Annotated in this window: 46 protein-coding genes, 2 tRNA genes and 8 pseudogenes; 19 read left to right on the forward strand and 37 right to left on the reverse strand. The window is 35.3% G+C overall.

Annotated elements, in window-relative coordinates; all coding sequences use genetic code 11:
• Nucleotides 1-168: 168 nt before the first annotated feature.
• A complete protein-coding gene (gene argB / locus OZD67_RS03755) occupies nucleotides 169-1,080 on the reverse strand; it encodes an acetylglutamate kinase (protein ID WP_182184158.1) in 912 nt (303 codons plus the stop codon).
• Nucleotides 1,081-1,084: 4 nt separating this feature from the next.
• Entirely contained in the window at nucleotides 1,085-1,681 is a 597-nt protein-coding gene (yihA, locus tag OZD67_RS03760; RefSeq protein ID WP_375138154.1) for a ribosome biogenesis GTP-binding protein YihA/YsxC, read from the reverse strand.
• 95 nt (nucleotides 1,682-1,776) lie between these two features.
• Between yihA and prfA the strand changes: the two genes are divergently transcribed.
• Nucleotides 1,777-2,856 carry a peptide chain release factor 1 gene (gene prfA / locus OZD67_RS03765; RefSeq protein ID WP_182182889.1) on the forward strand — a complete coding sequence of 360 codons (1,080 nt, stop codon included), beginning with the start codon at nucleotides 1,777-1,779 and terminating at the stop codon, nucleotides 2,854-2,856.
• An 11-nt stretch (nucleotides 2,857-2,867) separates the two neighbouring features.
• Here the strand turns inward: prfA and OZD67_RS06160 are convergent.
• Nucleotides 2,868-2,993: pseudogene (locus OZD67_RS06160) on the reverse strand (multidrug effflux MFS transporter); the annotation flags it as partial.
• Nucleotides 2,994-3,009: 16 nt separating this feature from the next.
• Here OZD67_RS06160 and OZD67_RS06620 point away from each other — a divergent pair.
• A pseudogene (locus tag OZD67_RS06620) lies at nucleotides 3,010-3,093 on the forward strand (N-acetyltransferase); the annotation flags it as partial.
• A gap of 284 nt (nucleotides 3,094-3,377) precedes the next feature.
• Nucleotides 3,378-4,307 carry an AEC family transporter gene (locus tag OZD67_RS03770; RefSeq protein ID WP_182182891.1) on the forward strand — a complete coding sequence of 310 codons (930 nt, stop codon included), beginning with the start codon at nucleotides 3,378-3,380 and terminating at the stop codon, nucleotides 4,305-4,307.
• Between the two features lie 304 nt (nucleotides 4,308-4,611).
• On the opposite strand, the gene OZD67_RS03775 is transcribed toward OZD67_RS03770, so the two are convergent.
• The 3 genes from OZD67_RS03775 to OZD67_RS03785 form a co-directional block, all read right to left on the reverse strand.
• Entirely contained in the window at nucleotides 4,612-4,926 is a 315-nt protein-coding gene (locus OZD67_RS03775; protein ID WP_182182893.1) for an FtsB family cell division protein, read from the reverse strand.
• Nucleotides 4,927-4,975: 49 nt separating this feature from the next.
• Entirely contained in the window at nucleotides 4,976-5,104 is a 129-nt protein-coding gene (gene ykgO, locus OZD67_RS03780; RefSeq protein ID WP_006279631.1) for a type B 50S ribosomal protein L36, read from the reverse strand.
• 69 nt (nucleotides 5,105-5,173) lie between these two features.
• The gene (locus OZD67_RS03785) at nucleotides 5,174-5,992 is read right to left on the reverse strand and encodes a pyruvate, water dikinase regulatory protein (protein WP_182184160.1); all 819 of its coding nucleotides are present in this window, start codon (nucleotides 5,990-5,992) and stop codon (nucleotides 5,174-5,176) included.
• Nucleotides 5,993-6,134: 142 nt separating this feature from the next.
• Between OZD67_RS03785 and ccmC the strand changes: the two genes are divergently transcribed.
• Nucleotides 6,135-6,845: a heme ABC transporter permease CcmC gene (gene ccmC, locus OZD67_RS03790; protein ID WP_182182895.1), complete on the forward strand. Its 711-nt coding sequence runs from the start codon at nucleotides 6,135-6,137 to the stop codon at nucleotides 6,843-6,845.
• Between the two features lie 50 nt (nucleotides 6,846-6,895).
• On the opposite strand, the gene OZD67_RS03795 is transcribed toward ccmC, so the two are convergent.
• Nucleotides 6,896-8,566, reverse strand: coding sequence for a hypothetical protein (locus OZD67_RS03795; RefSeq protein ID WP_182182897.1), 1,671 nt, complete (start codon nucleotides 8,564-8,566; stop codon nucleotides 6,896-6,898).
• Between the two features lie 180 nt (nucleotides 8,567-8,746).
• Here OZD67_RS03795 and OZD67_RS03800 point away from each other — a divergent pair, with 180 nt between their 5' ends.
• From OZD67_RS03800 to OZD67_RS03820, 5 genes are all read left to right on the forward strand, one after another.
• The gene (locus OZD67_RS03800; protein WP_182182899.1) at nucleotides 8,747-10,024 is read left to right on the forward strand and encodes an adenylosuccinate synthase; all 1,278 of its coding nucleotides are present in this window, start codon (nucleotides 8,747-8,749) and stop codon (nucleotides 10,022-10,024) included.
• A 150-nt stretch (nucleotides 10,025-10,174) separates the two neighbouring features.
• Nucleotides 10,175-11,683, forward strand: coding sequence for a hypothetical protein (locus OZD67_RS03805; protein ID WP_259346591.1), 1,509 nt, complete (start codon nucleotides 10,175-10,177; stop codon nucleotides 11,681-11,683).
• A gap of 161 nt (nucleotides 11,684-11,844) precedes the next feature.
• The gene (gene infA / locus OZD67_RS03810) at nucleotides 11,845-12,108 is read left to right on the forward strand and encodes a translation initiation factor IF-1 (RefSeq protein ID WP_164224845.1); all 264 of its coding nucleotides are present in this window, start codon (nucleotides 11,845-11,847) and stop codon (nucleotides 12,106-12,108) included.
• Nucleotides 12,086-12,667 carry a Maf family nucleotide pyrophosphatase gene (locus tag OZD67_RS03815; protein ID WP_182182900.1) on the forward strand — a complete coding sequence of 194 codons (582 nt, stop codon included), beginning with the start codon at nucleotides 12,086-12,088 and terminating at the stop codon, nucleotides 12,665-12,667. Before infA ends, OZD67_RS03815 begins: the two co-directional genes overlap by 23 nt.
• A 90-nt stretch (nucleotides 12,668-12,757) precedes the next feature.
• Nucleotides 12,758-12,973, forward strand: coding sequence for a hypothetical protein (locus OZD67_RS03820; protein WP_182182902.1), 216 nt, complete (start codon nucleotides 12,758-12,760; stop codon nucleotides 12,971-12,973).
• Here OZD67_RS03820 and OZD67_RS03825 read toward each other — a convergent pair.
• The 5 genes from OZD67_RS03825 to OZD67_RS03845 form a co-directional block, all read right to left on the reverse strand.
• Entirely contained in the window at nucleotides 12,964-14,226 is a 1,263-nt protein-coding gene (locus OZD67_RS03825) for a Tol-Pal system protein TolB (RefSeq protein WP_182184161.1), read from the reverse strand. The genes OZD67_RS03820 and OZD67_RS03825 overlap by 10 nt on opposite strands.
• 23 nt (nucleotides 14,227-14,249) lie before the next feature.
• Nucleotides 14,250-14,690 carry a hypothetical protein gene (locus tag OZD67_RS03830; RefSeq protein ID WP_182182904.1) on the reverse strand — a complete coding sequence of 147 codons (441 nt, stop codon included), beginning with the start codon at nucleotides 14,688-14,690 and terminating at the stop codon, nucleotides 14,250-14,252.
• A gap of 100 nt (nucleotides 14,691-14,790) precedes the next feature.
• A complete protein-coding gene (locus OZD67_RS03835; RefSeq protein ID WP_182182906.1) occupies nucleotides 14,791-16,425 on the reverse strand; it encodes a ribonuclease J in 1,635 nt (544 codons plus the stop codon).
• Nucleotides 16,426-16,764: 339 nt separating this feature from the next.
• The gene (dnaJ, locus tag OZD67_RS03840; RefSeq protein WP_182182908.1) at nucleotides 16,765-17,883 is read right to left on the reverse strand and encodes a molecular chaperone DnaJ; all 1,119 of its coding nucleotides are present in this window, start codon (nucleotides 17,881-17,883) and stop codon (nucleotides 16,765-16,767) included.
• A gap of 82 nt (nucleotides 17,884-17,965) precedes the next feature.
• A tRNA-Arg gene (locus OZD67_RS03845) sits at nucleotides 17,966-18,043 on the reverse strand.
• Nucleotides 18,044-18,372: 329 nt separating this feature from the next.
• Here OZD67_RS03845 and OZD67_RS03850 point away from each other — a divergent pair.
• The 3 genes from OZD67_RS03850 to OZD67_RS03860 all read left to right on the forward strand — a co-directional run bounded on the left by OZD67_RS03850 (nucleotide 18,373) and on the right by OZD67_RS03860 (nucleotide 21,060).
• The gene (locus OZD67_RS03850) at nucleotides 18,373-19,188 is read left to right on the forward strand and encodes a hypothetical protein (protein ID WP_182182910.1); all 816 of its coding nucleotides are present in this window, start codon (nucleotides 18,373-18,375) and stop codon (nucleotides 19,186-19,188) included.
• 32 nt (nucleotides 19,189-19,220) lie between these two features.
• Nucleotides 19,221-20,387 carry a porin gene (locus tag OZD67_RS03855; protein ID WP_182182912.1) on the forward strand — a complete coding sequence of 389 codons (1,167 nt, stop codon included), beginning with the start codon at nucleotides 19,221-19,223 and terminating at the stop codon, nucleotides 20,385-20,387.
• A 526-nt stretch (nucleotides 20,388-20,913) separates the two neighbouring features.
• Nucleotides 20,914-21,060: a hypothetical protein gene (locus tag OZD67_RS03860; protein ID WP_182182914.1), complete on the forward strand. Its 147-nt coding sequence runs from the start codon at nucleotides 20,914-20,916 to the stop codon at nucleotides 21,058-21,060.
• Between the two features lie 295 nt (nucleotides 21,061-21,355).
• Here the strand turns inward: OZD67_RS03860 and OZD67_RS03865 are convergent, their stop codons facing one another.
• The gene (locus OZD67_RS03865; RefSeq protein ID WP_182182916.1) at nucleotides 21,356-22,042 is read right to left on the reverse strand and encodes a TerC family protein; all 687 of its coding nucleotides are present in this window, start codon (nucleotides 22,040-22,042) and stop codon (nucleotides 21,356-21,358) included.
• A 404-nt stretch (nucleotides 22,043-22,446) separates the two neighbouring features.
• On the opposite strand from OZD67_RS03865, the gene OZD67_RS03870 reads away from it, so the two are divergent.
• The 3 genes from OZD67_RS03870 to mutS all read left to right on the forward strand — a co-directional run bounded on the left by OZD67_RS03870 (nucleotide 22,447) and on the right by mutS (nucleotide 27,610).
• A complete protein-coding gene (locus tag OZD67_RS03870) occupies nucleotides 22,447-23,589 on the forward strand; it encodes a Fic family protein (RefSeq protein ID WP_182182918.1) in 1,143 nt (380 codons plus the stop codon).
• 185 nt (nucleotides 23,590-23,774) lie between these two features.
• Nucleotides 23,775-24,578, forward strand: a complete 804-nt coding sequence (locus OZD67_RS03875) for an ankyrin repeat domain-containing protein (RefSeq protein ID WP_259346592.1) — start codon at nucleotides 23,775-23,777, stop codon at nucleotides 24,576-24,578.
• A gap of 521 nt (nucleotides 24,579-25,099) precedes the next feature.
• Nucleotides 25,100-27,610, forward strand: a complete 2,511-nt coding sequence (gene mutS, locus OZD67_RS03880) for a DNA mismatch repair protein MutS (protein ID WP_182184163.1) — start codon at nucleotides 25,100-25,102, stop codon at nucleotides 27,608-27,610.
• A gap of 54 nt (nucleotides 27,611-27,664) precedes the next feature.
• Here mutS and OZD67_RS03885 read toward each other — a convergent pair.
• Nucleotides 27,665-28,042 (reverse strand): annotated as a pseudogene (locus OZD67_RS03885) (IS3 family transposase); the annotation flags it as partial.
• A gap of 199 nt (nucleotides 28,043-28,241) precedes the next feature.
• Here OZD67_RS03885 and OZD67_RS03890 point away from each other — a divergent pair.
• Nucleotides 28,242-28,616 (forward strand): annotated as a pseudogene (locus OZD67_RS03890) (nuclease/transposase family protein); the annotation flags it as partial.
• A gap of 186 nt (nucleotides 28,617-28,802) precedes the next feature.
• Here the strand turns inward: OZD67_RS03890 and OZD67_RS06325 are convergent.
• From OZD67_RS06325 to OZD67_RS03920, 5 genes and pseudogenes are all read right to left on the reverse strand, one after another.
• A pseudogene (locus tag OZD67_RS06325) lies at nucleotides 28,803-29,908 on the reverse strand (FtsW/RodA/SpoVE family cell cycle protein).
• Nucleotides 29,905-30,621: a bifunctional demethylmenaquinone methyltransferase/2-methoxy-6-polyprenyl-1,4-benzoquinol methylase UbiE gene (gene ubiE / locus OZD67_RS03905; RefSeq protein WP_182182923.1), complete on the reverse strand. Its 717-nt coding sequence runs from the start codon at nucleotides 30,619-30,621 to the stop codon at nucleotides 29,905-29,907. Before ubiE ends, OZD67_RS06325 begins: the two are co-directional and overlap by 4 nt.
• A 38-nt stretch (nucleotides 30,622-30,659) precedes the next feature.
• Nucleotides 30,660-31,538 (reverse strand): lipoyl synthase, encoded by an 879-nt coding sequence (gene lipA / locus OZD67_RS03910; protein WP_182182925.1) that lies wholly within the window; start codon nucleotides 31,536-31,538, stop codon nucleotides 30,660-30,662.
• Nucleotides 31,531-31,845, reverse strand: coding sequence for a 50S ribosomal protein L28 (rpmB, locus tag OZD67_RS03915; RefSeq protein ID WP_006279619.1), 315 nt, complete (start codon nucleotides 31,843-31,845; stop codon nucleotides 31,531-31,533). The genes lipA and rpmB overlap by 8 nt, the downstream gene beginning before the upstream one ends.
• A 37-nt stretch (nucleotides 31,846-31,882) precedes the next feature.
• Complete coding sequence (locus OZD67_RS03920) at nucleotides 31,883-32,224, reverse strand: DUF721 domain-containing protein (RefSeq protein WP_182182927.1); 342 nt, start codon at nucleotides 32,222-32,224, stop codon at nucleotides 31,883-31,885.
• Nucleotides 32,225-32,513: 289 nt separating this feature from the next.
• Between OZD67_RS03920 and OZD67_RS03925 the strand changes: the two genes are divergently transcribed.
• Entirely contained in the window at nucleotides 32,514-32,801 is a 288-nt protein-coding gene (locus OZD67_RS03925) for a WPE palindromic element domain-containing protein (protein WP_274999718.1), read from the forward strand.
• Nucleotides 32,802-33,019: 218 nt separating this feature from the next.
• On the opposite strand, the gene iscX is transcribed toward OZD67_RS03925, so the two are convergent.
• The 3 genes from iscX to rpsD all read right to left on the reverse strand — a co-directional run bounded on the left by iscX (nucleotide 33,020) and on the right by rpsD (nucleotide 33,961).
• Nucleotides 33,020-33,220 carry a Fe-S cluster assembly protein IscX gene (iscX, locus tag OZD67_RS03930; protein WP_064125440.1) on the reverse strand — a complete coding sequence of 67 codons (201 nt, stop codon included), beginning with the start codon at nucleotides 33,218-33,220 and terminating at the stop codon, nucleotides 33,020-33,022.
• A gap of 30 nt (nucleotides 33,221-33,250) precedes the next feature.
• Nucleotides 33,251-33,337: transfer RNA gene (locus OZD67_RS03935), tRNA-Leu, on the reverse strand.
• A 9-nt stretch (nucleotides 33,338-33,346) separates the two neighbouring features.
• Nucleotides 33,347-33,961, reverse strand: coding sequence for a 30S ribosomal protein S4 (gene rpsD / locus OZD67_RS03940; protein WP_064125441.1), 615 nt, complete (start codon nucleotides 33,959-33,961; stop codon nucleotides 33,347-33,349).
• A 105-nt stretch (nucleotides 33,962-34,066) separates the two neighbouring features.
• On the opposite strand from rpsD, the gene OZD67_RS03945 reads away from it, so the two are divergent.
• Complete coding sequence (locus OZD67_RS03945) at nucleotides 34,067-36,205, forward strand: transketolase family protein (protein ID WP_182182931.1); 2,139 nt, start codon at nucleotides 34,067-34,069, stop codon at nucleotides 36,203-36,205.
• 140 nt (nucleotides 36,206-36,345) lie between these two features.
• Here the strand turns inward: OZD67_RS03945 and OZD67_RS03950 are convergent, their stop codons facing one another.
• The 8 genes and pseudogenes from OZD67_RS03950 to dcd all read right to left on the reverse strand — a co-directional run bounded on the left by OZD67_RS03950 (nucleotide 36,346) and on the right by dcd (nucleotide 44,355).
• Complete coding sequence (locus OZD67_RS03950; RefSeq protein ID WP_259346598.1) at nucleotides 36,346-36,453, reverse strand: WPE palindromic element domain-containing protein; 108 nt, start codon at nucleotides 36,451-36,453, stop codon at nucleotides 36,346-36,348.
• 80 nt (nucleotides 36,454-36,533) lie between these two features.
• Nucleotides 36,534-37,004 (reverse strand): hypothetical protein, encoded by a 471-nt coding sequence (locus tag OZD67_RS03955; RefSeq protein ID WP_259346599.1) that lies wholly within the window; start codon nucleotides 37,002-37,004, stop codon nucleotides 36,534-36,536.
• 30 nt (nucleotides 37,005-37,034) lie between these two features.
• Nucleotides 37,035-37,181, reverse strand: a pseudogene (locus OZD67_RS03960) (ankyrin repeat domain-containing protein); the annotation flags it as partial.
• Nucleotides 37,168-37,611, reverse strand: a complete 444-nt coding sequence (locus tag OZD67_RS03965) for an ankyrin repeat domain-containing protein (RefSeq protein ID WP_259346600.1) — start codon at nucleotides 37,609-37,611, stop codon at nucleotides 37,168-37,170. The gene OZD67_RS03965 and the pseudogene OZD67_RS03960, both read right to left, overlap by 14 nt.
• Nucleotides 37,612-37,668: 57 nt before the next feature.
• Nucleotides 37,669-38,883 (reverse strand): multidrug effflux MFS transporter, encoded by a 1,215-nt coding sequence (locus OZD67_RS03970; RefSeq protein ID WP_458695118.1) that lies wholly within the window; start codon nucleotides 38,881-38,883, stop codon nucleotides 37,669-37,671.
• A 351-nt stretch (nucleotides 38,884-39,234) separates the two neighbouring features.
• The gene (locus OZD67_RS03975) at nucleotides 39,235-40,026 is read right to left on the reverse strand and encodes a hypothetical protein (protein ID WP_259346601.1); all 792 of its coding nucleotides are present in this window, start codon (nucleotides 40,024-40,026) and stop codon (nucleotides 39,235-39,237) included.
• 68 nt (nucleotides 40,027-40,094) lie between these two features.
• Nucleotides 40,095-43,438, reverse strand: a pseudogene (locus OZD67_RS03985) (glycoside hydrolase/phage tail family protein).
• A 359-nt stretch (nucleotides 43,439-43,797) separates the two neighbouring features.
• A complete protein-coding gene (gene dcd / locus OZD67_RS03990; RefSeq protein ID WP_182182933.1) occupies nucleotides 43,798-44,355 on the reverse strand; it encodes a dCTP deaminase in 558 nt (185 codons plus the stop codon).
• 330 nt (nucleotides 44,356-44,685) lie between these two features.
• Between dcd and OZD67_RS03995 the strand changes: the two genes are divergently transcribed.
• A complete protein-coding gene (locus OZD67_RS03995; protein WP_182182934.1) occupies nucleotides 44,686-45,702 on the forward strand; it encodes a substrate-binding domain-containing protein in 1,017 nt (338 codons plus the stop codon).
• Nucleotides 45,703-45,907: 205 nt separating this feature from the next.
• Here OZD67_RS03995 and OZD67_RS04000 read toward each other — a convergent pair.
• From OZD67_RS04000 to OZD67_RS04030, 7 genes and pseudogenes are all read right to left on the reverse strand, one after another.
• Nucleotides 45,908-46,099: pseudogene (locus tag OZD67_RS04000) on the reverse strand (phage tail protein); the annotation flags it as partial.
• Nucleotides 46,099-48,372 (reverse strand): phage tail tape measure protein, encoded by a 2,274-nt coding sequence (locus tag OZD67_RS04005; protein ID WP_182182938.1) that lies wholly within the window; start codon nucleotides 48,370-48,372, stop codon nucleotides 46,099-46,101. The gene OZD67_RS04005 and the pseudogene OZD67_RS04000, both read right to left, overlap by 1 nt.
• Nucleotides 48,373-48,481: 109 nt before the next feature.
• A complete protein-coding gene (locus tag OZD67_RS04010) occupies nucleotides 48,482-48,739 on the reverse strand; it encodes a phage tail assembly protein (RefSeq protein WP_010405430.1) in 258 nt (85 codons plus the stop codon).
• An 83-nt stretch (nucleotides 48,740-48,822) separates the two neighbouring features.
• Nucleotides 48,823-49,104: a type II toxin-antitoxin system RelE family toxin gene (locus tag OZD67_RS04015; protein ID WP_182182940.1), complete on the reverse strand. Its 282-nt coding sequence runs from the start codon at nucleotides 49,102-49,104 to the stop codon at nucleotides 48,823-48,825.
• A complete protein-coding gene (locus OZD67_RS04020; protein WP_182182941.1) occupies nucleotides 49,088-49,288 on the reverse strand; it encodes a hypothetical protein in 201 nt (66 codons plus the stop codon). The genes OZD67_RS04015 and OZD67_RS04020 overlap by 17 nt, the downstream gene beginning before the upstream one ends.
• A gap of 61 nt (nucleotides 49,289-49,349) precedes the next feature.
• A complete protein-coding gene (locus OZD67_RS04025; protein WP_182182943.1) occupies nucleotides 49,350-49,856 on the reverse strand; it encodes a phage major tail tube protein in 507 nt (168 codons plus the stop codon).
• A gap of 11 nt (nucleotides 49,857-49,867) precedes the next feature.
• Nucleotides 49,868-51,214 carry an IS110 family RNA-guided transposase gene (locus OZD67_RS04030; protein ID WP_182184072.1) on the reverse strand — a complete coding sequence of 449 codons (1,347 nt, stop codon included), beginning with the start codon at nucleotides 51,212-51,214 and terminating at the stop codon, nucleotides 49,868-49,870.
• Between the last annotated feature and the right edge of the window lie 258 nt (nucleotides 51,215-51,472).

Here is a 51,472-nt window from a genome sequence, read left to right on the forward strand (position 1 = left end):
ACTACGTTGTTTTCTTGCTGTTTAATCTGCACAGATGAAGATAACTGAATACCTTCACTATCATGATAAGGGGGCTGGTGAGGCTTGTCAAGTAAGTTTTTTCGTTTCTATTCCCAAGAAAAGCTCGTCATATGGTTATGCAAGAAGCCTATTCGTGTAGTTGTCTAGTTATAAATCACTCACAATTGATATGCTCGAACTATTCTCAGTAAATAAATCAAGCATAATGTTAGGTATTCTACCATCAACTATGTGAACAACTCCAGCACATTCCTCTACCATTTTAGTATATGCCATAAGCCTTCCAATAAATTTTTCTCCTTGAATTTTACCACAATCAATCGATGCATTTAAATTTTTAACAGATATCTTCCTGCCACCAATTTTATCTATTTCTTCACCTGTATCGCTAAAGGTTATCATTTTAGATGCAGAAACTGCAATTGCAATTGTGCTTGCAGTGCTATCGGCATCAATATGATATGTTTCCCCATTTTTTCCATGACCAATTGGTGCAATAACTGGTATAAAATCTGATTCTTCAATAAAAAATAATATATCGGGATTGATTTCAGTGGGCCTACCGATGAATCCCATGTCTAGTATTTTTTCGATGTTATTTGATCTGTCTTCCTTAAGCGTAGTGCTTATCTTTTCAGCTTTTATTAAGTTGCCGTCTTTTCCACATAATCCAATGGCTGAACCACCAGCAGAATTTATATGCTGAACAATTTTTTTATTAACTGAACCACATAGTGCCATTTCAATGATTTTCATAGTGTCTTTGTCTGTAAGTCTGATACCATTCACAAACTTACTGTCCATACCCAGCATTTTTAACACTGAGTTAATTTCATATTCTCCGTCATGAACTATCACCGGATTTATACCAAGCTGCTTTAATAAGACAACATTATGCACAAAAGTATAGAATAGTGTTTCATCTGAGATCGTTACGCTGCCACATTTAATGACAAAAGTTTCACCCACAAAGCTAGGTATGCTAGACAGCACTTCAAGTAATATTTCTGCTTTTTGTTCAAATGATACTTCACCCTTTAAAAATTCACTACTTTTCATTTTTTTATCTTGTAAACTTGAAAAACTCATCTCTTACCTTGATTATTTTATGCTTAATACGTATGCTTATTTGATGAATTGACACATTCTCATTATTAATCCATTTTTGAGTATCTTCTAGAATGGCATCTAGGCTTTTTTGACTCACTTTATCTATTTTTGTTAGCACAACGTTAAAGTTAATATTATTATATGTTAACCAATAAATGAAGTCTTTGTCTATTTCTTTTAATCCTACCTTGCTATCTATCAATACAAACACTCTTCTTAGATTTTTTCTTTTAATTAGATAATACTCAGTTAAGTTTAAATATTGTATAATTTCCTCCTTACCTGCATGAGAATAACCATACCCTGGTAGGTCAACAAGTCTGAACTTATCATTGTACATAGAATAAAAATTTATTTGTCTAGTGCATCCAGGTTTAGAGGAAACTCTGGCAGCTTTTTTGCTGTTTATCAGTAAGTTGATCAGACTGGATTTTCCTACATTTGATCTACCAGCAAACGCAATCTCTGGAGCCGACTCATCTGGTAATGATTTCATGTCCGAAGCTCCAAATATGAAATTGCAGCTTGATGTTATCTGTCTTGCCATTATATTCAAGTAGAAGGTAGTAGATATATTATAGTGTTATTGCTTGATATAAGAAATTTTTTATTTCAGTATATATTACTTAGCTAGATCTGTACTATATGAATATAGAGAATAATTTACAAGACTTAAAGAAAAAATTTAGTGATATAGAAAGGAACTTGGAAAACCCTACCAAATTAAGTCAAAAAGAATTCATTACCCTTTCAAAGGAATACTCTGAGCTCAGGCCAATAATCAAGATAATTGATGAATATAACACGCTGAAAGAGGAAGTTTCAGACTTAGAAGAAATAATGAAAGATGAAAACAGCGAAGGTGATATAAAAGAGTTAGCAAAAGAAGAATTTTTCGAAAAGCACAAGGTATTATTACCAAAAGTAAAAGCAAAACTAAAGTTAGCATTATTGCCTAAAGATGAAGATGACTCAAGAAATGCAATATTGGAAATCAGAGCAGGTACAGGAGGAGAAGAAGCAGCATTATTTGCAGCAATGTTATTTCGTATGTATCAAAAATATGCAGAAAGAAGAAATTGGAAGTTCGAGCCAATAAGCATTTCTAATACAGGTATAGGTGGCTATAAAGAAGCTTCTGCACTCATTAATGGAACAGAAGTTTTTGCAAGGTTGAAATTTGAATCAGGAGCGCACAGAGTACAGAGAGTGCCAGAAACTGAATCCTCAGGAAGGTTACATACCTCTGCCGCTACTGTTGCGATATTACCTGAAGTAGAAGAAGTTGACTTTAAAATAGAAGAAAAAGACTTACGAATAGATGTTTATAGATCCAGTGGTCCTGGAGGGCAATCAGTGAATACAACTGACAGCGCAGTAAGGGTCACCCACTTGCCAACAGGGATAATTGTAATACAGCAAGATGAAAAATCGCAGCACAAAAATAAAGCTAAAGCGCTTAAAGTATTGAGGGCAAGGCTATACGAAATTGAAAGACAAAAAAAAGAAATGGAAAGGTCAACAATGAGAAAAAGTCAGATTGGCTCTGGTGATCGTTCCGAGCGCATAAGAACATATAATTTTCCACAATCAAGAATAACAGACCACAGAATTAATCTAACTTCACATCGGCTAGAGCAGATTATAAAAGAAGGTGAACTAGATGAATTTATTGAGGCATTAATCTCACGTAATGAAGCAGGAAGGCTGGCCGGGGAAAGTTAATCGCTCACATCTGTAAATTGAATTGTGCCTTCTGATACGTTAAAATAATGCACCATATCAGGAAAACTAGATACGGAAATGTCAATTTCAATGAACTTAGCAATTAGAGACAGGATTAACAAAGATGGTAGTAACATTTGAGATTTTTAATTAATGAATAAAAATCTCACATTTAAAGCGTTGAAAGAAGAACATTTTTTACTGTTATTAAAATGGTTAGAAACACCTCATGTGAAGCTATTTATTTCCTCTTACTTTTTCAACAGTCCGTCTAAATTACCACAAGCAGTTTAATTTTTCATCATTATTCAAAAATATGCAAGAAGCTTTATAGAAACTTAACATAATTTTATCATAAAAATGTCATTCTTAAGTCCTATGTAAAAACAAATTTTGGCACTAAGTGAATCTTTTTTAATTAACTATGAGCTGGATAAATTGGAAAATAAATTTTGTTTACTTTTATAATACCTTAAGATCTAATATCACTTTATCAGTCAAAAGTATCACAATAGGCTAGTATGTTCCTTACTCTTTTCCTAAAAATATTACCTATTTATATTACAATATTTATTGGTTATTTAGCAGGAAAATGTCTTAAAATTGACAGAAACACTATATCTCAAATACTCTTTTATATAGCTAATCCAATAGTGATTTTATATGGAGTCTCTCATACAGAAGTTAATTTAAAAGTAATTTCTCTGCCGATTTTGATATGGTTTATAGGTAGCACTATGTCCTTATCAGTGTATTATCTTTCTTCTTTTTTATTTAAGGATAACACGAGAAACATATTAGCGTTTAGCTCGGGCAGCACAAGTATGGGTTATTTTGGCCTGCCGATAGCCATGGCTTTATTTGATGAAGATTCAGTATCTGTATATGTTGTTTGTTATATAGGAATGGCGTTGTTTGAAAATAGCTTAGGATTTTACATAGCCGCAAATGGTATTTATACCGCAAAAGAATGCATATTAAAGTTGTTCAAACTTCCTTCGCTTTATGCGATGGTTCTGGGCTTCTTTTTAAGTATATACGATATACAAATACCTACTTTTTTAACAGATGTTATGATGAATATTAGAAGTACATTTGTTACACTAGGAATGGTGCTACTTGGAGTGAGCATTGCGAATATTACAAGCTTTAAAGTAAATTGGAAGCTTGCTTTGATCACTATTACAGCAAAGTACGTATTCTGGCCATTATTTGTTTTAGGAATCGTTCTTATAGACAAACATGTTATAGGTGTATACGACGAGAGTATATATAAAGCACTGATGTTGCTAGCTATTATTCCAATTTCTGGGTCCAGTATAATACTTGCTAATATTTTGAATTATCAACCAGATAAAGCTACTCTGTTGCTTCTAATCAGTACTGCAGTGGGACTATTTTATGTTCCACTAATAATATCATTATTTTTCTCTAAACTTGTTCCTTTTTGATCAAAAATTTAAGCGCTTGCATAACCATATGAAAAATCAATAGCCCACTTTTTTGTCATTCCAGCGCATGACGCTGGAATCCAGGAAAAAGGATGATGTCATTCCAGTCTGGGATCCAGCCTTCCTGCAATCTCATCGAAAACATTGTAACCACTTTCTATGCTAGTTTGCTTATGAGCAACCTGGATCCCAGACTGGAATGACATCATAGGGGCACTGGGATGACAAAGGAGGGCAGTGTCAGCTATTGGAATGACAAGAAAGGAGTGCTGGGATGACAGTAGGTAACGCAAGAAGTCTACCGCTATTCCACGTCAAGAACAACCATAAGTTCATCAGGGTTCACATAACCTAAAGCATTTTTTGCTTGCTCATCAAGCAGATCTAAATCTAAGCTTTTTTTATATAAGCCAAATACTTTGTTGTCCAACTTTTTCTTTTCAGAAGAGACATCCTTTAGCAAAAGTTTATTGTACTCGATTTCTTTTTTTAAGTCTATTAGCGTCAATAAGCCACGTTTACCTGTAATTGTGCTAATGCTGAAATATAATGTAAGAGAAGAAATGAGCAGGGCTGCGCTTAAACACAGTAACTTTTGCTTCTTTTTAGATATAAGCACCGTACTTTCACATACAAGAAATGTATAATATGAAAAGGTGAACAAAAAGCTAAGAACCTTGACGCGCTTTACATCTTGGCTTTACCTTGTTTATAATGTAAATCTTACCACCCCTTTTCACAACTTTACAATTTTTATCTCTGTTACGATGAGATTTTAGCGACCCTTTGACTTTCATATCTATAGTAAGAATTAAATTACCTTGCATTATGATCACTTACAGAGAGTTAGTCAATTGATAAATTTTTCACATTTTATTAAAATACTGTATAATTGTTGCTGATACTTCTTCGATTGACTTTTGCGTGACATCAATAATTGGCCAGTTATTCTGCTTAAATAGTTCCTCTGCTTCTTTAATTTCCTTTTCTACTTTCTCAGGATTAGCATATATATTGTTATCTTCGTTATTAATTGAAGTAAGTCTATTTTTGCGTATTTCTATTAGCCTACTTACGTCTATTGTTACCCCTATCGTTAGTTTATTTTTTAATTTTGCCAAGTTGACATAAAAGGGTACTCCACTAACAAAAGGAATATTTGCAACCTTATAGCCTCGATAAGCTAAATACGTACTGGTGGGAGATTTTGATGTACGTGAAACTCCAACCAAAATTATATCTGCTTTATCAATATCTTGAATACTTTGTCCATCATCATGATTAATAGTGTAGTTTATTGCCTCAATGCGCTGGAAATATTCGTTATTTATCTCAGTATGCAAGTCAAGCTTTTCGTCTTTTTCAATTTCAAGATAGGACGAAATTTCTCTAATAATATGTGATAATATTGCTCTATAGGGAATTTTCAACTTTATACAGTTATCTTTTAGATATTTTCTTAGCTCATCATCAGTAATAGTGCATATAACAAAGTTATGCTCATCACTTTTCTTATTAATTTCCTCCAAAATTTTGTCAACCTGCTCTTCTCCTTTCACAAAAGACCAAACATATTCAATTGTTTCTACAGAACGAAAGTGTTTCAGAGCTGATTTTGCAACTGATATAACAGTTTCACCACTTGAATCTGATACTAAGTGTAGATTAAGCTTTTTAAGGGTCATCAACGTTATACTAAAAATAATAGCAAGCAATCTGCTACTGAAATTGTGCTAATTTATTATACTACGTAAATATAGAAAAACTATCTTGTTGATAAAACTCAAACTAATTGATAAATTCTTAACACAATTATTCTCAAAACGAATGTTTTTATTAAAGCCTACAAATTTCACTTCTTTTTCTAAAAAAGCACTACCTTGGATTGGGATTATTTGTTTCGCATGTTTTTTAATTGGAATGTCTTTGGCGTCATTCTTCTCCCCAGAAGATTATAAACAAGGAGAAATTGTACGAATTATGTACATTCATGTGCCTTCTGCATGGCTTGCTCTTGGAATATATGGATTAATTGCATTACTCAGTTTCATTTCGTTGGTATGGAGCAATAGCATTGCTGGTGTTTTAGCGCATGCTGCTGCTCCTGCAGGGACAGTCTTTTCTGCAATATGCTTAATCACAGGTAGCATCTGGGGAAAAGGAACCTGGGGCACTTGGTGGGTATGGGATGCAAGGCTTACTTCAATGCTAATTTTATTTTTCCTATATGTTGGCTATCTTTCATTGTGGAGTGCTTTTGATAATGAAGCGAGGGCAGAAAAATCAGCAGCAGTATTTGCCATTTTTAGTGCTATAAATATTCCTATAGTAAAATTTTCTGTGAATTTATGGTCTACTCTCCATCAGCCAGCAAGCATTTTGAGAAGAGGTGGAGTAGCAATAGAAAGTTCTTTGCTGTTGCCACTCATTGTAATGTTTATGTTTTGTACCACATTTTTTTTAGTAGTGTGGATACTGTATTCGCTTTACTTAATTAATTTATATAAGATAAAGAGAGAAATTAGTGTGCGGTATTAGATAGTCTTGCAATTCTATAGAAGAGTATGCTAGAGAGCCTACCAGTCTCTTTAATGTAAATGCCCATGTGATTCCATAGATAATCTCTGTTTTTTTATTCTATCTGTCCATTTCTCATTTTCTATACCTTGTTTGTTGTCTACTTTTTTTTCTTGCTCAACAATTGCCTTATCCACCTTCTGATGAACTGCATCAATTGCATTAATCGCATTTTTTTCTTTGTATACTTCGCTTTTTCCTTCAATAATTAAATTGGTAAAAATATTTACAACAAACTGCACTTGATTATGATTAACCTGACCTTTTATCAAAGAAGGTAAAGATCTTAATTCCATTATATGTTGACCTATGTTATTCTCTATGCCTTCTGTATGCATTAACTTTATTGTTTTATCATTAGATTTTTTCAATACTTCTGATGCTGTTTTACCTTGAAAGGAAAGCCCTAAATTATCTGCTACTTCACTTATTAATAACTCTCTGTTTTCTTTATCATCTTCCAATTTAGCATAATCACTCAATAGATCCATAGCGGTAGACACCTTGATTGCAACAAAATCATTAGTATCTTCTAGAGCAGAGCCTGATCTCAACAACCTATCTCTGAGATTTTCGCTTAAAAGATTGATAAACTCTTCATTTGCATCCGATCCTGTAGTAGATATTGTACCATCTAAATAGTTGTTTACTTTGATTTGAGTACCTAAGCTATGATCTATTTGTATTTTTGTCTCAGGTTTAAATCCTAATTTTGCACAGAATTTCTGAAAATATTCTTTAATAATGTCAAACAAGGTCTTGCCATTGTCTTTATAGTTTTTCAATTCTTCAGGAATAGTAAGTGATAATTTACCTTCTTTATATGTTATACTATTTTTACCATCTTGAGATTCAAGTGTGAATTCTAATGAGCTGGATAGGTCACATATTTTCTCTTCCGGATTGTCAATCGTGGTTATAGGCATTGCCATATCAGACGTCACTTTTATGCGGTTGTGGTCAGTGCAGTAAATGTTTAGCGCTTTTTTAGGACTGTGTGGAGTTAAATTACAACTACTGAGTGCGGCATGAGATTCATTAAATATACCAGCTCCATACCCTGCTTGATTACAATTAGTGACTAGCTCTTCTAAAATAGCATTACTTGGAACTTCTGCTCCAGCGTATCTAAACATTTTCTTGAAAACTTCTTTTGCAAAGGAACGGTAATCCTTGTTTTCATCTCTCTCTGTAGGTAATAGATGGATATACCCTTGGCCAACATTGTAAAATTCTTCAAATTCTTTCTTATATGAATCGGTTTTTTGATGATTGGCAGTTTTGGGATTTTCACGGTGATTTTTCCATAGCTCACCCAATGCATTACTTACAAGCTCTTTCTCAATATCTTCAAATACTGAAGCAACAAATGCTTTGCCATGATCCGTATCTATTTCTCTTGTTCCTTTTTTGTTAAATATTTTGTCATTATATATATCATCACTATTAAAAAGTTCGCTTTTGCGGTGCTTAGCTCCTTCCTTAAGTGCAATAATAAAATTTTTATCTATTTCTTTTCCGTTAATAATAAAATTCATCCTTTGAAAATCTAAGAACATTGTTTCACCAGAATTTGCTAATTTATTAGCTTGATCTGCTCTTAATTTATTAAAATTGAACTCTTTAGCTGTGGTCTTTAATCTAACTGCTGGACTCTTATTATTTCCCTTTGCCTCTTTCATAATTAATACCTCACTGTAAAAGTATTGTAAATTATATTATATAATGATGAATAATCTGATAATATATTAAGAAGATCGATAATATATTTCTTTATTTTAGGAATACAGGGAAGGCGTAGATTTCTCTTTTCATTTGTAGCATGCTGCATTAATATTTACGTATTAATCTAGAAAATAGTGATGAATAATATTGTAATTGTTGGTCTGCAATGGGGTGACGAAGGCAAGGGTAAAATAGTAGATTATCTTTCTGAAAACGCAGATGTAGTTGTGAGATTTCAGGGAGGAAATAATGCAGGGCACACTATAGTAATAAATGATGAGGTTTATAAATTAAATTTACTGCCCTCTGCTGTTTTGAGAACGGGCAAAATATCTATTATAGGAAACGGTGTTGCTCTTGATTCACATGCTCTAGTCTCAGAAATAGAGTCATTGAAAGTTAAAGGAGTGGACGTAAACTATAACAACTTGATGGTATCCGAGAGCTGTCCATTAATACTTAGCGTACATAAGGACAAGGAAAAGCTATTTGAAGATCTAAACGGAAATCACAAAATTGGTACAACAAACAAAGGGATAGGGCCATGTTATGAAGATAAAGTTGGCAGGAGAGCTATACGCCTTTGTGACTTAGAAAACGCAGATGAGCTTAATCAAAGAGTGGATGCTCTCCTGAGTTACCACAATGCCATCAGAAAAGGCCTTAACTACCAGGTGGTTAAAAAAGAAGAAATATTAAAGGAAATTCGACAGATTTCAGAAAAAATTCTTTTATATAAAAAACCTGTGTGGAAGATACTAAATGACTTTATGAAAGGAGGTAAGAAAATAATATTTGAAGGCGCTCAAGGCGCATTTTTAGATATCGACCACGGAACTTACCCTTTTGTTACTTCAAGTAATACCGTAGCATCGCAAGCGATAACAGGCTCAGGATTATCCTCCAATGCTTACATTATTGGTGTGGTAAAAGCTTATACAACAAGAGTGGGCAATGGTCCATTTCCTACTGAACAAAATAACGAGATTGGTGACAGCTTATTTTCTATAGGCAAGGAACTTGGAACAGTAAGCAATAAAAGAAGGCGCTGCGGATGGTTTGATGCAGTTTTAGTGCGCCAAGCTGTGCAACTCTCTGGAGTTTCAAGCATTGTATTAACCAAATTAGATGTTCTTGATTCTTTTGATACAATTAAAATATGCATTGGTTACAAGTACAGCGGGAAAATGTATGATTATTTACCCGCATCACATTCAATACAAAAGGAATTAGAGCCAATATATGAAGAGTTTCCTGGCTGGAAAGAAAACACTCAAGGTAAAAGGTCGGTTGAAGCATTGCCTATCAATTTAATAAAATATATAGAAGGGTTAGAAAAATTAATAGGTATACCAATTCATCTAATTTCAACTAGTCCAAATAGAGAAGATGTTATTAAGCTTAAAAATATATGAAAACGTCTTGTTAACTTTTATCCAATAAAAAAAGGTACTTGTGTAATTTCAAACAGTCTATTATGCAAGGTAGTACTGTAAACGTACAGTGAGCAGTGTGGTTTTTTTTAATATATGTTATAATATAAATATAGTTAAAGGAGGCATATTATGATTGCAGATTTGACTAAGGGAGACAAAGCAGCAGAGGCAGGAAAAATAGGTGATCAATTTGAAAAGCATTTTTGTATTGGACCAACTTCACTGAATAGGGAAGTTTATTACTCTACGCTTATCTACCATACATTCAAAGAGTTATATTCACAATTAGGTGATATCTCTTATGCTAATAAAACGAGATCAGAAAAAGAAATAATCGATTTTTATGTTCTACCTCAATTTGCACGTTTTAAAGAAATTATTGATGAAGGTATAAAAAAAGATCCTTCGTTTGCAAATTCTGCTATTGTAAAGTTTTGCTACTCAATTATAAAAGATAATAAATTACTTAAAGAATTAGAAGAAGTTAGTATTCCTGCCAAAAACTCCAGTGTAAAGGCAAGGATAAGCTTTCAACTGAAAAATCTGAAAGAAAAGGTGTGGTTCTTAAGAGAACTAAAGAAAAAAAAGAATTTCACTTACGTGCAGGGGGCTTTTGGGGATGAATGGAGTTTTTATGACCTAATAAACGATAGAGATTTTAAACAAACGTACATAGATAAAGCAGTAACAGAGTCTGTTAATAAGAGCTTTAAGGAAGATATAGATAAATGTATAGAGTTGGCAGAGCAGGGAAAAAAAGCTGCAAGTAAATATTTTGAGAGGAAAGACGTAGAGCTTCAAGCTTATTACACAGAAACTGATAACGCTCATAGAGTTTTGAATGTTAACCTTATTAATTACAATAGAAGTGAGCCAACAAGAATTAGTGACATTTTACAGCAAGAGAAAGAATTGAATATCTATTGCAATAAAAAACATGAAATATACGCTTATCAAGAAGATAAGAAAAGATATTATAAATTTAAAGAAGGCGCATATTATGGAATGACAAGCACTTGGCCTGCAAAAGATGGATCAGGAATGTGTACCATGATTATGAATGTGAGTAGCGATGGCATAACTGAAATACTAAAATTTAATGGCGAAGATTTTGTGTCATCGGAGGAGATCCTAGAATTAATAAAGCAAAACGATGAATTATATATTCAAGGTCTCTCCTTATATGATGCTGTAATGAAATCACTAGAAAAGAGTAAGGCTGCTGATGTTGTACCTACTGCTAATAATAATTTGCAAAATGAATCTATAGTGGCCTATCAGGACAAAGAACCAGAGGGGAAATTAGACCCTAAAGTTGATGCTGAAAATAGCCTTATTGAAGAGTCAGAAAACAAGTATGAAGAATTTCCAGAAGATATGATGCTTACACTTGAACTCACTAAAGATAATGCATGCAATGATGATGACATTATAGAAATGCTTAATGGACTAAAAGAAAAAATTCGTATTGATGGACAAAGGAGCCTCAACGATCAATTTTATATCCTAAAGGGGGCGTTTCTAGTGAGCTTGATAATGAGTCTTATGTTCAACAACAAAAGGAGAAAGGATTATCCAGATCTTCAAGCCTTGATAGCGATGAGGAAAATTGTGATAATGATTTATCTTCTAAAATAAGTTCTATAAGTTCTGTTGAGAAGGTGGCAGAGAGTAGAAACGTAGGTAAGGTTATTGGAGGTTAAGTAGCAACTTAAGTTGGGTGCAAAAGGTCTTTTGTGTTGATAATAATTTAAAATCTATAGTAGACTGAAAAAGATTATTAAATTATAATATAACATATGATAAAAGACGAGAAATCGAAAACAATTTTTGAAGTGGAAGGGGCAGTAACTGCTTTACTACCTGCAGCAGAATTTAGAGTGAAACTGGATAATGAACATGAGATTATCTGTCATGTATCAGGGAAAGTGAGAAGAAGTAAAATACGCATTATTATAGGGGATAGGGTGTTAGTTGAGATGAGCATTTACGATAGGAATGCGAAAAAAGGTCGGATCATTAGAAGGCTTAAAGGTACAAGTGACAGAACGATCTCTAAATAATCTTATTCTTGCTTCATCATCGAAAAGGCGTATAGCTTTACTAAAACAAATCAATATTAAGCCAGGCTTAGTTTTGCCAGCAGATATAGACGAAACTCCTTTGAAAAAGGAACTTCCGAAGGATTACTCAATCCGTATGGCAAAAAGTAAAGCTGAGAAAATACAAAGTTCAAATCCAAATTACTTTGTGCTTGGTGTTGATACAGTTGTTGCTTGTGGTAGAAGGATATTGCTTAAAGCTGAAAACGTTGAGCAAGCAGAAAAATGCATCCGCTTGTTATCAGGAAGAAGGCATAGAGTATATACTAGTGTGTGTCTATTAACTCCCGATCAATCTAAACAACATATTAGAACTGTGGTTACGATAGTGAAATTTAAACGTCTCAGTGAACAAGAAATTAAGTATTATTTAGCATCAGAAGAGTGGAAAAATAGGGCAGGGGGATGCAATATACAAGGCCTAGCTGGGATGTTCGTATTGTTCTTACGCGGCTCCTACTTTTCCGTTATAGGGTTACCATTACATGAAACCTATTGTTTGCTAAGTAATTATTTTTAACTGGGAGTGTTAAATAAACCATACGCGTCAAGTTAAGGCCCAATATAGCACCATTTAGTGGGTAGATAGCCTTTCGAAATCCCTTAACAAATGTGCCCAATAAATCTGTCTTTTTTCGTCACTGAAGTAGTTGTAAACCGCATACCTATCAATGGGATTATACCTGAAATTGCTGCTATTGGAGTAATTGCAACTGTTGTGTTATCAGGAATCACTGGTACTATAGTAGGTGGTGTAGCGGGATATCTTATTAATGTGGCAATAAATCAATGCTGTGGAGCATGCAGCTCAGTAGTTCAAGAATAAGACCAATCCGGTAAAGAAGCATTTGTGGGAGTGGAAACCATTTTTTGATTTTTCTTTACTAAGTCTACTAAATATAGTTTAGAGTTGCTTGGTGATTCTGTTCTTGTGAAAATGATTTCTCTACCATTTGGTAGCCATGCCGGAGATTCAATTCTATGCCCTTCTGAAAGTAGACGTTCTTCTTTGCCATCTGGCTTCATAACTCCTATGTAAAATTTTCCTGACTGAATCTTTGTGAAAGCTATCAGATCTCCTTTTGGCGACCAAACAGGCGTAGCATATCTTCCACTTCCAAAACTAATTCTTTTAGGTTTTTTACTTTTATTAGTAAAATCGATAACATACAGTTGCTGACTCCCACTTATATCAGAACTAAAAACCATATATTTTTGATCTGGAGAGAAGGAGGGAGAAGTGCTTATAGCTGAACCTTTAGTAATTTTTTTTGTCCGTTTACTACTTAAATCCAAAGATAATATATTCGTTTCACCACCCAATGAGTGGGAAATTAAAAGAGATCTACCATTAGGAGAAAATCTTGGTGCAGAAATAACTCCTTCAAATGCGCTGATTATTGATTCAGTGTGGTCTTTTAAATTTTTTAATACTATATAACTTTTACCATTTGCGTATGAGATATAAACAATACCTTTTCCATTTGGTGAGAATCTCGGTGTTGACACAAATCTATCGCCATTTGTTAAGTATTTTATATTACTTCCATCTTGATTCATCACAGCAATTTTACGTACGGATTTATAATTGCTATCTTTTTCTTCAGCAATATACGTAATTTTTGTGTTGAAGTGCCCTTTCTCACCAATCAGTCTATCATGTATCACATCCGAAACGAGGTGACCAATTTTTCTCCAGTCTTTTGCCGGAAAAACAACTGACTGAGTAAGTAATTCTCTTTTTGTAAAAGTGTCAAATAAACGAAATGATAGCTCTAATGCACTACCAGATACTTCGCTTAAACTTACTGTGACTACAGTATCGCTTTTCCAAGATTTAAATTCAGCTTCCGCGCCACGTTTTACATTAAATAAGCCACAATTAGATAAATTTGTTCCTATTACCTTTGCAATATTTTCACTTAATTCGCTTTCCAGCGCTGTTTTACACGTACATTTAGATACAACAAGACCAATGTTACCAACACTGCTTTTTTTTATATCAACATATAAAGCAGCTTTTGTAAAATAAGGAATAAATAACGAAACAAGCAATATTAATTGAACGAATAACTTCATTAGACTTCCTGCTTTGCTCTCTATCATCCCAGCAAACGTTTACTTTTGAAGGTAAACTGCACAACAAACGACGTCATGAAAGTAGCTGATACACAACTGTTCGAACTTCTCGTATTACAGTAGGTGACATTAACCTCTGATGTCATCCCAGTGCTTGACACATAACTATACGAACATTGCAATTTGTAGGTGGCAGGTGGTGTCATTCCAGTGCTTGACACTGGAATCCAGTTTTCTGGCAATTTCATCGATAATGTTGTATAGTGCGCTTGTTTACAATCAATTTTGCTGGATCCCAGTGTCAAGCACTGGGGTGACACCTTTGTGTTTGAGGTAAAATCGGCTAACACACTGCCTCTGCGAACAAATGTTCGTACAGCTGTGTGTCGGAGCACTGGGATGACACCCCTACCGGCAGGGATTGTTCTAAAATCACAACGTTCATATAGTTGTATGCTTGACACTGATTTTTTTTATGGATTCCAGTATTGCATGCTGAAATAACATCAAAGAATACATTGTTAACTTCTTACTCAAATAATGGTTAATAAAAGAGGTACATTTCTATACCTGTTCTATCTGGACTTCAATTATAGGTCTTTTTAGTAAATATTCCTTTAAGATACTCAATATTGAACTTTCAATCTTATTTTTAATTTTTTTTGTTGGCTGCAAACTAAACAACGACTCAACTTTCTTGACAATTTTCTGTATAATAGCTGCATCTTCTAGCGCTTCAAAAACACCAGGTACAAATACTTTCGGTTTAGTAAGCAATTTATTTTTCTTGTTTACAACTGCTGTTACCACAATAACTCCGGCATCTCTCATTCTTTTACGCATTTTTATAACACTGCTCTCCGGATGACGTAGCAGCATACCATCAATACCAAAGTAGTCAACATTGATTGAATCAACTTTTTCTCCGTTCTCCAAATTAACAATATCACCTGGTGCAACCATTATTGCTTTTGCCACACCGCACTCTTTAGCAAATTTTACATGTGCATGCGTGTGAATATATTCGCCGTGAACTGGAATAGACATCTTCGGTTTTATTAAAGAATACATTTCCTTTAACTCTTCTCTTGTTGGATGCCCAGAAGCATGAACATGCTCTGTTTTTTCAGTAACAACTTCTACCCCCATCTCAATAAAGGCATTGAGCATGTTGTGCGCACGAATTTCATTTCCAGGAATGATTTTTGACGAAAAGATCATGGTATCACCTTGCTGCATTTTAAATGCTTGATGACTCTTATTAGCAAGCCTTGAAGTTGCTGCCAGTGGCTCACCTTGACAACCTGTGCAAAGAAGCACCAGTTTTTCCCTTGGAAAATTTACTGCTTCTTTTGCTTCAAGAAACTGAGGAGAATCGGTTAAATACCCACTATCTTGTGCAACTTTTACGATTCTCCATAAAGATCTACCAAGTAAAACTACTTTTCTATTTAGTGCTTTTGCAGCTTGGCTTATCGTTTCAATTCGTGCCACATTTGAAGCAAATAGCGATACAGTAACTAATTTTTTAGACCGCTTTATTATGTTATAAATATTATTATAAATCTCACCTTCTGACTCAGGGTGATGCTTGCTTAATATATTGGTTGAATCGCAAATTGCTGCAAGCAGGTCACCTTTATCGCCAATTTCTTTTAGACGCTCTATATTAGAAGTTAATCCAACAACAGGTTTTGGATCAAATTTCCAGTCTCCGGTATGGAGTGCACTACCCATTTCAGTGCTAATTAATATTGAATTTGCCTCAGGAATTGAATGAGTTATATTTATAAACTCGACGGTAAAAGGACCCAAATTTGTGCTGCCATTTATGTCCACCTCTTTCACAGGTACTGTACCTTCTAATCGAAACTCCTTTAGTTTCTCCTTAAGAAAATTAACCGTAAACTTTGTTGTATATATGGGGCACTGCAACTCTTCCCACAAGTGGGGCACTGCACCGCAGTGGTCCTCATGTGCATGTGTAATTATTATTCCAAGCAAATCTTTTTTCCTTTGAGCAATAAAATCTACATCAGCAATGAGCAGCTCAACACCTGGCATAGTTTCATCTGCAAAACCAACACCAAGGTCGATCATAATCCACTTACCTTGATAATGATATAGGCTAACATTCATCCCAATTCTTCCTACTCCCCCAAGCGGAAGAAATAAAAACTCATTTTTGTTTATATTCATTAAATTTAAATTATTAAAACCTGAGGATAGCAAAACTTCGGTCTTAAATAAAGAAATTTATTGCTTTTACATAGTTTTATAGCTAACCCAAGAAAGGTTTTCCTACGTCATACCGCGATTCATTCGCGGTATCTCAGCATAGATTCCGCTAACGAGTAGCGGAATGACGAATTTGTTGTTTTTCAAATTGTAGGTAAACCTAAGCTACTTTAGCTATAAGGAACTAAGAAGTTTCTGTTGGCTAATAATAACACTATTGTTAAGTTTTCCATTAATAAGGTCAAAGAATTGCAGGATTAAGTGTAAACAGTTACTCCTTCATGTCATTTAGCAGATTTCTTATTTTTTTTTTACTTTACTAAAAAACCCTTCAGATTGCTGTTGTACACTTGCATTTTCCTCTTCTTCAAGTGCTTTTAATAGTTCAATTTGCTTTTTAGTTAAATTTTTTGGATTTAAAGTCTCAACTATTACCTGTACATATAAATCACCACGAACATGTGAGTTCATATATGGCATACCCTTTTCCCTACAACGTAATTTGGTACCAGTTTGAGTGCCTTCAGGGACCTTTACTTTTATTTTAGCTCCATCAATTGATTGGACATCGATTTCGCCACCAAGCACTGCTAGTGTCATTCTTATAGGCACTTTACAGTGTAAATCTGCTTTATTTCTAGCAAAGATTTTATGGGAAATTATTTTCACGTATACGTATAAATCTCCACTTTTTCCACCTCTTGTTCCAGCTTCTCCTTTACCACTTATCCTTACCTTAGCTCCTTCTTCTATGCCTTTTGGAATTGAAACGGATATATTTACTTCATCTCTTCTACGTCCACTTCCACCACATTTCTTACATTTATTTTGTATTACTTCTCCTTCTCCATAGCATGTAGTACATGTTCTTTCGATGGTAAAAAAGCCTTGCTGAGTTCTAATCCTACCGCTTCCCTGGCATGTGGGGCACTGAACTGGTTTAATTGCTCCTTCGCTACCTGTGCCTTGGCATGTATCACATTTTACATTTGTCACATAATGTATAGGCGCTTGTATTCCTTTAAATGCATCTTCTAAGGTAATTTCAAGATCATAACGTAGGTCTGCTCCAGACACTCCTGTCGTGCTCCTCTTTGCTCTTGATCTACTTGCACCACCACCGAATCCTCCACCAAAGAAGTCATTGAATATGTCGCTAAAATCTCCTGCAGAGCTAAAGCCTTGAAACCCACCAGAAGCACCTTCGTGGCCATAACGGTCATAGCTTGCCCTTTTCTCAGAGTCAGATAGAACTTCATATGCAGCTGTTACTTCTTTAAATTTTTCCTCTGCTTCTTGATTGCCAGGATTTCTATCAGGATGATATTTTAACGCTAATTTTTTATACGCTTTTTTTATCTCATCAATACTGGCATTTCTTCCTACTGCCAGCAGATCATAGTAGTCTTTTTTGCTCATATATAATAGTTTAGTGTTTAACCTTTAAAGATAGGTATTGCATATATTAATTTCAAGTGTGACTTCTGTTTCCTATAAAATGTGGTGCACCCTGAGCGACTTGAACGCCCGACCTTTTGATCCGTAGTCAAATGCTCTAATCCAACTGAGCTAAGGGTGCTTTCATAAAGTTAACTTTAGCAGGTTTTGTAGCTCGATTCAATTAATTTGGCTAAAAATAAAACTGTTAATTTTTATCATACGTGAAACCTGCAAAAAATTGCATTTATTTTCTTAAGAATCATTTTATGGTCAAGCTCAAAAAAAACGGATAAGTCAAGCAAAGTTACAAATGTAATTTTGCTTGACTATCCATTTATTACCACCTAAAACAGCTAACAAAGCTATCCCGTATGACATTTTATCTATATCTAATCAAGCATATTAATAAGTAAGCAAATTTTAATATAATCTTATTATACTTATAAATATGCTGTATAGAATGAAAGTATGGATGATTTCATAACTGCAAGAAGGAAAGATGATGCTGTGGTATCTGTTTGTCAGGATAATAAGAAAAAAAACGTATTAATTTTAGGGCTTAATCAAACCGCAAGGAATTTGTTAAAATACGAGGAAGGAAATTTACTTAATAAGCCGTTAATCAATATTTTAAGTGCAAGAGCAGCTGACGACATGAAGAGTTATTTAGAGTATACCGAAAATGGACACGATTTACTTGATGTATTACCTAAAGTGATAGGTTTTTCCTTAACTGATGCTAAAGGAGAAGATATAAAGACAAAAGTAAAAGTTTTCCGCACTACACAATTTACTAGTAATAAAATAAATTATGAGCTATTGATACGTGATATCAGCTTGTCTCGTAAATTAGGAATCTTTAGAGATGAATATCTAATGGGTAAAAAATATAAAAACCATAACTTATTCGATATACCAAACAATGAGTCTACTATTCTAGAGTTATACGTTATATTAAATTTTGCCTTTCAACATCAAATTAATGCAGCTATAGGAGTGATTGGCTTAAATAGTAGCTGTAGTGAGATAAATGATGCACTGAAAGTTATCATAGAACATTTTTATAAAAATTGCCGTAGTGATGATTTTCTAGGGTATATTGATGAGAATAAAGTGCTTTTTGTTTTGATTAACTGCGATGTAAAAAGTACGTCTAAAATAATTAATCGTATACATTCTGCCATTAATAAGCAGTTATTAAAGCGAAAATTACCAAATGTATCAATAATTTATGGGAATATAGCTCAAAAACGGGCAGCAAAATCTACCAGCGGCACCTTCTGAAAAGTTGTTTTTTATTTATATTGAGTTTATTTATGAAGTTAAGGTACTACCTGGTAGCACTGCTTTCATCATTATTTTTGCAGAGTAGTGCTAGCTCTAGAACAATTTTGGATAAGGAAATATTTTATGTAGAACTAGATGGAAAAATAGATTTGAGATTCGGCTACGCCTTCAACAGAGATTCTTTCAGTGCTAAGGCTAAAACTTCAAGTTATTCATACTTGCGCTTTCTTTATTTACAGCAAGTTTATCCAAATACTCAAATGGGGTTTAATGTTAAAGCAGGAGTTTCTGGTATTGCAAACCTAAAAGCGTTAGACATAGAAAAGTTAGACATGGAGGAATGGTATTTCATCATTAAAAATCAGGTGCTTGGATCAATTGAATATGGTAAAAGAAGTTTAGTTAGTCAGAGCATGTTAATTAACACTTCAAAAATTTATGCAGCTGCTGGAGGAGTAAATGGTCATTGGACAAATTATGCAAATTTGCGTGGTAACAAAAACAGAGATAATGGCCCTGGATATGATAAAGACAAGGTGTTCTGGGTCAAGCCCAATATTTATAGCGATTATAATGGACTCGAACTAGGGTTAAAACAACCATCAATTAACTACATCTCCCCTGAAATCTATAACTTTCAACTCGGGTTCAGTTATGTCCCAGGAAAAAATAACTTACAATATAGCAATCTAATTGCTGCTGGCCTTTCCTATAAAAATGGCCTATTAGACGATATAAATTTTACTACTGCCTTAACTGGTGAATTTGCAAGAGAAAATTTAACTGGTTGCTTAGATGGAACTCCTGAAGGTTATGGATGTCGTAATCAATTACTGCACTGGAATTTTGGTTTGAAGCTAAAATTGTTCGATCTTGATTGCACTTTTTCATATGGTAATGGTGGTAAATCAGGCGAGAAGCGTAATCCTGAAATAAATAATACGTATTATATGAATTCAGGTATCGCTTACCATTCTGATTCTCGCAAATTGAGTTTAACATATTTCAATAGTGGTAGGAACATTGCAAGCAAAGGTACAAACAAGTTAACATCATATGCTTTAAGCCTTGAATATCCATTTTTTATGGGCACTTCATACTATTTCGATATTGTAAAATTTAGTACCAAAGAGCCTAAAGTAGAAAATAGCAACTCTGGTTATGTGCTCTTGACTGGACTGAAATTAAGTTTTTAATGAGGTTACATTGCCTCCTGTCATCCAAGTAGCGGATAACATAGAAACGAAAAACTTACTTGACAAACCTCGCCAGGGCCCTTATTGTAGTGCTAAGGGTATTTATGACTCAAAACTTGTTTTTGACCTGCAGGCTCAATGACAAAATTCAGTAAAAAACTCAGAGTATTTATTGGCGGATTACATAAAATTATAGCGGCTGCATGTCTTTTTTATTTTTTCTACATTCAGCCAAATCGCGCTTATTTTAAGCGTTAGCACATTATTACAGCGCCACTTACAGTAATATAGAGTCAAAACTCGCACCACGGGGCTTCTTTTGCCTTTTTTTTCGTTTGGTAAATTTCTTAAACATTTATAGCTAAACGACAACCGTCATCCCTGTAAAGGTCTAGTAATTCGTCATCCCGCTGCTTGTTAGCGGGATCTCTTGTTAGCGGCTGAGATACCGCGAATGAATCGCGGTATGACGGTGTAGATGATGGTTAAGTATCCCGCTACTTGTTAGCGGCTAAGAGATACCGCGGTGGTATTACGGTTAAGTAAGGTGTCATTCCAGCGCGTGACGCTGGAATCCAGGAAACTTAACTTTACACTAGGTAATAAGAACTGGATCCCAGTGTCTGGGCACTGGGATGACAAAAATAAGAAGGCTACTCGGATGACATCATAGAGGCACTGGCCTGACAATCGTCATCCCGCTACGTGTTAGCGGCTGAGATACCGCGGCGGTATGACGGTGTAGATGATGGTTAAGTATCCCGCTACGTGTTAGCGGCTAAGAGATACCATGGCGGTATGAATAGGTGTTGAAAGTAACGCAAAAAAGACATAAAGAACTATTATTGCAGAAAATGGAGGCAATAATGGATCAAATAGAAGGCATACTAAACTTAATTAAAGAAAACATTACTACTTCCTCTTATTACCTTAAATCCATAGGAAAATCTCGCTTGAGTGAGTACACACTACGTTTTCTTTATTTTGCTTATAATTTTCACAAGCAGTGCAAACATAAATGAAGAATACAAATATCCTTTTGGTAATTCTATATGAAATCCATGAAGTATAAGGTACACACCGACAAGTAAAACAAATAAGATAGCAATTACTTTTAAACCTGGATTAGATTTGATTAACTGGGCGGTATAACTTGATAAAAACAGCATTGCTAGCATGGAAAATGTAAACGCTGTGGCAATTATTATCATGTTATAAGTTAGTGCTATAGCAGTTAATATTGAATCAACTGAAAAAACTAAATCTATTAATATAATTTGTAGCACAACTAAAAAAAATTTTGATTTAACGTTTGCTTTCTTTTTATTTTTCTTACATACAAAGATGTCATCTCGTAACTCCATAGAGCTTTTAACAATAAGGAATAATCCCCCTGCAATCATAAGTAAATCCCTTGCTGAAATATTTAGCGATGCAGTGTGAAATATAGGTTTTTGCATTGACAATATAGATGATGTAAAAAATAGTATTACAAAACGCATTAATAGCGCTAATCCAAGGCCCATAAGGCGCACTCTTTCTCTCAGCACATTTGGTACCTTATCTATTGCTAGAGAAATAAAGATTAAATTGTCTACACTAAGTATAGTTTCAAGTAGTGTAAGTGTCAGTAAAGTCCAAGCATCAGCTAGCATTTTTGTCCCAAATTCGGCTCTTCTTACTCTACAATAGATGTGTAAAAATTAAGTGACTTCACTCAGAAGTTTTATAGCAGCTCTCCAGAAAAACAGGATAACTGCCATAGCTAAAGTGACTTAGATTTACCGATAATTTGAAAAACAAAAATTCGTCATCCCGCTGCTTGTTAGCGGGATCTAGAGATACCGCGAATAAATCGCGGTATGACGTAGGAAAACCTTTCTTGGGTTAGCTATAATATAAAGTTCAGCAGCTTCTTCTATTTTCGTTTTTGAGCAAAATCAATAATAAGAGAGTTTCTTATTTTCATACACGCAAACAAGATAAAGACTTATTTTCGTTTTTGACTTTATTTGAAAATAATACATATACTATGAACATTGTGTGCTGGGTTGAATGAATGGATATTAAAGAATCACCTCCGGGTAAAGTTGTTAGAGCATTCGCTGGTTATCAGGCATTTCCCTTGCCACCAAAATTTGAATGGGACAATGATTTAGTTAATAGTCTTTCCAGAGCAGATCATATTTTGGGTATGTTATCCAGGGAAGGAGCTAAATTGCCTAACCCTCATCTTCTCATGCGACCCTTTATAGTACGTGAAGCAGTTCTTTCAAGTAGAATCGAGGGAACTCAAGCAACTCTTGGTGAAATTTTGGCTCAAGAAGCAGGTGCTAATGTAGATCGCAATCCAGATGATTTACAAGAAGTACGCAATTATATATCAGCGCTCGATTATGGACTAAAACGTTTACAATCTCTTCCACTGTCGCTCCGATTAATTAAGGAAATTCACGGGAGGCTGATGCAAAGTGCAAGGCCAGGAGAATTTCGCCGAGTGCAAAATTGGATTGGAAGCCCAGGATGTACAATAGACACAGCAAAATATGTGCCACCAATGCCAGGTGAACTGATGGGTTGCTTGAACTCTTTTGAAAAGTTTCTACATGATAGAACATTACCCCCACTTATACATATAGCTCTATGTCATTATCAATTTGAAGCGATTCACCCATTCTTGGACGGCAATGGACGTATTGGACGTTTATTAATAACATTACTTCTGATCGAAAGAAAATTATTACCATCACCTCTGTTATACTTAAGTGCATTTTTTGAAGCTACAAGAAGTGAGTATTATGACCAACTTTACAATATAAGCAACAGAGGCACGTGGCATGATTGGTTCTCTTATTTCTTAAATGGTGTAGTACTGCAATCATTGGATGCATTGTCAAGAGCAGAACGAATTAACATTTTGATTGCGAATTGGCAAACTGAAGTTAGTTCTAAAACTGAAGGAGTTGCGAGTGGTATTGTAAGGTATCTCGCTGTAAACCCTTACTTTACTATAAGGAAAGTAGTTGAAAACTTAGGTGTCGTATTTACAACAGCCCAAAGAGCAATCGTAAAGCTTGAAGATTTAGGCATCGTTTCACAAACTTCTCAAGGAAAGAGAGATCGGGTTTTTTGTGCAACTGATATTTTGAATATTCTAGAAGAACCAACTAAGATTACAGAGAACTTCGATAGCACATTGTAGCTATTGTGATGAATAAATTCAGCAAACAGCAAGCTTAAAGAGTCTGATCCAATGGACATGCTGAACAAAAAGTAAGGAGCTCCTTTTGGAGGATTGTATTAACTTATTAATCAATTGCTTGACTTTTAGCAGGATTTATTATATTATTTATTAATGAGCAATGCAATCAAACCAAGGAGGATAGCATGACTGGTGACGATAACAGAAAAACTTTACAATCGATAATTACTGGCAAAAATAACAGTATAAATAGAATTGAGAAGTTAAAAGATTTTCTTGGAAAAAACAAAGAAATAACTATTAATAAAGACACATTTGCATGTGCTTTACGATGCCCAAAAACTACAAAGGAAGCGATAATACATAAAATTCTGCTTCATTTTATACAAAATCCTGGCGAGCAATCACTAGAACAAGTAATACAATACTTAGATGAAGCAATAAAACCTAGGATATATGCAAAAAACAACCCAGTAAGAAATCTAGATGAGGAACTTCGTACTCATATAAACTTTAAAGATGAAAAGGGAAATACATTACTACATCATGCAGTTATAGGTAATAAAACTGAAGAAATAATCACCCTTCTTGTTACATATAGTGCAAATCCTTTGATACAAAACGCGGATAATAAAATTCCTTTAGATTTAGCTCAAGGAAAAACAAAAGAAGTGCTTATTAAAAGTATGAAAAAACAAGCTAATACGAAAAAAGAAAGCGCTATGATAGGCAGTTTAGTGCCTGGCATGATAATTGGTGGTTTTCTTAGTGTTGTACTTGGAGCTGGTGTGTGTGTTGCAGTAAGTCTTTCTGGTGGTATGATACTAGGTGTAATGATAGCACTTGTTCTTGTTGCTAGTATAGCTGTTGGACTGGCCATGTATTTTTTGAGTCAAGACTATGAACAGGCTAAAGCGATAGAAAAAACTGTTAGCACTGTTAGTTCTGAAATATCTGTTGATGGTGCAAGAGCCACAACCTACATATAGCTGACCCAAGTATACCGCGGTTCATTCCATAGCTGTACGAACATTGTAGTTTGGGCCACCAGTGAGGTGTCATCCCAGTGCCCCTATGATGTCATCCCAGTGCTTGACACTGGGATCCAGAAAAGTTTGCGTGTTCACAAGCAAACTAGCATGGAAAGTAGCTGATCTTACACTAAATGAATGTTTTTGATGAGGTTGCATAGAAGCTGGATTCCAGCGTCACGCGCTGGAATGACACCATTTGCTGTGCAATTTACCTTCAAAAATGAATGTTCGTACAGCTATGCGCGGTATAGATTCTGCTAACTAGTAGCGGAATGACGAATTTTTGTTTTTCAAATTGTCGTAAGTCACTTTAGCTATAATACATACAAGGAGGGTGTCATCCAAGACTACTTGGATCCAGGAAATTTAATTGTTTTAAATTTTGCTCAACGTCCTTCTATACACCTATTTAAATTTTATGTATGTGCAATATAATCTATAATAACGTTTATCAATACAATATATTAAAAAATATTATGAGCTTCGTAAGAGAAAAAAACACCCCTGTGATGGAACAATATTTGAACCTGAAAGCTCAATACAAGGATCATCTGCTATTTTATAGGCTAGGAGATTTTTATGAGTTGTTTTTCGATGATGCTATTAAAGCTGCAAAATTGCTGAATATAGTGCTAACCAAGAGGGGCAATTCAAATGGGCAAGAAATACCAATGTGTGGAGTGCCAGCGCACAGTAGTGAATCTTACCTGCATAAGCTAATAGATTTAGGATTCAAAGTGGCAATCTGTGACCAATTAGAAACTGCTGATGAAGCAAAAAAGAGGGGCTATAAATCCATAGTAAAACGTGATGTAGTACGAGTTGTAACTCCAGGTACAATTATAGAAGATTCGCTACTGGAGGATAAAAGCAATAATTATCTCGCGTCCATAGTTGAACAAAATGACAAATATGCTATTAGTTGGCTTGAATTATCAACGGGAAAATTTTTTCACACTTTAACGAATTTGAAAGCTCTAGATAGCGATTTATTGCGTATATCACCAAGAGAATTATTAATTTCTGAAAAATTCATTGAGGACGAAAAAATTAGATCGATTTTAAAAAATTATAAAATATCAATTACACAACACGCACAGAGTTTTTTTGAGTATAGTAAATCTCACAGAACGTTATGCAAGTTTTATAAAATCAGGGAACTTGGGAGTATAGGAAATTTCAGCAAAGTAGAAATCATGGCGTGCGGTGCACTGCTTGAATATGTCAGAGTAACACAAAGGGGCTCCATTCCAAGGCTTGAATTCCCAAAAACCTATAAGCAACAAAATTTCATGCTTATTGATGCTTCAGCAAGGAGAAATCTTGAGTTGTTTACAACTCAATTTGGTGAAAAGAAAGGTTCACTAATTTCAGTTATTGATCACACAGTTACAGCCTCTGGTGGACGCCTGCTCAAACAAATGCTCGCTTCACCACTTGCTTGCTCCAAGGCAATCAATTTGAGGCTCAGCACCACTCAATTTTTTGTAAATAATCATGAGCCATGCAGAAAAATACGAGAGATATTATCTAACATTCCGGATATTGAGAGGTCTTTATCGCGCTTAATACTAGGACGTGGTTCACCAAAGGATATGAACCTATTAAAAATAGGCCTAGGAAAAACTTTAGAGTTATCTGAGTTTCTGTCTACCTTGCATAATTATTGTTTAAGTGAAAAACCAGCAATTAACTCTCAGATGTCATTCCAGTGCTTGACCAGAGAAAAGGAACCAGTGTTTACTACTCAGGTGATAAGTAGTGACGAGAGTGAACTAAGCACAATACATAAAAGTCTTGGTAATCATAAAGATCTATTCGAGCTTCTAAACAGCGCTATACTTGATAACAACCTCAGTTCCGTAAAAGAAGGAGGATTTATCAATCCAAAATACAACTCAGAATTATCTGAGTTATCTTATATATTGAACAACAGTAACAAGTTGGTAACTAAGCTCCGTGAGTCTTATCGCGACCTAACTGGCATTGCCGCACTCAAAATATTACACAACAATATACTTGGTTATTACGTTGAAGTGTCAGCAAATCACAAAATAACTTCGGACATATTTATTCATAGGCAAAGCTTAGCAAATAGCATGCGCTACACTACTAATGAATTGAAAGAACTAGAAAATAAAATTCTTACGGCACGTGATGCTGCAATCGGCTTAGAAGTGAAAATTTTTAGTGAACTGTGTAGTGAAGTCGCTAAAGAATCTGAAAAAATTGCTCTTGCTGCAAATGCTTTGGCAAAACTTGATATTAGAGCCACGTTTGCGGAGCTCGCAGTGCAAAATAATTACGTAAAACCCATTATCGATGACAGTAAAGAGTTCAATATTCGCGATGGAAGACATCCAGTGGTTGAAGTTAACGATAAATTCATTGCAAATAGCATCAATTTAGCTGGTATACATCTAATCACTGGGCCTAATATGGCCGGAAAAAGCACTTTCTTGAGGCAAAACGCTCTCATTGCAGTTTTAGCTCACATGGGGTCATTTGTGCCAGCAGAGAGTGCGCATATTGGAGTGATTGACAAGATATTTAGCAGGGTTGGTGCAACAGATAATATAACAGCCGGTTATTCTACCTTCATGGTAGAGATGATCGAAACAGCAACGATAGTAAATCAGGCAACAGATCGTTCCTTGGTGATACTTGATGAAATTGGTAGGGGCACAGGAGTGTATGATGGATTATCTATTGCACATGCAGTGATTGAACATATTCACAATGTAAATAAGTGCCGCGCCATTTTTGCAACTCATTATCATGAATTAACTAAAGTAAGCAAATACTTGAAGAACGTGAAATGTTTTTGTGTAAAAATAAGAGAGTGGAACGGAGAGGTTATCTTTCTACATGAAGTAATTGAAGGCATTGCAGATGAGTCATATGGAATACATGTAGCAAAACTTGCTGGTTTTCCTGATTCTGTTTTAAATAGAGCAAATGAAGTATTTGAGGAGCTAAAGGCTTAAGAGGAAATTCTGGCCTTATCCAGAAAAAGTGGAGAGAAAGTTCGGAATGTTTTTTTACGAAGAGAATGATGCATCAAATTGTTCTGGAATGCAATAGTTAATAGTGGAGTGTCTACGCTGTTTGTTATAAAAAACTTCTATGTACTCAAATATGGCAGTTCTAGTTTGTTGAGCAGAGTGTTGTGAAGTATCAATAAGTATTTCCCTTTTCAATGAGCTAAAGAAGCTTTCTGCAACAGAATTATCGTAACAACAACCTTTATGACTCATGCTAGGTATAATATTCTTTATACCCAGTAGATATTGATAATTCTTTGAAGTATATTGTGAGCCTTGATCGCTATGTAACAGTAGATTTTCAGGATGGTTGCGTTTATTAACAGCCATAAGCAAAGAATCCATAACTAATTGTTTTGTCATTGTATTACTCATTAACTACCTTACTATTACCCACAAATAAAAACATAGTATTGTATTTACTCAAATAATTTAATTTTATTAACCTGAAAGCTTATTAGATTAAAATTATTAAACTAAGAGTTATAATTTTAGCAACTAAAAGCTGTAAATTGCACCATATAAACAGTTATTTCAAGCAAAAGTTATGCCATTAAGAGCTATGCAACAAACATTTATATTTGTGGGTAATAGTAAGGTTTTGAAGTCGAGTGAGGAGGGGCGACCTTCTTCACTTAGACAACAATATGCAGATGAAACAACGGACGAAGATCTCAGAAAAATTGCGGAAAAATCACCAATAATAAAGCTAGCATATGATGAATTAGATAAGTTTCACTGGAATGAAAAAGATCTAGTAGCTTATGAAGAAAGAATAATGGATCTGCGCAAAGAAGAAGCCATTCTTGAATACAGACTTGATCTTGCTAAAGAGGAAAGTAGAAAAGAAAGGGAAATTGAAGTTGCAAAAAATCTACTTAAAGCAGGGGTTTCTATTGATATCATAGCTCAAACTACTGGTCTTTCCATGAAAGAATTGCAGAATTAAATGTGAATGGTTACAAAAAATATAAGTTTTTGCGATAAACGACATAGTGATGTATTTGTTGTTCAGCATGTCAGTGGAATATTTTCTGAAAAATTTCCACATAACTCTTTCAGATTTCATAATATCTCTTGCACTCATCTGAACAGATACCCACTTTGGAGGGATACCAATAATAGTTGTGAGCAGCTAGTCCACAAGCATAACACGCTCACGAAACTTTAATGCGATAGCTTGATTTCTACTGAAAGACAGCATTATGCCAAGTGCGATGCTTGAAGATAAAAGAGAAGAACCACCATAGCTAAGTAGTGGCAGGGTTATGCCGGTGGTGGGAAAAACACTCAATGTTACCCCTGTGTTTATTATGAATTGTGTGATGAATTGAATTGAGATACCAAGAATCACCAATAGATTGAATAATTCATTTTCCCTATATGCAACGTAAAGCAAGCGGGCGGAAATGATGCCAAATAACATCAATGTGGCTAAGCACGTAATCAAACCAAATTCTTCTGCTAAAACAGAAAACACAAAATCTGTATGACAATCAGGAAGAGAGGTTTTTACGCTACCTTCACCAGGGCCGACACCAGTTAATTGACCTCTTTTGAATGCTTCTAATGATTTTGTGACTTGAAAGTTATCGCGTTGCGTAAAAAAGACAAAATTGTAAATCCTTTGCTTTATATGTGGGAGACATAAGTAAGCTATTGTAGTTCCAGTTGTAGCCATTCCTATTATGCATAGAAAGTATAAAAGTGGTATACATGCATAAACATTTGACCAATAAAAGAATATGTTAAAAGCATGGCCATACTGAAATCAGGTTGCAAAAGTAACAACACAAAAACTAACAGAAATATTATGATTGATATGTGCATTTTAAACTTCATTCCGCTGGCTAAGATACTAGCTATAACAACAGAAAAAAATGGCCTTACGAACTCAGATGGTTGAACTGAAATTTTGACAATATGTAACCATCGTTTCGCACCTTTTACCTCTATACCAAATATTATCGCAGCTGCCACTAAAATAGTAAATAAAATGAAACCTGCGAATGAGAGGTTAAGTATAGTTCTTGTGTTGAGAAAAGAAAATGTCACCAGGGTAATTAGTGACAGGACTATATAAATTGTATGGCGCCGTATAAAATAATCTTGTGGTAAAGAAAGACGCTGCGCAATTACAGGGCTTGCTGAATAAACAAGAATGAAGCTTATAGTGAGCAAAAAAAGCACTGAAAGGATGAGATAATAATCCAGCGTTCTATACCAGAATTTAATATTCATTTTGTTCCAATGTGTAATGCCACTATTCCATAGTTCATATTATGAAACTCAACATTCTTAAAGCCTACCTCTTTAATTTCCATTTTAAAATCAGCCTGAGTTGGAAACTCTCTAATGCTCTTCACTAAATATTCATAAGAACTCCTGTCTTTAGCAACTATGCTGCCAATTTTAGGAATTACTTTAAATGAATATAAGTCATAAAGTTTGGTAAATATCTCATTTTGATAGTGCATAGGGGCAAATTCTAAGCAGATAAATTTCCCATGTGGTTTTAATACCCTGTGCGCCTCATTTAAAGCCTTCTTGCGGTCAGAAACGTTTCGAATGCCAAAAGCTATTGTGCAATAATCAAATTCGGAGTCTTCAAATGGTAAACTTTCTGCATTCGCACATACCCAATCAAAATTAATTTGGTTTGAATTTATAGCTTTATCACGTCCTCTGCTTAGCATATTTTGATTTATGTCACATACTGTAACCTTAGCACTTGGCTCTTTTCTTACTATTCTTATTGCTATATCTCCAGTTCCTCCAGCAACATCTAAAACCTTAGAGTTTTTTGTAAAATGCACACTATTTATCATCTTATCTTTCCATAATCTGTGCATTCCGAGGCTCATTATATCATTCATGGTGTCGTAGCGACTTGCCACGGAATCGAATACCTCTTTAACTAATTGTGATTTCTTCTCGATTTTTATAGTAGACATTACGTAAAGTCGCTCAACTCCTTTATAATTAGTAAAAATTAATTTGAATTAACATAACGACAGGCCTTGAGCCTGTTAAAATCTTCTTCAGCATGGTATGATGACCTAGTCAGTGGGCTTGATGCAACCACTAAGAAACCTTTGGAGTAAGCAACGTATTTATAATGCTCAAATTCCTCTGGGGTAACATACCTATCAAGTTTTGCATGTTTTGGAGTTGGTTGTAGATATTGACCAATTGTAATAAAATCAACCTCAGCACTGCGTAAATCGTCCATAACCTGAAGTATTTCCTCTTTTGTTTCTCCAAGACCAACCATAAGCCCTGACTTTGTGAAAACTTTAGGATTAATCTGCTTTACCATCTTCAACAAATATAGTGAATGAAAATAGCGAGCTCGTGGTCTTATTTTTGCATACAATCTCGGCACTGTTTCAATATTGTGGTTATAGACATCAGGTGATGCAACAGCAATTGCTTCAAATGCTCCTTTCTTATTTAAAAAATCAGGAGTTAAAATCTCTATTGTTGTTTCTGAAGTTATCTTTCTAATTTCTTCTATGCACTGTATAAACTGATTTGCGCCACCATCTGGTAAATCATCACGATCAACAGAGGTAATGACAACATGTTTTAAGTTTAACTTTTTTATCGCTTTTGCTAAATTTTCTGGCTCATGAGGATCTAGTTTATCAGGAATGCCAGTTGCAACGTTGCAAAATGCACAAGCACGAGTGCAAACAGAACCAAGAATCATCACAGTAGCATGACGTTTATTCCAACATTCACCAATATTTGGACATGCAGCTTCTTCACATACCGTATGTAAGTTATGCAGTTTAACGGTGTTTAAGGTTTCATTGAATACTTTACCAGTTGGAGCTTTTGCTCTGAGCCATAGAGGCTTACTATGCATCTGAAACGGCTAACTCTACCTCTTGCTTTACTAAAACTTTTTTCAACCTTCTTTTTATCTTCTGCGCTTTCTCACTTAGTTTAATCGTTCTTGTGTTGAGCAAAAAAGCATCTAAATCACCTTTGTAATCTATAGTTCTCAAAGTTCTTGTTGCCACACGAAATCTGAACTTTTTATTCAATATATCACTTGTCAACGTAACCTTATGTAAATTTAAAAGAAAGGTACGCTTTGTTTTACGATTCGAATGTGATACCTTATTACCAAAAGATTTTTTTCTATTTGTTAATTCACAAACTCTACTCACTTCAATATACCAAATTATTCTATGTACTTAGATTACCTTATATAGTCAAATAGTCAATACTCTCTTGCTTAATTTTTATACCATATACTGCTTTGTAGCCAAAAAATATCGTAATTTTTTCTATTATAAGAGAAATCATATGCTGAATTTCTAATGCTTTACTGCCATTTGTTACTACTAGATGCAATACACCAGAATTTACATTCTGTGCATATGAGATCTTTTTCGGTTTTGTACACTCTGCTATTTCTTTCCCTACTATATTTCGCCAGTTTAAAATCAGACGTATTTCATTTTTGCTAATCTTATTTTTCATGCATTTTAATGCGTAATTTTCAATTATAGACTTTAATTTCTTTGGCCCGCTACGCTTGAGCATTTTTCTGTTTTGTTTCTAGTATAACTAAATAAGTAAGGTTTACCACTACATTGGATTTCTTAAAGCCCTGTCATTCCAGTGCGTACTGCACGAACATTGTAATTTGAGTCCACCAGGGAGGATGTCATCCCAGTGCTCAGACACATAGCTGTACGAACATTTATTTTTGTTAAACACAGCAAATGGTGTCATGCCAGTGCTTGACACTGGCATCCAGAAATTTTGCTTATAACTGAGCTGATGAGCTAAAGGTAGTTGTCTTACGCTAAAATAAACGTTTTTAATTAAGTTGCATAGAAGCTGGATCCCAGTGTCTGGGCACTGGGATGACACCCCACTGGTGGGAATTGCTCCCAAACTACAACGTTCGTACAGTTGTGTGCTCAGACACTGGGATCCAGAAAAATTGATTGTGCACTATACAACATTTTCGATCAAAAGCTGGATGCCAGTGTCAAGCACTGGCATGACACCATTTGCTGTGTTTAACAAAAATAAATGTTCGTACAGCTATGTGTCTGAGCACTGGGATGACAACCTTCTAACTGCTTTACAAACCTCTAGCCTCACACCGTAAAAGCAGTATTTTATGTAAAACTTATTTCAACGTAGCACTTGTCAAGTAAGTCGTTCCATTCAAAAATTTTTGTGCTGCCATCTTTGCCTCATAATTAACCTTCTAGCTGTTTTAATTGTAATTGGTTAAATTATTATTAACTTGCCAGGCTAGATCCAAAAAATAGCATAATCAATATGCAAACTGTAATAGAAATCACATTTGCGTATGGTTTATTGCTATGTGGTCAATCTTTCCTCAATCCAAGCTGCTTGAATGGCCTCGAGTATTTTCTCGTTACAGCGTTTTTCATCATCATCAAATTCCTCTAAACTCAAGACCTTTTTTTTAAGCTCAGTGAATCTAATGTTAATTATATTCTCATCTGGAAATTTTTCCTCTAGAGCTTCTACAATATCTTCTATATCAAGCCATTTCATACTTTTTTGTATTTATCTACTAAGTTAAATTGGTGCCCATGGGGAGACTTGAACTCCCAAGGTCGCAAAACCCACGGATTTTAAGTCCGCTGCGTCTACCGATTCCGCCACACGGGCTTTTTTTATCTATCTAGAGTAAAACTCTACTACTAAATTGACTTCCATGTCTGCTGAATAAGGAACCTCAGAATATTGAGGTGACCTCAAATACTTCACTGAATGCTCTTTACTATCTGTTTCTAAATAATCCGGAGCCTTGCGCTCTTGTTTTTGTTCAGCCTCTACTACTACAGGGATTTTTGCTGCCCTTTCTCTTATTTTTATTATATCACCTGGTTTCACTCGATAACTCGATATGTTAACCACCTTATCATTAACTGTAACGTGCTTATGAGATATGAGCTGCTTCGCTGCATAAATTGTTGGCACAAGACTAGAGTGGTATAAAACAGAACTGAGCCTTGATTCTAAAATACCGATAAAATTATCAGCCGTATAACCCCTTCTGTTATAAGCATCTAAAAATGTACGTCTGAGCTGCTTACTTGAAATTGCATAGTAAAACTTAAATTTCTTATGCGCAGCAAACTGCTTACCAAAGTCGGATAACTTCTTGAATCCAAGAGTACCATGTTGACCTGGAGGGTATTTCCTTTTGTTTACTGGGTCTTTAGCTCTACCCCATAAATTTACACCAAGCCTACGGCTGATTCTATACTTTCTAGTGATAACAGTTGTCATATAAAAACTCTCACGATTTAACTTTAGATTATTAAGGATTTTAGCACTCAGTGTCAACTTGTTTTTGCTGGTATAATCTTTTATACTTTATTTTTAAGTTTTTCTATGAATCATCTATCTTTGGAATCTATGGCAAACGCCATCCGTTTTTTATCAATTGATGCAGTACAAAAAGCGAACTCTGGACACCCAGGTATGCCACTTGGCATGGCAGATGTTGCAACTATTTTGTTTGCTAAATATCTGAATCATAATCCTGATGATTCTAAATGGTTTAACAAAGACCGTTTCGTTCTGTCAAACGGTCATGGGTCAATGTTACTATACTCAATATTATATTTGACAGGTTATATTAGCATAGATGAGCTAAAAAACTTTAGGCAAATGGGATCCAAGACCCCAGGTCATCCAGAGTTTGGCTTGACTTCCGGAGTAGAGGCAACAACAGGCCCGCTCGGTCAGGGGTTTGCCACTGCTGTTGGCATGGCACTTGCTGAATCAATCCTTGAAAAGCAATTCAGAATCAATCATTACACTTACGTAATGCTAGGGGATGGCTGTCTTATCGAAGGAATAAGCCATGAAGCAGCATCACTTGCTGGGCATCTTAAATTGAATAAATTAATAGCCCTTTTCGATGACAATGATATTTCTATAGATGGCACTACTTGCCTTTCCTGCTCTGATGATGTGGAAAAGCGTTTTTCAGCGTATGGATGGAATGTTGACAAAATTGATGGCCATGATTTTGATGCCATATCCCTGGCAATAGAGCGAGCACAAAAATCAGAAAAGCCATCGCTTATTTGCTGCAAAACCATTATCGGAAAATTCTCAAGTCGTGCTGGCACATCCTCTGCTCATAGTGGTGCTTTTACGGAGGAAGATGTAAAAAAGATGAGAGAGAAATTAAATTGGAATTATGAACCATTCCATGTGCCAGATGATGTAAAAAATGCCTGGATGAAAACTGTTGAGAGAGCAAAACAAAATTACAATTCGATGTCGTTCCAGCACTTGACCAGTGAAGAAGAAAAAGAATGGATCCCAGTGTCAAGCAGTGGGATGACAGAAAAGAATGCTGGGATGACAGGGTATCATGTAGAACTTCAAAGGCGACTAGATGAGCGTCTGCCGGATAACATCAATTCGGTGTCATTCCAGTGCGTGACACTGGAATCCAGAGAAAAAAATGAAGAACTAAAAAGAAGACTCAATAAGCGTTTGCCGGATAATATCGCTGGTGTTTTAGCTGACCTGAAGAAACAAATATGTGAGCTAATGCCAAACGAAGCTACACGTTCTTCTTTCGGCATGGTAATGGAACTTTTAACACAACATATGCCGGAATTAATCGGCGGATCGGCGGATCTTACTGGATCAAATTGCACTAAATATAAGCACATGCAGGTAATAGATAGTAATAATTATAGTGGTTCTTATGTCCACTATGGAGTGAGAGAACACGCTATGGCAGCATGTATGAATGGTATGGCTCTTCACGGCGCAATTCTTCCTTATGGTGGCACTTTTTTGGTATTTTCCGACTATTGCCGCCCTGCTATACGTCTTTCAGCTTTGATGAAGCAGCAGGTTATATATGTAATGACTCATGATTCAATTGGAGTAGGAGAAGATGGCCCAACTCACCAACCAATAGAGCATTTAGCTTCTTTGCGCGCTATACCAAATTTGTATATTTTTAGGCCAGCCGATGCAGTTGAAACTCTAGAGTGTGTTAGCATTGCACTCGAAAAAAAAGAATCACCTGCACTATTTGCGCTCTCAAGGCAAAATGTCAATTACATGCGCAAACTCTATTTTGATATCGATCAATCTGCTAATCTATCGAAGTTTGGTGCATATATTTTGTGTGAATGTTTAAAAGAATTAAAAGTGACAATATTTGCTACGGGGTCCGAGGTTGAAATTGCAGTTGAAGCAAGGGAGAAATTGCAGGAAAAGGGTACAGGTACAAGGGTTGTTTCTATGCCATGCTGGAGGCTTTTTGATGAGCAAAGTGATGAATATAAAGCGGCGATATTAAATAATGACAGCATCAAAGTTGCAATTGAAGCTGGAAGTGAAATGGGTTGGCATAAATATATAGGTTCAAACGGTATGTTTATTGGCATGAAAAGCTTTGGAGAATCAGCACCTTATAAAACACTTTATGAGCATTTCAATATCAGTGCAGATCACGTAGTAAAATGTGTGTGTGAGAAACTGGTTTACATTCAGTAGACCTCTTGCATAACCATATGAAAGCCCACTCTTCTTTGTCATTCCAGCGCGTGACGTTGATTTCCATCCAAGATGATGTCATGCCAGTGCTTGACACTGGCATCTAGTTTTCTTTACAAATTCACCAAAAGTGCTTCATTCTATAACGCAAAACCCATACTCACCAAACCCAATGCATTACTTGCAATTAAGTTTCCTGGATCCCAGTGCCTGGGCACTGGGATGACACCTCTGGGCACTGCCGTCATAAAGGAACCAGTGTCAGCTACTTGAATACATACCACCATGTCATTCCAGCGCGTGACGCTGGAATCTAGTAAACCTCTGGCTATATTATGTCATTGCCTTCTGAACTACTTGGTGATTCTAATACAACTGGTTGGTCAGATTCAGATGATGATTGTATTGGCTCATCAGACCCAAACAACCATGAAAAAAACCCACCAAAAAATAATGCAACTAATGAAAAAGGCTTCATAAGTATATTAAACAAACTACCAAAAAAAGAGCTCGGCTGTTCTTCTGTTTGTGCAGTTTCTATGAGAGCAACAGCCTTCACACCTTCATCTTTTATATCAGTTCCTTTTTCTGCACTGATGGTGTTGGTTTTTTCCTCTTCTTTTTTGTTATTGTCTGATTGTGGTTCAGTATTATCTGAATTTTGTCCTGTAATGTCTGATCTTGGTTGAACATTACCTTCTTGCTTTTCTTCCTGTTGTGTACCAGCATCTTCCTCTTGATCCCCTTTACTATCTGTCGATGATTCATCCACTAGATCAGTTTTTTCTGCGTTTTGCAATAGAGTTTTTATTTCTTCGTCAGTAGTTAAATCTAGGGGAGTATTTCCATCTTCGTCTACTGCATTAACATTTGCCCCTTTATCTAATAGGGCTCCTACTATCTCTTTGTTGTTATTTTGAGCAGCCCAATGTAAAGGAGTCCATCCACTATTATCTTTTGCATCAAGCCCCTTTATCCAATAGGGCTTCTACTACCCCTTTATGGTTCTTTACAGCAGCCAAATGTAAAGGAGTCTCTCCTTTATCATTTTGTGCATTAATATCTGCCCCTTTCCCTAATAGATCTTTTACTGCTTCCAAGTTGCCAAGCCTAGCAGCCAGATGTAGAGAAACCTTACAATGCTCAGCTTCTACTTTTTCGTATTTACTTAACACGTGGCGTTCTCGAGAAGAGTCATAAGCAATAAAAGTTGCTCCATTATCTAATAGAACTTTTGCTATATCAGAATGATCATTTTCAACAGCCCAATATAGAGAATTACCTTGAGATCCATCATATGCATTAACATCAGCTCCTTCACTTATTAGACGTCTTACTTCATTAATATCACCTTTTTTAGCAGCCTGAATTAAATCATTACCTATACCTTCATTTACATTACTCATCCCACACCTCCTGTAAAGCTATATTGTTATAATAAAATCGTTAATAATCTATGACCTTTATGTTCCTGGATCACGCAAATAATGCCCGTGTTTTTCAGTACATTTGAGCCAGCTGTACATAAGAATTGCAATTGTAGAGCATATTATTGTTAATAGTAAGTTTGGTAAAATACCATAGCGAAAAAATTTTCCTACTATATATATTCCAATAGCCCCAAACATCATATTGCAGAATGAGAGGATTGCACTACCAAGCCCTATACCTTTGATCGTTTCTAAAGCAGAAGTTACGTTATTGCTGATTACTAATGCAAGCCCAATATTGGCTGGAATCCAGGCAACTTGAAGAATTAATATATTTAATTTGTCCGCGAAATAAAAATATACCAATAAACTATCGGATATTATCGGTAACACCAAACCTATTATTAGCATTTTGCTAACCCCTACTTTTAGTACATACCTTCTATTAATTAAAGTTCCAATTATGTAAAATATGACTATGATCGATATGAGGTAGCCAAAATACTGTACTTCAATGCCCATTGATTCAAATATGAAAGGGTAGTTAGCAACATATGCCCAAAGCCACATGAAAGTTAATCCATGAATGGCTGAAAACCCAAGGAAACGATAATTTCTAAATATTAATATATATTGCTTGAAGATATTAGTAGTTATACTGGTTTCATTTTTATTCACAGTGAGCGTTTCTTGTAACTTAAAGTAAATAAAAATAAGCATAGCAATTGCTACAAGTGACATAATAAAAAACAAAAATTTCCAACTATACCCATGTGAAATTATATAACTGCCCACCACTGGAGCTATTCCAGGTGAGAATGCCACTACCATATTTAACTTTGAAATTACTCTCGAGTATTCACTACCCGAGTACATATCCCTTATTGCTGCATACCCAACAACACCTGCAACACCAGCCCCTGCTCCTTGTATGAAGCGAATTAGTATCAAGAGCATAATACTGTCGGCTATATAACACATGACACTTGCCAAAGTAAAAATTGTCATACCAATCAGCATCATTGGACGCCTACCATAATAGTCTGACAATGGCCCATAAATTAATCCAGATACTGCAAATCCAACTAGATTCAAGCTAATTGTAAGCTGCACTACACTGCCTTCTACTTTAAAATAATTGGCAATGCTTGGTAGTGCAACTGAGTATAGGTCAGTTGCCATATCGACAATTGCTACAGACAATATTATAATAAGAGAGATGATATTTTGCGAAAGAGCTGTTTTCACTTAATGATTTACTGGATTAAATACACTTGATTATAATATATTTTTTTCATTAGTATATTAATTTAACTACTGAAATTAAGAGTAGCTATTCGAGAAAAAGCCTGTGAAGGTTCTACCCAGTAGGGTGTCATCCCAGTGCCCAGACACTGGGACCTAGTCTTTATTATGCATGCAGCCACTTATTTAAAGTTAAATTTCAAGTAGTCAGGGCACTGGGGTGACAGGAGAAGGAGGCTACTTGGATGACATCCTCCCTTGTGGATTCAAATCACAATGTTCGTACAGTTATGCGCTTTGACACTGGAATCTTAAGCTAAAATCATAAAAAGCCTGAATTTCAATATCTTATCTTCAATTATTCAGGTTTAAGTTTAAATTCTTATCATGTGATGCATTTACATCATTTAACACTTTAAGTGGTTTACCTAGGCTATGTTCCACTTTTGTTTCAAATTTAAAGTCCAATTTTTCACAGAACTTCTGAAAATATTCAACAATAATATCAAACAGATTCTTATCATTTACTTTATAGTTTTTCAGCTCTTTAGGAATGGTAAGAAGTACTTTACCATCTTCATATGTTACATTTCCATCCTTACATTTCAGCTTAAACTTCACTGAATTATGTAGATTACATACTAAAACTCCATCACTATTATATACACCCTCATTCACACTAAAACTGAACTTTAGACAATTGGGATCGTCACAATTCATACAAATTCTTTTTGGTTTGAAGAGAGAGTAGTTACCTATGTGCAATTCAAATGGACGAAGTGCTTGATTCTGAGAAAGGACAAGCATTATATACGTACTCCTATTGTTGAACGTACTATAATCAGTTATCAATTTTTCTATAATAGAGTCATTGGGAACCTTTGCACCAGCATACTCAAACATTTCTGTAAAAACTGCTTTAGCAAATAGACGATAATCCTTTTTGCCGTTTTTATCTTGTTGAATCAGATTTTTATGTTTTGAACATAGGTTGTTAATGAAGTCATTAGCTATTACCTTTCTATTAATAATAAAATTATGAGCAGATTCATAAACAAACTCATACCCGCTATTGAGCGTTTCTTCTGTAGGTCTTAAATTATTATATTTACTCTCCTTCACTTTAGCTTTCAACGCATTGACCATTTTTTTCGATATTGTAACCTCCACTATTAACAGTATTTATGTTTATTCTAATGTGTATTTATTAAATTTTAATTACTAAATGAATTTATCACTTTTACTTCCGTATTTTCCAGCGAGTTACCATAAGTCACTGCTTTGAGGTAAAATTTTCTCCCTGATTGCACTTCAAAAAAAATTATTGAATCATCAAGTAAGGTAAATTTCTCACCTCCTATATGCTCATGCTCTTTAGTGCCTTCTTGCCCTCTAATCAGGTTACTAAGCTTATATTTATTTTTATCTATAAGTTCGGCACTCTGAAATTTTACTATCTCTTTTCCAACCAGTGCTAAATTGCTTACATTTATAGTACTAACGTTAGTGCTTGTAAAACCCTCTTCTGTCATCCCAGTGCCCAGACACTGGGATCCAGGAGAAATATGGTCAAGCGCTGGAATGACACCATCACTTAAATAATGGTTATATGAAGAACTCAATACACCAAAACGTAGCACTACTATAGCCCCTCGTCGGTAGATTCCATTACATATCCGTAAGTAGACTGTTTATTTGTGCTTGCGATAGGCTTATAATCCTTATCGTTGTACGAAATAAAGAGTGTTGCTCCTTTCCAATTCTTTTCCTCATTAATTAAAGTAAAGCTTGCGCTATTACCTTTAACATGCGGTAAATCTATTATTTCTATGATGGTTTTGCTGATGTGAGAAGGAGGGTATTCCTTCAGCATAAGTGACCTTGTTGAAGGAAAAGAAAGCTTATATATGGAGCTGTCATAACCAACACCACTTACTTGAATGGCCATGCTTTCAAATTTTGTTTTTACAATTCTCACCGTATGCTTTTTCTCACCGTCTAAAATCGTTATTACATCACTTGGCACAAGCCACGCATATTTTATCGGCAGCTTGAAATTGTATATATTTCTCTCTTGCCACGAAGAATAAAGTAAAACTTCAGCGATATTTTGCGCCTCTCCCTCCTCCATAATGAGCGGTATTTCAACTGTTATAGCAGTGCCTTGCTTTGGCAACTCAGCATATTTAACATCAATTGGATAGCCAAAATTGCGATTAAAATAAACAACGTTAACTTTATTGTTTAAATCCAGTTGACTAATATTAACAAGTTGCATTTGCTTTGAATTGTTACTGAAAACCGTTTCACCAATTGGCATTACAGTTGTAACTTCCCTGCCCTTTTGAACAAATTTCAGTTTAGAGTCCTGTTCAACCACATCAAAAAAATAGCAACTTTGCAGCATTTTAATAATTGAACATACGGGTTGCTGGTCGTTTATCACATATCCAGACAATAACCCTTTGACGTTGCTTGTATCGAACTGATCATTTTTTAAACCTACCTTTTGCAGCAAATCAGATAACACGTCAGAAATATTGAGTTGTGAAATTTTTCCCTGGATCCAATGGCCTGTCTGCCAGTTATGGCAGTCATCCCACACATCACATAAATTGGGAAAGTAAGGAAATGGCCTTGCATCCCATGCCCAGAGAAACATTTTTTCTACCATTTCTGAGCTTTGCCACTTTTTTAGCGTTCCTTCAATTGCAATTTTTTGCGAAAGAAAGCTCACCTCTCCGTTTGAATATCGTGGATATTTGCTCTCTATGCTGCCTTTGTCAACAAACACATTTGGCTCATTAGTGCAGCCGTTCATACTGGGAAATCCATATTCAGTAAACCATATTTTTTTCATTTTTGGTTGCCATTTTGTTTTACTACCGCCGGGGTTTATGTGAGCTTCACTCCACCATTTCTCTATATTTTTCCACGCATACCTGCTGTAGTTATACTTTACTTTTTCAGGCTCACTTTTTGAGTAATCATAGAAATAATCATACCCCACTCCACTGCTCCAACCACACATTACATCTTCCGCGGAATAACCAAAAGGAGGCTCTGGCCCATCAGTCAGTGGAAAATAAGCATCTATGCCAACAACGTCGATATACTCCGAAGACCACAGTTCATCCATATTGTACCAACCATCATATGAATGGTATTCACTCCAATCTGCGGCGTAGGTAACTGTTACTTCCTTTCCAAGATCAAGTTTCACCTGCTTTGCAAGCTTAACTAGCTCTATAACGGCAGGATAATTACCTTGTTCATCTCTGATTTTGGTAAGTTCAACAAATTCAGAACCAATGATAAACCCTTCCACTTTAGTTTGTTTGGCAATGCTTGCATAATGCTCTATAAATTTGTTGTACTGATTCTTAAAAAAATCACTTATATCCCCAGGGGTCCCGCTCAATCTTCCTCGCCACTCTTTATTTTCTGTGTCAAGCAAGGGTATTGGATAGAGCATCACCTTGTAGCCTCTGCTGTGTAGCTCTTCTATATATCTTATTAGCGCTGAATCACTAACTGTGCCACCATATCTTGGATTTCCATTATCATCTTTTGAAATTAGCTGAGCATCATCTCTGGTACTACTTCCTACTTGCCAATCATCAGGTAATATTGCGGAATCATCTTGAAATTCAACTGCAGGGTATATTTTACAATCTTTAATGTTCAGATCATTCACAAACCAATTGACTACTACCGATACCCACTCAACATTTGGTAAATCTCCCTTTAATTGATCCAAAGAAAGCACTGCATCGCTCTTTTTAGTGTGGTTGTTATGATTTACCCTTTGCGCCAGCCCATATGGGATATATTGGTTGCTGCTTATTTTCTCTTGCGCGATTTTCTTCTGTATTTTTGTATCATATACAAACTCTCCTGAACCTGGTATTATATTGATATTCTGAATATTTTCTACTACTGAAAATCCGCTAGGCTTTAATATAGTCTGCACTTCAAATGTGAATACTGGAACGCGGTTATTATAGTCTGCTAAAGGAAAATTCTTGATGACTATATAAGATATTCCCCTGTAAGCCGGCACATTTCTCTCTCCTTCAATTGATGACATAAATGGATCGGGATCTTGGTCTTCTCTGCCGCTGTAAAAAGTATAATCTATTTCATCAAAGCTAAGTGATGTTGTATCTGCCCAGATTCTGTTTAATTTTTCTACTTTCCCCCTGCAGATCGCAATTGCAAGCGTTGCATAGTAATTATACTCAACATTCATACCTCTTCCAATTTTGCTTTTGGTGGTTATCGCCTCTTCTTTTATTGGCTGTGACCAAATAATGTTCCCTGCAATGCGAGCAGTGCCATAGATAATCGGAATTGTCCTGCCGTAGGTTGAGGTTTGAACTTGCAGATTTTTTAGCCTCGCACCATGCGTTACTTTCTGCTCAGCATCAAGGCTAAACATCGCACCATCTAGCTGCGCACCAAGAAGAGCACCGAGTTCTGAACCGATAATCTGGCCAATTGGCCCAAAAATGCTGCCTGCTTGACCAAAAATTGATGATAAAATTATTGTGGACATGATAATCCTCCTTTTTGTTTCTATAGCTAATGTAGGCTCTACGTCATGCCGCCGCGGATAGATCCCGCTAACAAGCAGCGGGATGACGAGCTTATCGTTATGCCGCCACGAACCGTCATACCGCGATTCATTCGCGGTATCTCGGCATAGATTCCGCTAACTAGTAGCGGAATGACGAATTTGTCGTTTTACAGCCACTTGGATGACAATTTGCCACTAAATAGTAGGAAATTCAATAGCTTATAATAAATAGTTAAAGTTTTTAATTAAGAAAAGCACACGAGTAAACCATGTAGCTATAATCATTGTAAGCAACAATGAAAAAGTGCGGAAGTGAAAAATTACCACTCTCATGGCAATCACTTCACCAGCGGCAAAGTGATACCATGCTGATTCATATATTTTCCTTTCATATCATCATATGATTTTTCACACTCACTTTTGCCGCTTAAAAATACGAATTGGCATGCACCTTCATTAGCGTAAATTTTTGCAGGAAGTGGGGTGGTATTTGAGAATTCGAGTGTGACATGACCTTCCCATCCAGGTTCTAAGGGAGTAACGTTTACTATAATTCCACACCTTGCGTAAGTTGATTTACCAACACAAATGACCAGTACATTTCTTGGTATACGAAAATATTCCACTGTGCTTGCAAGCACAAAGCTATTTGGTGGAATTATGCATACGCCTGTTTCTTTATCTATAAAACTATTCTCAGAGAAATTTTTAGGGTCCACGATGGCTGAATTAACGTTAGTAAAAATTTTAAATTTATTATCCACTCTTGCATCGTAACCATAAGATGATAGTCCGAAAGATATGACACCTTTGCTGCTTTTGTGATCCACAAAAGGCTCTATCATTCCAAAATTTTCAGCTTTTTCTCTTATCCATTTATCTGGCATAACTGCCATAATTGCCCCTTAAAGTTGTGTAATACTTACAATAATATAAAATAAAATTTAAATGTAAACTGTAGCTTTTGTCATGCAAGTAGCTTGTATCAAATCACAATGTTCGTACAGTTATACGCATGGCGCTGGGATGACATCCTCCTAGTGGAAATTGCTCTCAAATCACAATGTTCGTACAGTAAGCTGCTTGCAGACACCATTGTTACAATGTTCATGCAATTGAAATAGCGGTCAATTGGGTTAGCTATAGGTCAATCACAAGAGAAAATTAAAGCTTTTCAGTTTGATTTTTTATTACAATAATTAGATTTATGTTCTTAACTAAAAATAATGCTTAGAAACTTTTTCCTGATTTTTGTATTCGTATTATTCACGCCGCTGTCAAATGCTGATGCCAGGAAATACATCAGAATTGTTGGATCTTCAACCGTTTTTCCTTTTATCTCATTTGTAGCCGAGGAGTTCAATCGTGTATTCTCTTTTAAGACTCCAGTTGTGGAATCGATAGGAAGTGGATCAGGGTTCAAAATGTTTTGCTCAGGAATAGGGGAAGACACGCCAGACATCACCACTTCATCTCGCCCTATGAAGGAAGTAGAAAGAGAACTATGTAAAAGAAATAAAATTAATGAAGTGATAGAGATCATCATTGGCTATGATGGAATTGTCATTGCAAATTCAAATCAAAGCCATAGATTTGATTTCACAAAGAAGGACTTATTTGAAACTTTATCTGCATATTCTCAAGAAAATGATAAATTAGTAAAAAATAATAAGAAGTTTTGGTCTGATATAAATCAAGCCTTACCAAAAACAGAAATTGAAATTTATGGTCCACATCAAAATACAGGCACATACGAAACTTTGGTTAATTCTATTATGCTTGATCAATATTCATGCATGAACTCGAGAATTTTCAAAGAGAATTATAAAGATCAGGAAGAAAGAAAGAAAGCATGTGGTAATATAAGGGATGACGGAAGGTATATAGAAGTTGGAATTAATGAAAACATAATAATACAAAAATTGAAAAGTAACAAGAACGCTTTAGGGATATTTAGTTTTAGCTTTTTAATGAGGAATCAAGATAAAATACAAGGGAGCACAATTGCAGGAATTGAGCCAACTTACGAAAATATATCATCGGGAAAATATATATTAGCAAGACCTCTATACCTTTATATAAAGAAAGAACACCTGGATACTGTTGATGGATTAAGAGAATTCATAAAAGAAATTATAGATTCGATCGGCATTGAAGATGGGTACCTATCTAGGCTTGGTTTAATCCTACTTTCAAGTGAAGATATAAAGAAAGCTTCAGCAAAGGTTCATGATATAATGTGACGGCAACACTTCCTTCTCCTTGTTATCCCAGCAGCCTCCTTTTTTTGTCATCCCAGTGCGTGACACTGGGATCCAGGTTTCCATTTTTTATACTCACCAAATCAGTTTGCTTGCTAAAGTTTCCTGGATTCCAGACTGGAATGACATCGTTTACTATATATCACATTATATTGATTAATGCTACGCTCCTTGTTTCTTTGATGTAGACAATCCTTAATTGATTTAGCACGTTGAGATTATGCAGATAAATCATTCCTTCTAAATCTATATTTTCTACACCTTGACCGATATTTTGTAATAGTGGCATATTTTCAATACACTCAATCGTGCTCCAACGATTTTCTCTGCTATACTTTAAACTTGTGGAAGCAAACTTATACGGACCAAGAGATAGCATCAATAAAATGTCTCTACCGTATCAAATAAAACATCACGTGACTTTTCTCTTATCCTTTTTATTACTTCATCTGCAAGACTACGAACATCTTGGTTAGGTTCTGCTTTAATGCTGATAGTGTAATTATTAGTGATGTTCTGAGTTTTATTTTGTTCTTTATTTTCAAACTTACTCCTTGCAAATATCTTATCGCTCTCTGTCTCCTCAATAAGGCTTTTGACTCTGAAGCTATTTTTATTTCTCTTTGAAAATTCTTTAATTATACTGTTACCTAGCACAGGATTTCCACTGTTGAGAATATTACTTTTTAGGGGAGTGTGCACTGCTTTTACTTCAGTTTTTCTTTTTTCAAACTCTTTCAGTGGGCTATTTCCCAATACTTTTCCAAATATACTTTCACCTATCCATGAAAAAGCTTCTTCTATGGGTTTTATTATCGATTTCCAAAAGCTAGAGAAAAAGTCTTTTACCTTTTGCCAGTTAGTTATAACAAGTGCTGCACCAGTGACAAGTCCAGTAATTAAAAGTCCTATAGGGTTACTCATTACAGCGAGTGTTACTGCTCTTAGTCCTGTTACTACTGCAGGAAAAACTGTAGCTGATAAAAATGAAAATACTCCAAGTAGCTTTGCTTTCAGACTAAAAATCGTACTTCCTAGCAATGTAAATCCGTATCCTAGTCCCACTGCTACAACTTTTAAACTTATCAAGGCTGCTACAGTACCCATGATTGCTTTGGTTAAAGTTGGATATTTTTCTGCAAATAACGCTATGCTTCTAGTTTTTTCTTGTAAAAATTCAGCTATAGATTTTAAAGTAGGCAGCATCACTGAACCCAGGTTCATACCAACTTCAGCTATTGCGTTGCGAAGAAGTCGTAATTTACTGGCTGTGGTGTCTACACGGTTTTGAAATTCTTTCTGCAACGAGCTCTTGTACTCTTCTGTGTCAGCTAGTAACCTTATAGCATTTTCGTATTTGTTAAAACTTCCAGCTAATAATGCAATATCATCTTGATATTCCTGACCGAAAAGTTTCATAAGGATTGTAGAACGTTCCTGGTTATCCATTTTCTTTAGAGCTTGAAAAAAGTAGAGTAATGCTTCTTCGCCGTTTTCGCTTATTCTTTGTACTATTTCTTCTGCAGTTATTCCCATTTGCTCTAATGCTGCTTTAAAATCCCCTCCTTGTTCTTCAGCAGTCTGAAGTTTACTAAGTAGAGCATTTATAGCAGTTGCAGCTTTTGCTGGTTGTTTACCTAAACTAACGAAGGCATTTACTAAACTACTTGTTTCCTTGATGTCAAGACCAAATTGTTTTGCAGTACCACCAACTATTGCTAGAGCTTCAACCATATCTTTTGCTTTGGCAGCAGTGTTATCTGATAAGTGATTGATTACATTACCAACGTATTCCATTTTACTAACATCAATTCCATAAACGTTAGAGAGTTTAGCTATAGAATCACCTGCTTGCTCTGCAGACATATCAAATGCTGTAGACATTTTTGCCACTGTTTCTGTAAACATAAAAAGATCTTCTTTCTTGATACCAAATTGACCACCACTTGCAGCTATTTGTGCCAGTTCTGCGGCTGATAATGGTATAGTACGTGACATCTCTTTTAACTTCTTTGCAAATTTAGTTGCTTCATCCGTTCCTTTTTTAAAATCTACCACTTTTGTAACATCAGCCATAGCACTTTCAAAGTCAATTGCAACTTTAACTGGAGCTGCAAGCGTTAGCCCTAGCCCAATAGTCTCTATAATTTGTGACTTAAAATGTGCTTTGCTTGCTAAAAAACTTTGGTGACTACGTATTGCAGATCCAAGCTTACCATACTTACCTTTTAATACTTCAATAGAAGAGCCAAGTTTATGTTGGTCACTTACTAAGTACTTAATATTTCTTCCACTTTTTCTTACTTCTTCATTAAATGAATGCAAAGCATCTCTCTTTTTCAAATATGCTTCTTTTGCTTTTATTGCGGAGGTTTTGGCCTTGTCAAATTCTGCTTTTAAAGTTTTGCTCGGTTTCTCTATTGCCTTCATTTGTTTAGCTAAAGATTTTACTTGATCTTCAAAGCCTTTCCATGACCTCTTGCTAGTCAAAACATCATGACCTAACTGCTTAAACTTTGATACTGATTTTAAAGATGAGTCAAGCTTTCTTATATTCTCACCAAGATGAGTAAGTTGACTGCTACTTCCTTTTATTACAGTACTGAAACTGCCATCTAGGACTGCTCCAATTTTTATAGATAACGTTGACATTGTACCTTTCTCGCTGCTTTATGCCATAAGATAAATTCATTAATCTCCATATCAAGTATTTGTTCAACCCCGCCTCCTACAACAGAGCTAAACACTAATACTTCTAATCTCAAGTTTTTTGGATAATCGGTGAAAAAAAATCCTTTAATACCTCTTGAATTTTCACATAATCAGCAATATCTAACTCTTCAATTGCTTCTTTTGCAACTGATGTCAAATTGGCAGTCAAAGTTACTTCTTTACTAAGGTCACTACCATTTAAGCGTTCAATTGCAAGATAGTCTCTAACTTTTGGACGTCTAACAGTAAGTTCTGAGACAGAAATTCCATCAACTGTTATTGGGTTATTAAGTGTTATAGCTTGCATGTTCCTCCTTAAAAATTTAATTAAATAAAAGTCTATATCAGCTTTTACATAACTAATTTCTTTGTATGGTGCTATAAATAGGATTAGCTTTGATAAGAATCTTTTCTGTGTTCAATTGAAGTAATAACTACTGTATGTTCTGGTACATCTATATAATAAAGTATATGATAGGTACTCACCCGTAGACTGCGTTGTCCACTTAAGTTATGCTTTAATGGCTTTCCAAGTCCAATTGGATCAACTGTTAGACGCTCCATTATTGCCTTCTTAATCATTAACTTTACTTTTGCTGGAAGAGCCGGAATGTCTTTCTTTATAACAGATTCTGAATAGTCTATATTGTAAGGCTTAATCCCAGAAGGCATCTTGATGTTTAACCCTCTTTTCTTTATAGCGTTCGTCAGCAATCTTAGATAATTCTATATCTTCAATTTCTTCTTCCATTAATTCAGTTAATAACTTTAAAACGGACTTGTCTTGAGATTGTGCTACACTAACAAGTAAACCAGTTAGCTGCTCTATGGAATTTGTATGAGCTTTAGAATCCATATTAACTATATACCTACAACTTCTTATATTTTAACATTTTTATGTAATTTTGTCAACCATATTAGATCCCTAGAATCGTTTGTAGCAAGGCCATTTGATCAACACCATTTATCTTTCTAATCATATTTTCAGCATCGATTTCTATCAGCTCATTACCGCCTATAGTAAGTTTATAGTAATGGGCAGCTACAGTACATTTCAGCGTTGCTTTCTCAGCAGGTTTCCAGTTACCAAAATCAAATTCTTTAAAAATGCCTCTTAAATTGATTATTACTGCTCCAATATCATTACTTCCACTACCTTGCATTCCACCTCTGAGCGTCAAAGATACCGAATTTCCATTTATCAACCCAAATAGCCGAAAGAGCTCTGTATCGTATTCAGCAAAAGTGAAATCTGCTTCAAGCTTTTCCATGCCCATGTCAATATTTATTGGAATATCCATACCACCAGCACAGTACTCTTCTGTTTTTATGGTAAGCTTTGGTAGCGTAATTTCATCTATTTTTCCTGCATAACCACGACCATCTACAAATACGTTAAAATTTCTCAGTATTTTGGGTAACACTTCGCTTTCTTCTAAGAAACTTCCTTAACTAGCTCCTCTTGTTGCACTAAAGTATAGCCAAATTCTCGTGCCTTTTTGATCAAATTTTTTACAGCTCTCTCCTTATATCGTGTTTCATAGTATTCCATTCCTTTTTCTACATATTCTTGTCCGTATTTGAGCATACTATAAAATATGCATGCTATTTTTCTTGCAGTAGCTGTTATTGCTTTTGGTGCTCCTAATCGTTTTTTTAATCTCCTGTAGTATGCACCCAATGAACTTTTACTATTTCCTACAGAATTAGCAGCCATTCGAAATGCATTCGCAGCACGATTAATGACTTTACGCGTTCTTGTGCTAAACACTTTTTCTCCTGTAATTTTATTGGCAGGGCTGAGTCCTAACCACGATGAAAAGTGTTTTTCTGTTGACCATTTATTATGGTTTATACCAGTTTCTGAAATTATAGTCTGTATACTTAGTATATCAAGCCCTGGAACTTTAGTAAAATCCATACCAGTTATTCGGTGCAGTTCCTCGTGCAAAGCAAAGTCAGGCTTACTTTTTCTGTGCTTATTCTTTTCCTTACTCAACTGTTTACTTTCGTTAGATTTTGTTTCAAACGTTTTGTAATAGACCTCAATATTTCTATCACATTCTGCTATTTTTTCTTGATAAATATTATATAGTTCAAATTCTTGCTTTAGCGTGAATACATGTTCCTCTCTATAATCGCCAGCTAACGCTTTTGCTATAGTAGACTGATCATTTTTTATTCGTGCATCCCTGAATTGAGCCAATTTCCCAGAATCTCTTTCGCCTTTAATTATAGCCTTGATAATTTTCATACCAGTTACTCCTGTTATATCTCTTATAACTCTATGCAGTTGTATATTCATTTGAATTAATGCCTTCTGCATACGCAGAACATGTGTAGATGCACTTTCAGTGAGGTTCTTACGTTGTCGCACGTAACTACGCAATACACATATCTGGCTATCTGGCCTAAATGACCCTTGGAGTAATCCATAACTATGTAGTTGTTGTAACCACTGACAGTCCTGAACATCTGACTTTCTCCCAGGTACATTTTTTACATGTCGCGCATTTACCAACTTAACTTCAAAACCGTAAGATTCCAGTATTTGAAACAAAGGAATCCAATATACACCAGTTGATTCCATCGCTACGGTTGTAACTTTACACTTTTTTAACCACCTTGCTAAATTATGAAGGTCTTCAGTGAAGCAGCCAAATTTTTGAACACGTTGCTCATCTCTTCTCTCGGGTATACATACATAATGTACAGCCGAACCAACATCTATCCCTGCTGCATCAGGATTCATTACCTCTAATTTACTTTTTGTCATTGTAATTGACCTCCTATAACTTATAATGAAGAAGTATTTAAGCTTGGGACGGTTAGATTATACAATCTTCTAATCGAGGTAGTCGTAATAGACTCCATCAGTGGTTTAACCGTTCCTCCAAAACCATGCTCCCAAACGGGCACTCTAGCACCATTGAGCGTCCGGTTATAACTGCAAAAATACTTCTTAATAAATTATATTTAAAAATTGTTATAGCACTGGATAAAATAGTTTCTTTCAGGTTTAACAAGATTTTTCCTTGTT

The organism is Wolbachia endosymbiont of Drosophila nikananu, assembly GCF_028981865.1.
In the GTDB taxonomy this organism is placed as follows: Bacteria; Pseudomonadota; Alphaproteobacteria; order Rickettsiales; family Anaplasmataceae; genus Wolbachia; species Wolbachia pipientis_B.

Coding starts and splice junctions, on each gene's coding strand:
- infA (WP_164224845.1), top strand. CDS start 11,845: ATGATAAAAGACGAGAAATCGAAAACAATTTTTGAAGTGGAAGGGGCA.
- OZD67_RS03795 (WP_182182897.1), bottom strand. CDS start 8,566: ATGAAAGAGGCAAAGGGAAATAATAAGAGTCCAGCAGTTAGATTAAAG.
- lipA (WP_182182925.1), bottom strand. CDS start 31,538: ATGCATAGTAAGCCTCTATGGCTCAGAGCAAAAGCTCCAACTGGTAAA.
- OZD67_RS03875 (WP_259346592.1), top strand. CDS start 23,775: ATGACTGGTGACGATAACAGAAAAACTTTACAATCGATAATTACTGGC.
- OZD67_RS03995 (WP_182182934.1), top strand. CDS start 44,686: ATGCTTAGAAACTTTTTCCTGATTTTTGTATTCGTATTATTCACGCCG.
- OZD67_RS04010 (WP_010405430.1), bottom strand. CDS start 48,739: ATGCAAGCTATAACACTTAATAACCCAATAACAGTTGATGGAATTTCT.
- OZD67_RS03965 (WP_259346600.1), bottom strand. CDS start 37,611: ATGAGTAATGTAAATGAAGGTATAGGTAATGATTTAATTCAGGCTGCT.
- OZD67_RS03870 (WP_182182918.1), top strand. CDS start 22,447: ATGGATATTAAAGAATCACCTCCGGGTAAAGTTGTTAGAGCATTCGCT.
- argB (WP_182184158.1), bottom strand. CDS start 1,080: ATGAAAAGTAGTGAATTTTTAAAGGGTGAAGTATCATTTGAACAAAAA.
- OZD67_RS03825 (WP_182184161.1), bottom strand. CDS start 14,226: ATGAAGTTATTCGTTCAATTAATATTGCTTGTTTCGTTATTTATTCCT.
- OZD67_RS03950 (WP_259346598.1), bottom strand. CDS start 36,453: ATGACGGCAGTGCCCAGAGGTGTCATCCCAGTGCCCAGGCACTGGGAT.
- ubiE (WP_182182923.1), bottom strand. CDS start 30,621: ATGTCTACTATAAAAATCGAGAAGAAATCACAATTAGTTAAAGAGGTA.
- prfA (WP_182182889.1), top strand. CDS start 1,777: ATGAATATAGAGAATAATTTACAAGACTTAAAGAAAAAATTTAGTGAT.
- OZD67_RS03865 (WP_182182916.1), bottom strand. CDS start 22,042: ATGCTAGCTGATGCTTGGACTTTACTGACACTTACACTACTTGAAACT.
- OZD67_RS04015 (WP_182182940.1), bottom strand. CDS start 49,104: ATGCCTTCTGGGATTAAGCCTTACAATATAGACTATTCAGAATCTGTT.
- OZD67_RS03770 (WP_182182891.1), top strand. CDS start 3,378: ATGTTCCTTACTCTTTTCCTAAAAATATTACCTATTTATATTACAATA.
- OZD67_RS03820 (WP_182182902.1), top strand. CDS start 12,758: ATGTGCCCAATAAATCTGTCTTTTTTCGTCACTGAAGTAGTTGTAAAC.
- OZD67_RS03835 (WP_182182906.1), bottom strand. CDS start 16,425: ATGAATATAAACAAAAATGAGTTTTTATTTCTTCCGCTTGGGGGAGTA.
- OZD67_RS03800 (WP_182182899.1), top strand. CDS start 8,747: ATGAATAATATTGTAATTGTTGGTCTGCAATGGGGTGACGAAGGCAAG.
- iscX (WP_064125440.1), bottom strand. CDS start 33,220: ATGAAATGGCTTGATATAGAAGATATTGTAGAAGCTCTAGAGGAAAAA.
- ykgO (WP_006279631.1), bottom strand. CDS start 5,104: ATGAAAGTCAAAGGGTCGCTAAAATCTCATCGTAACAGAGATAAAAAT.
- OZD67_RS03850 (WP_182182910.1), top strand. CDS start 18,373: ATGGATGATTTCATAACTGCAAGAAGGAAAGATGATGCTGTGGTATCT.
- rpsD (WP_064125441.1), bottom strand. CDS start 33,961: ATGACAACTGTTATCACTAGAAAGTATAGAATCAGCCGTAGGCTTGGT.
- OZD67_RS04020 (WP_182182941.1), bottom strand. CDS start 49,288: ATGGATTCTAAAGCTCATACAAATTCCATAGAGCAGCTAACTGGTTTA.
- OZD67_RS03855 (WP_182182912.1), top strand. CDS start 19,221: ATGAAGTTAAGGTACTACCTGGTAGCACTGCTTTCATCATTATTTTTG.
- ccmC (WP_182182895.1), top strand. CDS start 6,135: ATGTTTTTATTAAAGCCTACAAATTTCACTTCTTTTTCTAAAAAAGCA.
- OZD67_RS03920 (WP_182182927.1), bottom strand. CDS start 32,224: ATGCTCAAGCGTAGCGGGCCAAAGAAATTAAAGTCTATAATTGAAAAT.
- OZD67_RS03945 (WP_182182931.1), top strand. CDS start 34,067: ATGAATCATCTATCTTTGGAATCTATGGCAAACGCCATCCGTTTTTTA.
- OZD67_RS03805 (WP_259346591.1), top strand. CDS start 10,175: ATGATTGCAGATTTGACTAAGGGAGACAAAGCAGCAGAGGCAGGAAAA.
- OZD67_RS03785 (WP_182184160.1), bottom strand. CDS start 5,992: ATGACCCTTAAAAAGCTTAATCTACACTTAGTATCAGATTCAAGTGGT.
- mutS (WP_182184163.1), top strand. CDS start 25,100: ATGAGCTTCGTAAGAGAAAAAAACACCCCTGTGATGGAACAATATTTG.
- OZD67_RS04005 (WP_182182938.1), bottom strand. CDS start 48,372: ATGTCAACGTTATCTATAAAAATTGGAGCAGTCCTAGATGGCAGTTTC.
- OZD67_RS03975 (WP_259346601.1), bottom strand. CDS start 40,026: ATGGTCAATGCGTTGAAAGCTAAAGTGAAGGAGAGTAAATATAATAAT.
- dnaJ (WP_182182908.1), bottom strand. CDS start 17,883: ATGAGCAAAAAAGACTACTATGATCTGCTGGCAGTAGGAAGAAATGCC.
- dcd (WP_182182933.1), bottom strand. CDS start 44,355: ATGGCAGTTATGCCAGATAAATGGATAAGAGAAAAAGCTGAAAATTTT.